Genomic DNA, 57,671 nt, shown 5'->3' on the forward strand with positions numbered 1-57,671 from the left:
AACCCGCGAATATCAGTGTGATCCACCGTCGAGTTTTACTGCTACGTCGCCCTCAGGAAATTCGTATGACATGTACTTGAGAAGCTGAAAACCGATCCCCATTGACACGCGAAGTCATATCAGTGTTCGTGGCGTGGGGTAGGCTCTGCTTAGGATGCGCGAGCCGACCTGATGACGCAAGCAAAGGAGGGTGATCATGGGTGCACTGACGGTCAGGCAAATCGAAGCTGCGAGGGCGACTGGAAAGCGGTATTTCCTGTCGGATGGGCGTGGACTGTTCCTGCGCGTCGGTCCGGCCGGCGGGAAGACCTGGTTTGTTCGCGTCAGCATCAATGGCAGGCAGTTCGACAAGCCGCTCGGCAAGGCGTGGGCACGCTCGACGACGGACGCGCAGTTGTCCCTCGAGGATGCACGCGTCGCAGCGGCGACGATTCGTTCACAAGCGCGTGACGGTGTGGACTATCTCGAAGTGAAGAAGCGTGAACGCCAGGCCAAGGTTGAAAAAGCGGCGATGGCGGACCTCACGTTCGGCGACTTATTCGATGCGTGGTTCGCGACCATCAACAAGAAGCGTGGCAAGAAAGGCCGAAAGGATGGCGGAAAGTCGCTTCGAGGGGCGATGGAAAAACATGTGCTGCCGTCTCTCCGTGCACACAGGATCGCAGGCGTGTTTGCGTCGAACGTTCTGCCGCTGCTTACCGCGATTTCCGATGTGGGACACAACCGCCAAGCGGTCGAGATGTTGATAACGATCAAGCAAATGATTCGATGGGGTGAACGTAACCAGCCGTGGAAGCGCTTGCTTATCGATTGTGATGTGCTCGCGCTTGCGAAAGAGGATGTCGTTTCAGGTGATTACGACCCGGTGCGCGGCAATGAGCGCAACCGGACGCTCACGGACGACGAAATCCGGTTACTCGGTGAACTGATTCCGGCCGCGCGGCTTCCACGTTCTATTGTGTCGGCGGTATGGGTGATGCTCGCGTGTGGAACACGCGTCGGCGAAACGCTCCTGACGCGTTGGACCGACCTTGACTTCAAAGCACGGACATGGACGATTCCAAAGGAACAGACGAAGTCGAGCGCGGCGATCACGATTCAACTGTCCGATTTCGTTCTCGCACAGTTTGCAGCGCAGCAGATCGTGCGCGCCGGCATACCCGAAGGCGATGCACGCTGCGAATACGTGTTTCCGTCGGAAAAGGGCAAGCTGCCCCACGTCAGTATTCATACGGCCTGCGGGGCGATCCGTGACCGGCAACGCCCAAAGGATGCACCGACAGAAGGCCGTACAAGGGCAACCGATGCGCTCACTGTCCCGGGAGGCCAATGGAAATGTCATGACCTGCGCCGGACGTGCGGGACCATGATGCAGTCGCTCGGTATCCCGGAAAGCATCGTGCATCGATGCCTGAACCACGCGCGCAACGATCCGCTTGATCGGATTTATCTGCAGTTCGACTATGATGTGCAGATGCGCGACGCATGGCGGCGATGGGGCGCCCGTCTGTCAGAATTGCTTGGCACGAGTACGGAAAACGTACGGTTTCTGTTCGCGCCGTAATTTGGGAGCGTTTCCCCGCAGAGAGAAGAGGGAATACGTAACCTTAACAATAAGAATTATCAGGGTTACATTGACCTGCTCCCCGCGTGTGGAAAACTCTGCAACTGCGGGGGTTACCTGGTGGGTCTCTGCGAGCGATGGTTGTAGTCTGCTACCTTGGTGCACATCATTACTTCGAAGAAAACGAATAGCGGAAATTTCGGACTTGTCCCCGCTCGTCCGAACTGATCCGCCTGCATCCATAAGTCATTGAATTTTAATGACTATTCCGCGTCGCGTGGTGCCTCGGTTAGCGCATCGGCGCTTGCCTACGCGTGCCTAAACTTGTCGCATCGGCGTAGGTTTATGTGATGTAGCGCAGAAAACCTACGCCGAGTATGCTTCTCTCGAGAAAACCTACGCCGAGGGAAGAATGCGGTTCGATGCACGTGTCGCGGCCAAGCTGCCGAGTGGCGAGCACCTGACCTTTGAGGGGTTTCCGGGGTTACGCCTCCAGGCGTCGACGAGCCGCAAGTCGTGGACGTATCGTTACAAGTCGCCGGTCGACGGCCACATGCGACAGGTAAAGCTCGGCGAATGGCCGGCGATGGCGTTTGCCGCCGCAATCGCAGCGTGGGAAAAGAGTCGTGTCGAACGCGATTCTGGCACTGAGCTTTCAGCGCTTCGCCGAAAGCGAGATAAAGCGATTGCTCGCCCGTCACCGGCCGACTACTCAGTCGGACAGGTGTGTCGCGACTATCTCGAAGGGTATGTAGAAGTAAATCGGAAGACCAAGGGAGCGGTTGAGGTCGCACGTATATTCAAGGCGATGTTGGGGCCTATTGCAGATGTGAGCGCAGCGGCTATCACACGCGCCCAGGCATTCGACTTACTCGACTCGTATCGGTCAACGCCTATGCTTGCGGCGCGCCTTCGTATGGAGCTTGGCTGTGCCTGGCACTACGCGCTTGATGCCGGGCGCCTTCCCGAAAATACGCCGAACTGGTGGCGGGAAGTGCTGCGGGGGCGATTGAAGAGCAAAGGGCGCAAGGTCGAGGGGAAATACACGGGGACACAGAAGCGGGTGCTCTCGCCGGACGAACTCGGCACATTGATCCGATGGATGCCGAACTTCAGTTTGACTGTCGCTGATGCGTTGACGCTCTATCTTTGGACCGGTACGCGGGGCGGCGAAATTGTCGCTATGGAGCGTACCGAGATAACAGAGGAAGACGACGGTTTCTGGTGGACCATTCCGAAGGAAAAGACCAAGGGATTGCATAACGAGAGAGCGACAGATCTACGCGTGCCGCTCATTGGGCGTGCTGAGGTCGTTGTGCGACGACGTCTCGATCAGGCCAAGGGAGCCTTTCTGTTTGAATCGTCGCGCGGATCATCGATGGACCAAACCGTGGTCCAGCACGGCGTCTACTATCATCAGCCATATTGCAAGATCGCGCCGAAGCATGAGCGGCTGCGTTTACCCGTCACGCATTGGTCAGCTCATGACCTTCGACGCACAACGCGGACGTTGCTTGCGACGCTGGGATGCCCAAATGATATCGCCGAGGTCGTCCTCGGGCATGTACAGCCTGGAATTATCGGCATCTATAACCGTCATACCTATGACAAGGAACGGCGCGAATGGCTCACGCAGCTATCACATCGTCTCGAAGCGATCGCGGCGACGTATCCTGCGAAGAAGCAAATCGCCGGTGCTGCTTGATCGAACTTCATTGAGCTTCAAATAAGAAAGATCGACCGCAGAGGACAGCTCGGTAAGGATTTTTGATTCAACTTCTTTTGGGAAAGGATTGCTTTGGAACTTCGAGGAAATCCGTCTTCCGATCGGTGCACCGCCAAACGGAATGTTGTTCCTAGTAGTGCGCTTGCCCCGTTCGGCAAATTCCTACTAAATTCGAATGTACGTGTTCGATCGCAAGTACGAAGTGCTCTCGAAATTTCATTGACTCCCCGGTTGTTCATGTTCGCAATGCCTCTCTGCGGAAAAGGAGTCGACGGGAACAGATGAAAGGTGAAGTCGAGATGAAGATCTGTTTCTCTTTGAAGGAAGTAGCCGCGGCGCTCTCGCTATCACCGGCGACTGTACAGAAACTCGTACGCGAGAATGCCTTCCCTAAGCCACGATTACTATCAGGCCGGAGGGTAGGATGGCTCACACATGAAGTTCAGAAGTGGGCTGACGCTCGTCCGGTTGCCGACCTGCTGCCGCCTGAGAATTCCGGTGTTAGGAAGCGGCCAGCTCCTTAAGCCGATCGCCTGGCTGCGTGAGCCATTCTGTGCCAGCCCTCACCTCCATCAGTGGTGCTGGCCTTCGCCTCAAGGCTTCTCATCGGTCGAGTCACTGATATTGCTTTGGCTGGGTACAAACATGAAAAAATGGAGGTCTCGTCTGCACGATAGCCGTTGATTTGCTAGGCTCCGGCGTTCCACATCGCGATGGTTCCTTGGTGGTCGAGCATGTATATAGCGTAATCGGTGATCGGTTTGACGGCCGCCTGAAATTCCATCTCGGCAAGGTTTGGGGGCCACGCGATGACAACTGAATACCTTGGCTCAATGCTTGTGCTTGATGCGGGCGGCAACATCATTCTGGATTCTGCCAACGACGTGCCGCGTCAAGACAATTTCTCGGATCGCAAGTACTTCACCGTGCATCGTGACAACCCAAGCGTAGGACTCTATATCAGCAACCCGTTTGCGTTGCACTGCGTGGCGGATCGCTCAGCATCGCGCTCACGCGAAGAGTTTCAAACCCAGACGGCTCGTTTGCCTGAATCGCGCTCATTGCGATCAACCTCGAGTATTTCCGTCAGCTGTTTGCCGGTCTGTCGCTCGGGCAGTATGGCTCGATGTCGCTGATCGGAAATGACGACATCATTGAGATGCGTCATCCATACTACGTGCGCATCATCGGCCGCAACATTAGTAAAGCTGCGACTTACCAGTTGAATGCGAACCCGGTCCCGACGTGTGGGCGGCGGCAGGTGCCGGGCATTGACACGCGTGGCATCGCTAGCGCAAACGGCAGTCGCTATCCACTGCCAAGCCACGCGCGCCGCCGAGTTGCTGGAAGAAGCGTTCGCCCGCTACGGACTGCCGGACATCGTGAACACCGATCAGGGTAGCCAGTTCACGGCGGGCGCGTTCACCGAGGCGATGCTGAGCCGGGGCGTGCGGCTGTCGATGGACGGCAAGGGAAGCTGGCGCGACAACGTGTTCGTCGAGCGAGTCTGGCGCAGCATCAAGTACGAGGAGGTCCATCTGAAGGCATACGAGTCGGTCACCCATGCCCGGCATTCCATCGGCGATTACATTGACCTGTACAACCGGAAACGGCCCCATTCAAGCCTGGCTGATCAAACGCCGGATGAAGCATACTTCGCGACGCTGCCTGCGATTAAATCGGCAGCATGACTGCCGCGGATGTTCCACTTAAAAATCTCAGAAACCTGTCCGAACGAGCGAGGCCACCATCTCGATGGGATGCGCAGCAACGTCCGGCGTACAGGATCCCGAATTTGATCCAGGAGACGGAAACACCACCTCCAGTGTTTCAAATTACAGAAGTCCGCCGCTCATTTGAACCATGAAACGATCATCATAGCTGCAGCTAGTGAATTCAATGCTGCTTGCAGCAGGTTTCCGGTATTCAATCTTCGGCGTTGCTCTCGTAAGTGAACTTCATCGTCACGTTCGGCTGCCCTTATGCTTTTGTAAATCGGGAGCTTGACGAGTTTTGATATGAGTCCACCTGCCAGCCATAGCGCGAGTCCTGCGCTGATCCAGCGATTTCCAAATCCATAAAAGTAGTAATAGGGAATAGCGCCGATCAGCGGGACGTTCAGGGCAATGATCATGAACGGCGATTTGGTTGAGTGTCGTACCAGGGATCCTACGAAGTCTTTGAAGGTCGCTGCGTCCATGTCGTTCATGACATGCCGAAGCACGCCAGCAATGAAAATCAAGAGCGTCGCGTTCACGACCATGGACGCTAGTAGCAGGACCTCAGCCAGCGCTTGGTTCATTTTTGATCCTCTAAGCGGATAGTTCGAACGGGGCGCTCGCCGAGCAGGCCACGTATCGGGTTGATCAGCGCGATTCGGTGGCGCGGTAGAAAAGCGTGCATGCAGTGTACCGCCTGGATGGCCTGTTGCTCGACCGATTTCCGGCATGAAGCGCATCGTGGGTCGGCTGGCAGCTTCGACTACCGCCTCTGCATCGTTGCGATCGTTCTTATTTGTCTTGACGAACGGTACAGCATATTGCGGACTGATTTGCCGAACTTCGGTCCGATCGACTGCAAACACCTCGCCCAGTGATGGGCAGTCGTGCATGCTTCCATGACAACCATTTTGGAGTTCAATGTGCGCGCGGTTTCGGAGAAGAAGCTCCGTGAGACCTTCGATCGATGCACGACACGGCCTCAACAATCCGCGCCGTGGAGCTGGAAGGTCTGCTTTGCAAGATCGATGCCGAGAACGTCGATTTCCATGATGAACTTCCGCACGTCTGGGTGAGTGCGTCAGTGTCCCCCGAAGGGAGGCGCCGGGTCCATACATGCACGAAAAGGACGATTACCCCTCGCGGCAAAGGCCACTCACCCTGGATTCGAAGGCACGGCAAATAGCCATCTGAAATGGCCGACTGTCGAGTTGCCCGTGCCCCTCGACCGCATTTTCGATGTTGACGCCGTGATCGTTACTCATACTCATCTCGATCGCTGGAATGATGCGGCCAAGTCCCTGATCCCAAAAAGGGTCTTCCGGTATTTGTGCAGCATGATCAAGATGCCGACATCGTGAAGGCTTCGGGATTCACGGATGTCCGCGTGCTCACGGACAACACGTCGTTCAGCGGACTCACGCCCATTAAGACACCCGGTCAGCACGGGTCGGACGAAGCGATTCACGCTATTGGCGATCTGCTGGGTCAGGCGAGTGCTGTTGTCTTCAAGCATCCCGCAGAAAAGACGCTGTATCTGGCGGGAGACACTGTCTGCAATCAATACGTTGAAAGCTGCCTGTGAACCTATCAGCCCGATGCCATCATCCAGATGGTGACCTCACTCGTTCGGATAGGTTTCTGAGATTTTTAAGTGGAACGTCCGAGGCAGTCATGCTGCCGACTTAATCGCAGGCAGCATCGCGAAGTATGCCTCATCCGGCGTCTGATCCGCCAGGCTCGAATGGGGCCGTTTCCGATGGTACAACTCGATGTAATCACCGATGGAGCGCCGGGCATGGCTGACCGACTCGTAGGCCTTCAGGTAGCCCGCGCTTGGCATTGCCGTGTGCTCGAACGCCATACATGTGCCCGTGCGTCCAGTTTCTATGCGCGCGATACGGATCCATCGGGGTCTATCGAGCGGGTTATTGCACTGGCATCAACTTGCATCACATCGGTGGATTCGCCCAACCGGCCGGCCGCGGTGTCGCAGAGCCGTCGGTCACGGTCGCCAGCAGGTCCACGTCCTGCGGCGAGAAGATGCAGTACGTGGCGACGCCCTCGGGCGCGTAGCCGAGCGCCTCGCCCGCGCTCACGCGCATCCCGTGCCACGCGTCGCAGTCAGGCCGTGGGCCGAACCGGTGCGAATACGCGAAGCGTGCGCCCGTTTCGCCGAGATCCTTCGTCTGATAGCAGATGCGGCGCGTGGCGCGCGCCAGAGCCGAAATGATCGCGCTCGTGTAGGCGCCGTGCAGGTCGATCACCGCATCGTAGCGGTGCCTCCGCCGTGCGCCTATCGACGCCGAGATCGCCTTCAGGTTGCCGCGATTGCGCAGCTTCTTGAAACGGCGCAGCGGCGCGCAGAGCACGTGGCTCACGCCCAGGTGCCAGCGCACGACCTCCGCGCACGACTCGCCCACTGCCCAATCGACCGTCACGCCCGGAAAAGCACGATGGAGGTCCGCGACGACTGGCGACGTCACTTTCACGATCAAAATGCGCTTCATTGCAATCATAATTTTTGCGGGCTGTGTCACATAATGGATACATTGAACTCGCCGTCCGCGAGGTCAGAACGCCGCCGATGATGTTGTCGCTCGCTGGGCCGGGCGAGCGCAGGGCGATTCCGACCCCGACGGGACCGTTTGACGTCGGGACAGGTTTCGCGCGTTAGTGTAGCTGGCACGATGTTGTTGGCCCCATCGGTCGGCTCTGGCCCGGTTTAACGAGTTCGTGTCTACGCGAAGCTGCGTTCTTCCAGCGCGAAGTTCAGTGTTTGCGGCGTCCACGCAGTCAAAATGATCGCTAGCACACTGATTTCACCGTCAGCGAGGTGTCCGTCCGCTGACGCGACGGCTAGGCACATCTCGATGATCCTCACCCGCAGATCGGGATCGTGGATTTCCGCGAGCAGCGTCTCGAGCGTAGCTTGATTGAGATGGCCGGACATCGTGCTCGACGAAACATGGCCGACCTCCCGGTTCTCACATACGGTCTGGATAATTTGTGCAAATTCGGTCGACTCGATCCCGAGTCTGCAATTGATCTCGAGCTCCTCTAGAAGCCGTTCATCGCTGGGATCGATGTGTCCGTCCGCAATTAGCACCAGCGCAACGATGCGTACGGCCGTCTGGGCGCTGTCGCGGGGGCGGGTTCTCATTCTGTCGTTCCTTTGCGGAATCATTCCGCGTAGTTGAAGAATTGACAGTTTCGAGGGTCTGGACGATCGGAAAAATTAGTTAATTTTGTACGAAAGCTTCGTGAAAACTGAAGTGATACGGTTGGCTTCGAGAAGGATTCGAGCCCAAGCCTTGATGGCGAACCCCACGCGGAAACAAGGCGGACCAGAAGTGACTGGTAGCGTTACAGGGCCAGCTGCAGCGACAACCTCCGCTCATCGATGTCCGTGGGGAATGGAGCGGGCGAAAGGCGGAACGAGCGCGGAAGTTGGACGTGCATCCCTCGTAAGATGCGTCGCTTGGAGTGACTTGGCGTTGTCCAAATTCTCCTGTCACGCCCGAATCCCTGAGGTTCTTGGTAATCAGGAACTAAGCGCCGCAGGCCTCTTGCTGCAGGTTTGAATCGTGGCTCGCGAACAGCGCTGTGTTGCGCCACATACGTTCGATGAGCGCATCGCCCACTGCAAGGATCGCTCAGACATATCCTAGCGGGCTCATCTTCCACGGCGCGGTCTACCAGTCTAGAAACAATTCGTCGAGACCGCTTGGGAGAAGTGCCAGTGGAGTGGGCCACGCCTCTGGTTAGCCAGGCGCGAGCAGCACTCGAGTCACCAAGCCTTCTCCGTGTTCGTCGTTGTCGAAATGGCTGGTTGCCCGATACGGCGCTATTGGGGCGTTGACATAGGCCTTCGCGATGTCGCGCCTGGTGACGACTCTAGTGCGCGGCAAGTGACCCCATGATTCTTCCAAAGTTTCCCCACTTGCGGACAATGCCGCCCCGTGACGTGGCAATTTACCTTCGCAAACGGTGAAAACTTTATTTTGATCTACGGGTGCCGGGGTTGCGGCAGCGAGCTGTTGCGCGATGAGCGTCGGAGCGGAATTGCTAAAAGATTCCGAATTGTGGGATATGTGCATCATGCTGAATGCAAGTTGGAAGTTGTTGTGGGCAGGAGATGATTGAAAATTCGGCATAAATAAAGGGTAAACGTTAGTCTATCTGGGATGGGGGTTGCGGTTTGATGGATTTGACAAATCCCGTATGACGGGATTAAAGTCAACTTCACTTCATTAAAACCGTCGAGCGGCCGCATGAACATCCCACAGTTGGACACCGATACCGGAACACGAAGCGGCGCGAGCGTCGTGCTCGAGACGGCGCGCGACGCCGGCGTCGACGTCTGTTTCGCCAATCCCGGCACCACCGAGATGCCGTTCGTCGGCGCGCTCGACACCGTGGCGGGCGTGCGCTCGATCCTCGGGCTGTTCGAGGGCGTCTGCACGGGCGCGGCGGACGGCTACGGCCGCATGGCCGGCAAACCGGCGATGACGCTGCTGCATCTCGGGCCCGGCCACGCGAACGGCGTCGCCAACCTGCACAACGCGCGTCGCGCCCGCACGCCGATCCTGAACATCGTCGGCGATCACACCCGCGACCACCTGAAGTACGACGCGCCGCTCACGTCCGATATCGAGTCACTCGCGCGCCCGGTGTCGGTGTGGTACCGCAGCGTGGCGCGCGACATGGATCTCGCAACCGATACGGCCGACGCGATCTCTGCCGCGATGGGCGCGCAGCGCGGCGTCGCGACGCTCGTGCTGCCGGTCGATCTGCAGTCGGCGAAGGTGCACGACGCGGCGTCGCCCGCCGTCGTTCGCCCGGCCGCGGTGTCGTTCGATCGCGCACGGGTCGAGCGGGTCGCCGATCTGCTGCTCAGTGTCCATCGCGCGGTGCTGTTGATGGGCGGCCGCGCGCTGTCGGCGCGCGGGCAGCGCGCGGCGGCGCGCATCGCGGCGGCGACCGGCGCGACCTGCTTCAGCGAAACCTTCCCGGCGCACGCGGAGCGCGGCGGCGGCCTGCCGGACATCGACCGCCTGCCTTATTTCCCCGAGCCGGCGCTGGCCGCGCTGGCCGACCGGCGCGTGGTGCTGGCGGGCGCGCTCGCACCCGTCACCTACTTCGGCTACGAAGGCATTCCGGGCGAACTCGCGCGTCCCGAGGACATCGTCACACTGGCCGAACCGGGCGACGCGGCGGACGAAGCACTGGAAGCGCTGGCCGATCGTATCGGCGCGCCGGGCAACGCAGGCGGCGTGCGGGTCGAGCGTTGGGATGTGGAGGAAGGGCCGTTGACACCGCAGGCCGTCGGCCGCGTGCTGGCGAATGCATTGCCCGACGACGCGATCGTGTCGATCGAGGGCGGCACGTGCGGTTATCCGTTCGTGACCGCGTCGGCGCGCGCGCGCCGTCACACGATCCTCACGAATACGGGCGGCGCGATCGGCCAGGGCTTGCCGGTGGCGCTCGGCGCCGCGGTCGCGTGCCCGGAACGCCGCGTATTCGCGCTGCAGTCCGACGGCAGCGCGCAGTACACGATCCAGGCGCTGTGGACGATGGCGCGCGAGCGTTTGCCGATCGTCATGCTGATCGCATCGAACCGGCGCTACGGCATCCTGCAGACCGAACTCGCGCGCAGCGGCCTGCCGGCCGACACGCCGCATGCCAGCCGCCTGACGCTGCTGGACGATCCGCCGATCGACTGGCTCGCGCTGTCGCGCGGCTACGGCGTGCCAGCCGAGCGCGCGAGCACCGTGCAAGCGTTGTCGCAAGCGCTCGATGCCGCGCTCGCCCACGCCGACGGGCCGAGGCTCATCGAAATGTGCCTGTCCTGATCGCGCAACCCGCTGTTCCCTTCAATCCCGACTCTCACCTTTCATCGCTATGGATCTGCAACTCCACGGAAAAGCCGCGTTCATCACCGGCGGCAGCATGGGCATCGGCAAGGCGGTCGCGCTCGAGCTGGCCCGCGAAGGCGTCAACGTCACGATTGCCGCGCGACGCATGGAACACCTCGAAGCGGCCGCCGCCGAGATTCGCGCGGCGCTCGCGCCGCTGGGCAACGCGGCCGGGGCCATTCTGCCCGTCACGGTGGACACGACCGACATGGCGCCCGTCGAAGCGGCGATGGCCGCGAGCGTCGAGCGCTTCGGCCGGCTCGACATCCTGCTGAACGGCGCCGCGCATCCGGGCGGCCTCGTGCGGGCGGAGCTAGAACACGCCGACCCGCAGGGGCTGCTGCAGGACATCGATATCAAGGTGGTCGGCTACCTGCGTTGCGCGAAGGCGGCCGCGCCCTACATGCGGCGCCACGGCTTCGGCCGGATCGTCAATATCGGCGGCCTGACGGGCCGCGGCAGCAAGCAGCTGTCCGGCATGCGCAACGTGGCGATCGTGCACCTGACCAAGACGCTGTCCGACCAGCTCGGCCCGTTCGGCATCACGGTCAACACGATTCACCCGGGCGTCGTCGAGACGCCGCACATCCACGAACTCTACGAGAAAGAGGCGCAGAAGCAGGGGCTCACGGCCGCGGAGGTCGAGGCCAACTACGTGAAGGTCACGCCGATCCGGCGCGTGCTGCAGCCCGAGGAAATGGGGTGGATCGTCGCGTTTCTCGCGTCGCCGAAGTCCGGCTCGATCACCGGCGAGTCGATCGGCTGCGACGGCGGGCTCACGCGCGGCATTTTTCTCTGACACAAGGAGCATTTCATGACCGCAACCGTACTGGTCGCCACGGCCGGGCAAGGCATCCTGCGCTCGAACGACGACGGCAAGACCTGGCATCGTCTCGGGCTCGCCGAACCGATCGAGTTCGACGGCATCGTGCGCGCGCTTGCGGTGGACCCCGCGACACCGTCGCGCGTCTATGCCGGCGCCGATTCGGGGCTGTCCATCAGCGAGGACGGCGGCGCGCACTGGTTTAGGCCCGAGAACCTGCTGAACGGGCAGACGGTCTGGTCCATCGCGATCGATCCGGCGAACCCGGCGGTGCTCTATGCGGGCACCGGTGCACCGTCGCGCGCCGCGCTGTACAAGTCGAGCGACGCGGGCGTGACCTGGGAGAGAACGGCGCCCGAATTCCCCGAGTTCTGCTCGGGCGTCAATCGGCCGCGGCTGCTGACGATCTGCGTGGATCCGGACGACAGCCGCAACGTCTGGTACGGCGTGGAGGAGGGCGGCGCGTGGCGCAGCCGCGATGCCGGTGCGAGCTGGACGCGCGTGGACGGCCCCGGCACGCCGATCCGCAACAGCGACATTCATGCGATCGCCGTGCTGTCCGCCACGCCGGACCAGCCGAAGACCACGGTGCTGCTGACGGTGAACGCGGTGCACGTGAGCGACGACGACGGCCGGACGTGGGACGGCAAGCTGTCGCGCGATCGCTTCGACGGGCTGTACTACACACGTACGGTCGTGCAGTTGCCGACGCCGGAGGGCGACCTGCTGATGGCGATCGGCGACGGCACGCCGGGCACCCGCAGCCGCATCTACCGCTCGACCGATCGCGGTTACGCGTGGCACGAGACGGACCTGCAGACGCCGCCGAATTCCACGTTCTGGGCATTTGGCGTCCATGCGGCCCGGCCGGAGCTCGTCTATGCGGGCACCAAGTACGGGCACCTGTTCTGTTCGCGCGACGGCGGCCGGAACTGGAGCAAGGAATGGCGCGATTTCAGCGAGATCACGGCCGTCGCGTGGACGCCGTTCGAAGCGCCGCTCGTCGCCCATGCGCAGTCGACCAACTGAGCGGAGCGAGCGATGACCCCGTCCGACATCCAGCAACACGCGGAGCGCGCGAACGCGAGCGGGCTGCCGCTGCCGACGCCGCGCGTCCAGCGCACCCACCTGTCGCTGTTCGTGCGCGACCCCGTGCGCTCGAGCACCTGGTACGCCGAGGTGCTCGGCATGACGGAAACCGCGCGCGGCGAGCAGTGGGTGTTCATGTCCTTCGGCCAGAAGCACCATGACATCGCGCTGATTCGCGCGGCGTCCGACGCGGAGCTCGGCACGATCGGCCTGCAGCACTACGGCCTCGAGATCGCCGGCGGCCTGACCGAATTGCGCCGCCTGTACGGCATGCTGATCCGCCGCGACGTGCCGATCGTCAAGATCACCGATCACAAGGTCGGGATCGGCGTGTATTTCCCGGACCCGGACGGTAACCGCCTCGAATTCTTCTGCGAAACCGTCACGGACGACGAAGAGGGCAAGCGCGTGCTGCACCGGTACAACGCGCCCAGCGATCCCGTGCAGCTCGAGCCGCTGTTCGACTGAGGCGCCGTGTTTCATTCCCGTACAACCGATACTTCATAGAGGATTCCTGATGAGCAAGATCGCCAATTTCGAAGGCTTTCATATCCGCAAGTGGTACACGCAGATCGAGGATTCGCTCGCGAACGAATCCGGCCAGCTCGCGGACGGCGAGCCGTTGCGCAAGATCGTGATCGCCGCGGCCGTTCATAACCCGTACGCGGGGCGGTTCAGCGAAAACCTCGACGAACTCGTGCGGCCGTCGCCGGCGCTCGGCAAGGAGTTCGCGCGGCGCATCGAGGAACTCGCTGCGGGCCGCGCGATCGAGAGCTACGGCAAGGCGTGCCTGGTCGGCTCGGCCGGCGAGTACGAACACGGCAACGCGTTCCTCACGTCGATCTTCGCGGAGCCGATCCGTGCGGCGCTGGGTGGCGGCAAGTCGTGGGTGCCGTCGAGCGGCAAGCGCGGCCCGGTCAACACGGTGATCGACGTGCCGCTCGCGCACAAGGACGCGCTCTACGTGCGCTCGCACTACGACACGGTGACGTGCCTGTTCCCCGATGCGCCCAACGACGACGAAGTGCTGGTGATCTTCGCGTTCGCGACGCGCGGCCGCCTGCATGCGCGGCTCGGCGGCCTGAAGGCGAGCGAGATCGTCGGCCGCGACGGTCTGGTCTGAGCGCGGATGCGGGCCGGGGAGCACATGATGAATACGGCGTCCGTCAAGGATGGATGGGTCGACAGCGACGGGCTGCGGCTGCACTACGTGAGCTGGGGGCGCGACGATGCACCGGTCGTGGTGATGCTGCACGGCTTGCGCAGTTATGCGCGGACGTGGGAGCCCGTGGCCGACGCGCTGGTCGACCGCTACCGGGTCGTCGCGCTCGACCAGCGCGGGCGCGGCTGGAGCGACTGGGATCCGCGGCGCGACTATTACGCGGCGGCCTACGTGCGCGATCTCGACGCGCTGGTGCGCACGCTCGGCCTGCAGCGATTCGTGCTGGTCGGGCACTCGATGGGCGGCGCCAATGCGTTCGTCTACGCGGCGGCGCAACCGGAACGGCTCGCTGGCCTCGTGATCGAGGACATGGGCCCCGGCGCGTCGGCCGGTTCGCGGGGTTCGGAGCGCATCAAGCGCGAGCTGAAGGAAACGCCGGACGCGTTCGCGTCGTGGGACGACGCGCGCGCGTTCTGGCGACACCAGCGGCCGAATATCGCGGAATCCGCGCTCGATTCACGCCTCGCGCACTCGCTGAAAGAGGCGGCGCAGGGGCGGATCGTGTGGCGGCACGACGCCGACGGGATCGCGGCGGCGCGGCTGGCCGCGACGCCGGAGCAACTCGTCCATCTGTGGCCGCTGGTCCTCAACCTGCAGGTGCCGACGCTGCTGTTGCGCGGCGGCGAATCGGATTTCCTGGCCGCGGAAGTGGCGGCCGAAATGGCGGCCAGCGCCGGCATCGACTGGCTCGATATTCCGGGCGCGACGCACTACGTGCATGACGATCAGCCCGCCGCGTTCAACCACGCATTGCGCACCTGGCTCGATCGTCTCGACGATCCGGCGTGGCGGAGGGGAGGCTGACGCATGAAAGCGAACAATCCGGAACGTACATCAGTCGCGATCGTCGGCGCGGGGCCGAACGGTGTGGCGATGGCGAACCTGCTCGGCCTCTATGGCGTCGCGACGACGATCATCGAGAAGGCGCCGCAGATCGTCGAGTTTCCGCGCGCGGTCGGCATCGACGACGAAGCATTGCGGATGTTCCAGACTGCCGGGCTGGCCGACGAACTGAGCCGCGACATCATCCAGAACGTGCCGCTGCGCATGTACAAGGCGAACGGCGAATGCTTCGCCGACATCCGCCCGTCGATGCGCGAATTCGGCTGGTGGCGGCGCAACATCTTCATGCAGCAACTGGCCGAGCGCACGCTGCGCGACGGGCTGGCCCGTTATCCGCACGTGTCGCTGCGGACCAGCGAAGAAGTGGTCGGCGTCGAACAGGACGACGAACGCGTCACGTTGCAGGTGCGCCGCGCCGACGGGCAGTGCTACTTGCTCGAGGCCGACTACGTGGTGGCGGCCGACGGCGGGCGCAGCCCGATGCGCGAGCTGCTGAGTGTCAAGCTGGCGGGCACGACGCATCCGATCAAATGGGTCGTGGTCGACGTGAAGAACGCCGGGCTCGAGCAGCCGTGCACGGCGCTGAACTGCGACCCGCGCCGCCCGAACGTCTGCATTTACTTGCCGTTCAATTTCCGGCGCTGGGAGTTTCTCGTGTTTCCGCACGAGGACGAAGAGGCGATCGCGCGACCGGAATCGATCCGTGCGCTGATCGCGCCGTACGTCGACGACGTCGAGCGCATCGAGATCGTGCGCGCCCGGACCTATACGCACCATTCGCGCGTCGCCGAACGTTTCGTCGTCGGCCGCGTGGCGCTCGTCGGCGACGCCGCGCATCTGAGCCCGCCGTGGATCGGCCAGGGCCTGAACGCAGGCTTGCGCGACGTGGGCAATCTCGCGTGGAAGCTGGCGGGCGTCGTCAAAGGCGTGCTGCACCCCGGCGTGATCTCGACGTACGAATCGGAGCGGCGCGATCACGCGAGGGCGATGATCGACCTCGCGGACACGTTCGGCGCGATGCTGATGCCGACCAACCGGCTCGTCGCGTTCCTGCGCGATTGTTTCCTCGGGCTCGCACGGTATGCGCCGGGCCTGAAGGACTACATCCTGCAGATGCGCTTCAAGCCGATGCCGAGCTACACGCGGGGCGTCGTGTTGCCGGGGGCGCCGGACGACGCAGCCGGCAGGATGATCGCGCAGCCCGACGTCGAAACGGCCGACGGCGTGCGCCGCAAGCTCGATGACGTGCTTGGCCCGTGGTTCTCGATCGTCGGCTGGCAATGCGATCCGCAGGCGTGCCTGAGCGACGACGATCGCGCGTACTGGGTGTCGCTGGGCGCGACGTTCGTTCAGGTCAGCCGCTCGCGCAGCGGGACGGGCCGCGAACGGCGAATGGCCAGCGCCCACGGCAGCACGTGCGTCGAGGACGTCGACAACGCGCTGGCGGACTGGTTCGACCGGCATGCCGGCCCGCTCGTGGTGGTGCGCCCCGATCGCTACGTGGCGGCGCAGACGGATGCGGTGGGCATGGCCCGCGTGACCGCGGCCTTTCAGGCGTTCGCGCCGCGGCAACCGGAGGAAGCGCATGTTTGTTGAGCAACGCACCTATACGCTGGTGCCCGGCGGCGTCGCCGAATATCTGCGACTGTATGCGGAATGCGGACGCGCCGCGCAGGAGCAGGCGCTCGGCACGATGGTCGGCTGTTTCGCGACGGAAGTCGGGCCGCTGAACCAACTCGTCTATCTGTGGGCGTTCGATTCGCTGGACGATCGCGCGCGGCGCCGTGCCGTATTGATGGCCGACCCCGGGTTCAAGGCGTTTCGCGGCCAGGTCCGGCATCTGCTCGTCCGGCAGGAAAACCAGATTCTCCGGCAGGAAATCGGCGGCCTGTTGCGTGCGCCGAGCCAGGCCGCGTGATGCGATCGTCGCACCGTCCGCGCCCATCGTGCAGTCTCTACCGAGGTATCCGTCTTGATTCCGTTCACGCCGCTGACTTCCCGCATGGCACCTGATGCGCAACGCGATTACGCGCCGCTCCACCTGTATATCGATGGCCGGTTCCTGCAGGCCGACGGCCGGCGCACGCAGCCCGTTCTCGATCCGGGAACCGGCGCCGTGCTCGGCGAATTGCCGCATGCGACACCGGACGATATCGACGCCGCGGTGAACGCTGCGCATCGCGCATTCGCGGCATGGCGGCGCGAGTCGCCGCTCGCGCGCTCGGACATCCTGCGTCGTGCCGCAGCGCTCGTGCGCGAGTGTGCCGAAGCCATCGGCCGCCACATCACGATGGACCAGGGCAAGCCGCTGCGCGAGGCGATCGCCGAGGTCGTGTCGTCCGCCGAACAGCTCGAATGGCATGCGGAGGAGGGGCGTCGCACTTACGGCCGCGTCATTCCGGCGCGCTCCCCGGACGTCGCGCAGACGGTGCTGCGGGAACCGATTGGCGTGTGCGCGGCGTTCTCGCCGTGGAATTTCCCGTTCAGCCAGGCGATGCACAAGATCGCGGCCGCGTTGGCGTCGGGGTGCACGCTGGTGCTGAAAGGGCCCGAGGAATCGCCGAGCGCGATAGTTGCGCTCGCGCACATCTTCCACGATGCCGGGTTGCCCGCGGGCTGCCTGAATATCGTCTGGGGCGTGCCGGGCGAAGTGTCGACGCGGCTGATCGAGTCGCCGCTGGTGCGCAAGATCTCGTTCACCGGTTCGGTGCCGGTCGGCAAGCAATTGGCGGCACTTGCCGCGTCGCACATGAAGCGCATGACCATGGAGCTGGGCGGGCATGCGCCGGTGCTCGTCTGCGCGGACGCGGACATCGAACGCGCCGCGACGATGCTGGCCGCGTACAAGTTTCGCAATGCCGGGCAGGTGTGTGTATCGCCGACGCGGTTCTTCGTGCAGCTCCCGGTGTTCGAACGGTTCGTCGCCGCGTATCTCGACGCGGTCGGTACGATCCGCGTCGGCTACGGTCTGGAAGACGGGACCACGATGGGGCCGCTCGCGCATGCGCGACGCGTGTCCGAGATCGACGCATTCGTCGCCGATGCAAAGGCAAAAGGCGCGGAGATCGCCGCGGGCGGAACGCGCTTGCCGGGGCCGGGGCACTTTTTCGCGCCGACGGTCGTGCTGGACCCGGCGCGCGAGTCGCGCCTGATGAACGACGAGCCGTTCGGCCCGATCGTCGGGATCGTGCCATTCGACGAACTCGACGATGCGATCGCCGAGGCCAACCGCTTGCCGTTCGGCCTCGCGTCTTACGCGTTCACCGCTTCGGCGCGCAACGCGCACCGGATCGGCCGCACGCTCGAAGCCGGCATGGTCAACATCAATCACTTCGGGATGGGTCCGGCGGAGATCCCGTTCGGCGGCGTGAAGGACAGCGGTTTCGGCAGCGAGGGAGGCACGGAGACGTTCGACGGTTACCTGGTCACCAAATTCATCACGCAGATGAATTGACGGTGTGCGCGGCGTCGTTTGCGACGCCGCGCGAATGCTCAGGTGGCTGCGCCGATCTGGGCGGTGGCGTCGATCAGGAGCTTGCCGAGCACGTGCTCGTCGAACAGCGCGAAGTGTTCGGCGCGAAAGACCAGCGACAGGCTGCTGTTGATTTCGCCGCTGCTGGCGGTGCGAATCGGTGCGGCGATGCCGACGAAGCCTTCGTCGAGCTCGCCGCGCGAGATCCAGTATCCCGCGTCGGCGATCTGCTGGCAGGCGCGCCAGAACTGCGTCCAGTCGGACGCGAACTCGCCGAGTTCTGTGTTGTGCCGGTCGTGCAGGCGTTTCAGGCGCGCGCGCGACATCGCGGCCACGATCACTTTCGACGACGCGCCCTGGAACAGCGGCATGATGCGGCCGCGGCCGAAGCCCAGTTGCAGGTTCTCGGCGCCGCTTTCGTGCATCACGTTGATGATCTGCTCGTCGAACAGCGTCGACACGAGCGCATCGCCGCCGGTGACCTGAACCAGTTTCTGGATCACGGGTTTCGCGGCGGTGAGCGTCGGGTCCGACTGCCGCATGTTGTAGTCGAGATGGATGATGCGCGGGCCCAGCGTATAGCGGCCGTTGCTGCTGACGAGCAGGCCGACGGAGGCCAGTTCCTTCACGTAGCGGTAGCACGTGGTCCGCGAAAAGCCCATGAGCTCGGCGATCTCCTCGGCCGTCATCGACGTCGCGGACGAAGAGAAGACGTCGAGGATGGACAGCATTTTGGTGAGGCTCGACATGGCGTGATCCGGGATTCAGGCGGCTTGCGGCAATGGAACGAGAAGATCGGCAGCGGTTCGGGCAGCCGGGCTGCGGCACGAATGCGGCAGCGGCGACGACAGGGCCGTAGTCTAACTTAAGTCGCGCACGCGGCTACCGGATTCGCGTCAACGAAAGTGCGGGACGCAGGTCGGCAGCGGAACGGCGAATCCTGCCGCCTTCAATCGATATGGAATCCTATGTTGATGCGGCGAATCATGCCGAATCGATGCCACCTGCATGCCGGTCGGTTCGCAAGCGCATCGGCCGGAAAAATTTGATGAGGAGAAGCAGATGAAAGTGTGGTTCCGAATGTTGGCATTGTGCGGTTGCGGTGCCGTTGCACCGACGTTCGCGCAATCGAGCGTGACGCTCTACGGTTCGCTGGACACCGGCGTGACCTATACGAGCGACGTGGCGTCCGCGCCGCGCGGCGGCCGTCAGCTCGCGCTGCAGGCGGGCGTGGCGCGCAACGACGTGTGGGGCTTGACGGGCAGGGAGGATCTCGGCGGCGCCAACTTCGCCGTGTTCCGGCTCGAAAGCCAGTTCCAGACGTCGGACGGCGCGCTGACCGTGCCGGGCTCCGCATTCAGTTCGCAAGCGTACGTCGGCCTCGGCGGCGACTGGGGCACCGTGACGCTCGGGCGCCAGTTCGATTTCGTCGGCGATCTGATGCCGGCCTTCGCGGTCGGCGCGAACACGCCGGCCGGCCTGCTCGCATGGGGGCTGCCGGCGAATGCGTCGGCAGGCGGCGCGCTCGACAACCGCGTGTGGGGCGTCCAGGTGAACAATGCGGTGAAGTACGTGAGTCCGATCTTCGGCGGCGTGTCGTTCGGCGGCGTGTGGGGGTTCGGCAACGTGCCCGGCACGGTCGCGCGCAGCAGCGTGCAGAGCGCGATGCTGTCCTACACGCAGGGCGCGTTCAGCGCCGCGCTCGCTTATTTCGGCCAGCACGACGTGACCGCCGGCGGCAATCTTCGCAACTTCTCGGGCGGGGCCGGCTACAACTTCGGCCGGTTCCGCGTCTTCGGCATGGTGTCGGACGTACGGATCGGCGCCGCCGCACCGCTGCGGGCAACCACCTACGACGGCGGGCTGACCTATGCGCTCACGCCGTCGTTGCAGCTGGGCGGCGGTTTCCAGTTCCAGCAGCGCGGCGGCGACGTCGGCTCGGCCAACCAGGTCACGCTGAGCGCCGACTATTCGCTGTCGAAGCGTACCGGCCTGTACGCGGTGTTCGCACGCGGGCACGACAGCGCTTACGACGCCCAGGTGGAAGCCGCGCTCGGCGGGGCGGCGGCCGGCTCGACGCAGACCGCGGTTCGCGTCGGGGTGCGGCATCAGTTCTGACGGTACGGGAAAACACGAGCTGCCGCGCATGCCGCGCGCCGGCCCGTGTGCCGCCGCCATCAGAACCGATGCATCATCCCGACGCGCAACGCCAGCTGATTGCGGCCCGACGATTGCCCGGCGGTGCCGAGCACGTGCGCGTAGTCGAAGTCGGTGCCGGTGTTGCCGGTCGCATGCTGGTACGCACCCTGGATGTAGGTCGAGGTCCGCTTGCTGAGGTCGTAGTCGAGCATCATCGACACCTGGTGCCAGCTCGGCGACGCATCGCCCGCCGCGGTCGCGACATGCGCGCGCGTGTACGTATAGGCGGCGCCGAACCAGCAGTCAGGCCGGAAGAAATACTGGCCGTTGACCTCGAAGTTGTCGAATTTCCACGCGTTCTGCGAGCCCGCCGACGGCTGGTTCGCGAAGTAGATATTCGATTCGGGGCTGTACACGTCGACGTGCGAATACGCGGCGGACAGCGTCAGCTTGTCGCTGAACTTGTAGGACGCGCCGGCATCGATGGTCTGCTGCGAGCGGCCGCTGAAGACCGTATCGTCGCTCGACAATGCGCCGCTCGCGGTCGCGCCGCCGTTGTTCGCCTTCAGGTACGCGACGGCGGCGGAGAACGCGCCCATCTGGTACTGCAGCGCGGCGCTGTACACCCGGTTCCGCGCAAAGCCGCCCGCCTGGTTCGACAGGCCGTAGAGCACTTCGCCCTTGAAGCCGGCGTACGTGGGCGACACGTACTTGACGCTGTTCTGGATGCGGTAGTCCCAGTCGGCATTGTCGTTGTCGTACGGGTGCGCGCCGAAGTCGCCAAGCCAGTTTCCGGTGGCCGTGAAGGTGCTCCACATGTCGAGCGTGGGATCGTACTGGCGGCCGAACGTGAGCGTGCCGAACCGGTCGGAATCGAGCCCGACATACGCCTGCCTGCCGAACATCCGCGACGTCACGCCGAGCGCGCCCGTGCTCGCGTTGAAGCCGTTTTCGAGCTGGAACAGCGCCCTCAGCCCGCCGCCGAGGTCTTCCGTGCCTTTCAGCCCCCAGTTGCTGCCGACGGTGTCGCCGCTGACCATCTGGTAGGCCTTGCTGCCGCCCGCGTTGCTCGTGAAATTGATGCCTTCGTCGATCAACCCGTAAAGCGTCACGGTACTCTGCGCGTGCGCCGTCAGGCTGAAGCCCATCGCGCCGGCGGCCGATACGGCCGCAATCATCTTCTTCATCGTCGATCTCCAGGTGAGGGCCGGTAGGGCCGTGCGGTGCCGCTTTCGATGGCGTGCGGGAACACCGGACGCTCGAAACGGCCCGTCTGTAGTTAGTAAAACGAAATATTGGAAATGAAAGAAACCGGGCCGCCGTGGTCGAGCGCCCCGAACGCGGAGCGTCGCCGGGACCGCGGCCCTGTATTGGCGCAGCGTTACAGCATGCGCCGCAACACGTCGTTTTCGCGGTTCGAGTCGAAGAACCGGTGTTTCAGCGCGGCGAGGATATGCAGGACGACGAGCGCAAGCAGCGTGTAGGCCAGCGTCTTGTGCAGCCACTGGAATGCCTCGAACCAGTGGTCGTTCTTCGGCAGCAGCTCGGGCACGCGGAAAAAGAAGAACGGCACGCCGTCGCTTTGCGTATACGTGCTGGACATCGAATAACCCATCAGCGGCACGATGATCGCCAGCGCATACAGCAGGTAGTGCGCGATCTTGGCGAGCTTCCGGTCCAGCCTCGGCAGGCTCGACGGCAGCGGCGGCAGCGGCTTCATCGAGCGAATCGCCAGCTGCGTCAGCACCACCAGCAGCGTGAGCACGCCGAACTCCTTGTGGGTCGGGTAGTACCAGTCGAACTTGGCCGGCAGGTTGTCGTCGAGCCGGACCATGGTCCATCCGGTCCACAGCTGCGCGCCGATCAGGATCGCCCTGACCCAGTGAAGCAGCCGAAGCGCGAGCGGGTATTTCTCGATCGTGAATGCAATGGCCTGGTTTTCCATTTGGCTTGTGTTCCTTGAAAGCGAAATTGCGACAGGCGGGATGCCGATCGTCGACTTCGACGTCCCGCGGCGATCTTCGTCGAACCGAGGCCGGATCGCGGCGCACGAACCTTCGACGAAAAGTCCGTGCGCCCGTCTGTCCGTGCGCTCAGGCGATCGATTGCGAATCCGCGCAGCACTCCTGCAGCGCCTCGCGCAGCGTTACCGCGATGAAGTCGGCCTCGTCCTGCTTGAGCGTCAGCGGCGGCGACATCACGACCTTGTTGGCGATCGCGCGGACCAGGACGCCGCGCTTGCGCGCGGCATCGGCCACGCGCGCGGCGAAGCCCTTGCCCGGATCGAGCGGCGTGCGGCTGGCCTTGTCGGTCACGAGATCGAGCGCCAGCATCAGCCCCTTGCCGCGGACGTCGCCGACGGTCTCGAAATCGGCCTTCAGCGGCAGCAGATGCTCGAGCAGGCGCTGGCCCACCCGTGCCGCATTGCCCGGCAGATCCTCGGCTTCGACGATGTCGAGCACCGCGAGCGACGCGGCGCACGCGAGCGGATGGCCGCTGTACGTATAGCCGTGCATGACCATGTGCGAGAAGCCCGCGCCATGTTCGATCGCCTGCGCGATGCGGCCGTTGTACAGCGTCGCGCCGAGCGGCACGTAGCCGGCGGAAATGCCCTTGGCGACGCACAGGATGTCGGCGGTGACGCCCCAGCCGCGGCTGCCGAGCAGGCTGCCGGTGCGGCCGAAACCGGTGACCACCTCGTCGGCGATCAGCAGGATGCCGTTGCGGTCGCACACGGCGCGCACGCGCGCCCAGTAGTCGGCGGGCGGGACGATCAGGCCGCCCGCGCCCTGCACCGGTTCGGCGACGAACGCGGCGATGGTCTGCGGGCCATGGAACGCGATCGTTTCCTCGAGCTGCCGGATGCAATGCTCGACGAGTTGCAGCGGATCGTCGCAGTTCCACGGGTTGCGATAGAGCCACGGGGTGTCGAGCAGCACGCAGCCGGGCAGCAGCGGGCCGTGATTGTAATGGTAGACACCGTTGCCGCCGATCGACGTGCCGCCGACGTGCACGCCGTGATAACCGTTGCGCAGCGACAGGAATTTCGTGCGCGACGGCTCGCCCGCGGCGACCCAGTACTGGCGCGCCATCTTGAGCGCGGTCTCGACCGCGTCGGAACCGCCGCTGCCGAACATCACCCGCTGCATGTCCTCCTGCGCGAACATCGCGCACAGGCGGTCGGCCAGGTCGTACACGCGCGGATGGGCGACGCCGTCGAAGGTCTGGTAGTAGGAAAGCTCGTCCATCTGGCGGGCGATCGCGGCCTTCACTTCCGGCCGGTTGTGGCCGACGTTGACGTTCCACAGCCCGCCGACGCCGTCGAGCATGCGGTGGCCCTCGACGTCGTACACGTAGTTGCCGTCGCCGCGCTCGATGATCACGGTGGGGGTTGTATGGCCGGCGGCCGCCGAGCTCATCGGGTGCCAGAATCGCTTTTGTCGCTTTTGGTAGTCCATGGTAGTTCTCTCACGAAGTGCTTGAACACAGTGCGGCGCGACGTGCGCCGCGGGATCACAGGGCTGCGGTGATGATCTTTTCCTCGAGGTACGAATCGAGCGCGGCCTTCGACAGGTCGCGGCCGATCCCGCTCTGCTTGGTGCCGCCCCACGGCAGGCGTGCGTCGATCGGGCTCCATGCATTGATCGCGACGGCGCCGACGTCGAGCCGCTCGGCGACGCGGTGCGCGGTGCCGACGTCCTGCGTCCAGACCGACGCGGACAGGCCGAACGGCGTGTCGTTGGCGATGCGGACCGCGTCGTCCTCGGTGTCGAACGGCATGACCATGCCGACCGGGCCGAACACTTCTTCACGGGCGATCCGCATGTCCGGATGCACGCCGCCGAGAATCGTCGGGCGCATGAAGCAGCCGCGCGGCGGCACCTGTTCGTCGCCGGCGAGCAGGATCGCGCCTTCGGCGAGCGCGCCTTCGACGTGCGCACGCACGCGCGCGAGGTGGCGCGGGTTGATGAGCGCGCCCATTTGCACGCCGGGCTCCGACGGCGGGCCGACGCGGATCGCGCGGGTGGCGTCGGCGAGGCGCTCTTCGAGTGCACCGGCGATCGAGCGGTGCGCGAGCACGCGCGAGCCGGCCGCGCATGTCTGCCCCTGGTTCGCGAACATGCCGGCCATCAGCGACGGGATCGCGCGGTCGAGATCGGCATCCGCGAACACGATCTGCGCGGCCTTGCCGCCGAGTTCGAGCGTGACGCGCTTGAAGGTCTTGGCTGCTGCGCCCGCGATCGCACGGCCGACTTCGGTGCTGCCGGTGAAGCTGATCTTGCTCACGAGCGGGTGCGTGACCAGCGCGGCGCCGACTTCCGAACCGATGCCGTGGACGATGTTCACGACCCCGGCGGGCAGGCCGGCTTCGCAGACGAGTTCGCCGAGCCGCGACAGCGCCAGCGGCGTGTCCTCCGACGGCTTGATGACCACCGGGCAGCCGGCCGCGAGCGCCGGTGCAAGTTTCCACACGGCGATCATCAGCGGCGCGTTCCACGGGATGATCTGAGCGGCGACACCCACCGGCGCCCGGCGCGTGTAGCTGAGCGTCGGGCGGCCCATGAAGCCGTCGGTCGGAATCGTGCGGCCCTCGAGCTTGTCGGCCCAGCCGGCGAAGTAGCGCAGCGTGTCGATGCTCATCGGGAGGTCCATCATGCGCATCTCGGCAAGCGGACGGCCTTGTTCGGCGGCCAGGAGTTCGGCCAGCGCATCGCTGTCGCGCTCGACCAGGTCCGCCAGCCGAAGCAGCCAGCGGGCCCGGGCCGATCCGCCCGCGCGCGCCCATGCGTCGTCGTGCAGTGCGCCGTGTGCGGCGCGCACCGCGCGATCGACGTCTTCGGCGCTCGACGCGGGCACGGCGGCGACATAGTCGCCGGTCGCCGGCGCCAGCTTTTCGAAGGTGCGGCCGGCAGACGCATCGCAATGCCGGCCGCCGATCAGGTTCTGAATTTTCATCATGGTGTCCGTAATTCCCAAGGGCGAATCGTCGGGCCGGGCCGGTCGAGGCGATGGTGGCTGTCACGGCCCGGCTTCAACGTCGGATCCACTGTATGTCGATGAAATGGCGGGCCTTGTCCGCTATCGGCAATCGTTGCCGCGCGATCGGGATAGGGAATACCCGTGCAAAGGCGCGCCGGCAGCGGCAAAGCGTCAGGGGCGGAGCAAGGCGATGGCGGTGCCGCGCGCGGCACCGGCCGGGTGGCGGCTACTGGACGGCGCGTCCGAGTTCGCGGTACAGGTCGGGATCGCTGCGCTTCAAACGCAGCGCGGCGCGGATGCCGAGCACGCCGATGGCAAGCAGGAAGTACGGAAACATCGCGACGAAGGTCGAATCCGATCCGCTCAGCACGGACAGGTTGCGCACGACCAGCACGAGGCATGCGCCGAGCGCGATCACGCTGACGAGCGGCGCGATCAGGCGGTGCACGAGGCTGGCGTCGCGGTGATCTCGCGCGAAGAACGCGATGACCGAGGCAGCGACGAGGATCTGCACCGCGATGATGCCGATCGTGGCCAGCGCGCTCATCCACGAGAACACGACCGCGAACGGATCGAGGCGGAAGGCGGCGGAGCCGGCGATCGCCGCGAGCGCGATCAGCGTCTGCACTTTCCCGGCGACGTCGGGGCAGCGATGCACGGGGCACGTATGGCCGAGCTTGCGCCACAGCACGCGTTCGCGGCCCATCGCGTAGAAATAGCGCGTGATCGTATTGTGGAACGACAGGATGGCCGCGAACAGGCTCGTGACGAGCAGCACGTTCATCGCGTCCGTCGCGATGCCGCCGAGCAGCCGGCCGCTGACGGCAAACCACAGATTGGCCGGATCGCGAGTCGCTTGTGCGGTGATCTGCCCTTCGCCCCACGCCTCGACGATCGCCCACGACGACAGCGCATAGAACACCATGATCAGGATCACGGCCAGGTATGTGGCGCGCGGGATCGTGCGTTTCGGGTCGCGGGCTTCCTCGGAGAAGATCGCCGTCGCCTCGAAGCCCATGTACGAGCCGAGGACGAACACGAGCGCGGTGCCGAGCCCGGGCGTGAACACCATCGCGGGGCTGAACGGCTTCGCGCTGAAGCCGCCGGCGCTCGCGCCGTGCACGACGATCGCGAGATCGAGCAGCATCACGATCGCGATCTCGCCGATCATCAGCATGCCGAGCAGCCGCCCGCTGAACTCGATGTGCCGCGCGCCGCAGAAGTGCACGGCGACGACGCAGGCCAGCGCGAACGCCCACCACGGAACGTCGATGCCGTAGTGCTGCTGGACGCCATTGTTCAGGAAGAAGCCGAACATGCAGTAGATCGCGATCTGCACGGCGTTGTACGCGACGATCGCGACGAACGCGCCGCCCACGCCGACCGGGCGCCCGAGCCCGTTCGCGATATACGCATAGAACGCGCCCGCGTTGGAGATGTGCCGGCTCATCGCTGCGTAGCCGATGCTGAAGATCAGGTACATCACGCCCGCCAGCACGAATACGCCGGGCACGCCGGGGCCGTTGCCGAGCGAGAATGCCGCGGGCGTCGCGCCGACCATCGCGGTGAGCGGCGCGGCCGCGGCGACGACGAAGAAGACGATATGTGAAAGTCCGACGGCGTTTTTGCTGAGCCCTGCTTCGGACCGGGATGACAGTTCGTTCATGGGTAGTCCTGCTGACCGGATCGTCCGTCAGGAGTCGATACCGGCATGCCTGATCAATGTCCCTGCGTCGCGGGCCGATCCTGACGATCCGGCAGCGAAGGCTGCCGTCCGCCGACGACACAGGTATGCGCTTCGACGGCCGCCCGGTGTCGCGCACGGAGCGCTCGAGCGGGTCGACGACAAAATTTACGGTGCCGAAAAAGCGGACGTTGTCCGTTATCGGCAATCCGCGCGCGCCGGGCGGCAGGGGATTACCCGGATGCGACGCAGCGGCACACCGCGCCGCGGATGCGCGGCCTCAGCTCAAGCGCGGCGTGTGCGACGGCAGCTCGTGGAAATGTTGCTGGTAGTACGCGGAGAAGCGCCCGAAGTGGCAAAAGCCGAATTGCGCCGCCGCGTCGCCGATCCGCATCGTCTCGGGTGTCGTCATCAGGAAGCGTCGCACCGCGTTCAGCCGGATCGAGCGGAGGTAGGCCGTCGGCGTGGTGCCGACGACGTTCTGGAAGCTGTATTGCAGCGTACGGCGGCTGATTCGAAGGTGATAACAGAGATCGATGACCGTCGGCACGTCGTCGCTTTCCAGCGCGATTTCCTGGCTGCGGCGAACGATGTAGCTTTGCGTTGATGCCGACGGCAGCGCACCGGCATCCGATTCATCGGACTGCACGAGGTCGAGCAGGATGCCGACGACGCTGTGCGCGAGCACGCGTTCGTCGAACGCATCGCGCGCCGTGAGCGAACCGCTGTCGAGCGCCTGGCAGAGCACGCGCTCGAGGCCATCCAACGCATGGCCGTAACGCGCGGGCGAGATGGGCAGCACCGGCTGCTTCAGCACGCGCGCGGGTAGGTTCGCGAGTTCGTCGAGTGCGCGATCGGCCGTGAGCGTGCGATCGATCGTGAACGCGAGCACTTCGGTATCGCAAGGAAGATGGGCGACGAACTCCTCGCCGCCGCGCAAGGTTAGCAGGCTCGGGCGCTCGACGGTGCGCCCCTGGACCACCGGCGCGACCGAGCTGGCGATCGGCAGCGCGAAGCAGAGGCGGTCGCGCGGCGCCATCCCGTGTTGCATGACGCGCTGGTTGATGCGTTCGCGAAAGACGTGAAAGCGCTGGCCGGCAACCTGGCGCAGCGACGTCGTGGCGGTGCCGGGACTGATCTGATCGTAGTGCTGCGACCAGTTCACGATCGCCTGGGAATGGAGGAACACATCCGAGAAGCACCGTGTTTCAGCGTGCAGGTTCATGATCTAACCAATATGTCCGTTCAAGAATCCGAACCCGGCTGCAGCCAAAGCAAACTTGCTGCTGGCAGGACTAGAGGCGGCGTTGGCTACCGTGCGCAACCAAGAACGTCTCGGACACTGTTGCATACTCCAATTGAATCTGGCGAAGATGATAACCAGAAAAAATTCAGCACGAGGCATTGACTAAGCCCCGGCGCTGTTCGTCGTGCCACCTGCACATGGGGGCGCAGTGGCATCAGCTGGAAGCAGGGAATTGGAAGAAAAGTCCAAAAAATGTGGGATTAATGAGTATAAAAATGATGTTTTATGTCAAAAATTGCAAGAAAACTCCAACATTAAGGATTTTGTAAATATCCTTATCAGTGTGTTCAAAGCGGGGCGCACAATGGCTCGCCCCAAGGCAAGGGGGACGCCAGTGTGCGTGATTGTCAACGGGGTGGCGGCTTTCAGGCTAGCGTTCTTCTCTAGCTCGTCGAGGTGCCCCTATGTCTCTCGTCAAGCGTTAGGTGCTGACTTGGGTTGGTAAATGGTGCCATCACGAAGCACGGCGAATAGGACGTCGCTGCATCGCCCTGCCAGTGCGATGAGGGTCTGCTGTGGCGCCGGCCTTACCGGATCTTGCGCGAGCAATAAGTGGGTGTGTGCTGGACCTTACTTTCCTTAGTACTTCGTACAGTAGATGACGGTGACCGACGCGGTGCAGGTCGCCGACCGCGGCGAGGATAGTCATGGCGATTACCGAGCCAATGCCAGGTAGTGTCTTCAGATGGGCGAAGTTGGCATTACCGTGAAGTTTCCCTCGCCTATTCAGGTCAGAACGTTAAGCATGAGGCGACTGCCAATCCCATCACGTTTGTGTTTAGCGCCCATACACGGTTTGTCGGCGAGTGGTCAACCCAGTTGATGCAGATCCTCGTCCTCACTAGCGTCTTTGCTGTATTGCCCTCGTTGCATAACGCGCTCTGCCGTTATCTGTTTGGAGCAGCCCCCTGAAACACCGGACGTAGCCTCTCGCTTAAACTAGCGGGTAGGCATAAGACTGTGTTTTTGACTAACACCAGGCAGGAAGTGATGGAAGTGTTGACGGGCCCAGAGCGTCGGCGGCGCTGGACGGCGGAGCAGAAGCTGGCGATGGTGCGCGAGAACTTCGAGCCGGGGAAGTCGGTTTCGATAGTCGCGCGCCAGCACGGCGTGAACCCGAACCAGCTGTTCCATCGGCGCAAGCTGTACCAGGACGGGAGCCTGTCAGCAGTCAAGGCTGGCGAGGAAGTGGTTCCGGCATCGGAGCGGGCCGATGTGCTCAAGCAGATTCGCGAGCTGCAACGGATGCTCGGCAAGAAGACTATGGAGAACGAGATTCTCCGAGAAGCAGTCGAGTACGGCCGGGCAAAAATGTATGGTCCGCCCCGGTTTTGCAAGCGGGTTCTGTGTGACGAAGCAGTTTGCGTAAATGTATCCGGCCTCTCGCCAGTCAGCCGCTTTTGGCGGCAAGGCCATGTTGGGATATGCGCGCTCGGTTCCCAATAAATGGACTGACCTCAAGGACCGCTTTTTTGTCCCGGGTTTACCGAACGCCGTAGCACAGTTTCGTCATCAGGTATCAGCCTGCAAACTTGGAAGGGTGTTCATTACCTCCTACTGCTGTTTCGGTTGCCTAAGATAGAACGCACCTTGGCGGGTCAGCACGGCCCACGAAATTCTTGCGAGCTTGTTGGCCAAAGCGACGATGATCTGGTTGCGATGTATGCCCCGTGCTTCCATTCGGGCTATCCAGGCGCCGAGATGATCTTTTGTTCGATCGAGATGCAGCACGCAGGAACGAGCGCCGTGCACAAGCAGCTTGCGCAAATAGGGATTGCCGCGCTTACTGATTCCGAGCAAGCACTGTTTGCCACCCGTCGAGAATTTCTTCGGCACAAGCCCAAGCCAGGCAGCCAGATGCCGACCGGATTTGAATTGAGTGCCTGTCCCGGCGAAAGCAGTAATGGCCGTCGCTGTGAGTTGGCCGATACCCGGCACTGATGTCAGTCGGGTAGCAGCATCGTCGGCGCTGGCAATAGATTCGATTTGCTGCCGAAGTTGCAGCAGACGTGCCTCGATGGAACGATATTCCTGCCATAGCTCCTCGAGCAGGCGGCGCATCGACGGAGTCAGTCCGTTTTGGTCATCTGAGAGAATCGATGGCATGTCACGGACGAAGTATGCGGCGCCGACACTGATGGTGAGACCATATTCGAGTAGAAAAGCACGGGCCTGATTGATGACGGGCGTCTTGTTGGAAACGAGCCGTTGCCGGACACGGTGTAGCGCTTGTAAATCGAGCTGGGCCTCTGTCTTCGGCTGTGCGAAGCGCATGGTAGGACGGGAGATTGCTTCGGCGATCGTCTCTGCGTCGATCATGTCCGTCTTGTTGGACTTGACGAACGGTTTGTCGAACTGCGCGGGGACTATCCGGACCTCGTGACCGGAGAGGGCGGCCTTACGAGCAAGCCAGTTACTGCCAGGGCAGGCCTCCATCCCGACAACTGTTGGTGACGCACGGGCGAGAAATTCGATGAGGCTTTCGCGAGTGAAGCGGTTTCTGAACACCGGCTTGCCAGCGAAATCGAGTCCGACGACGTGAAACGCTGATTTGCCGATGTCGATGCCCATGCGAACCACGACAGGTTTGACAGGCTGACTCATGACACACCTCGTCGGAAGTTGTACGTGTCACCGCCGATTATGCGACTGCGGGAGGGGCGGACCATCCTATTAATGGATAGCGCACTCGCCCTCGCTGCCGGAGGAATGAAATGAACGTCTCCCACCCTCGCGATCCACGAGCGTGGGAGGCTCAGGAAGGTGGATCCTCACGGGCCGACGGCATCAGAGTGTCCAAGAGGAAGATCATTGAGGTCTTCACAGGCAAACCGGAGGATCCTCATGAAGCTTACGCCAGTTGGGATTGACATCGCAAAGTCTCTGTTTCAGGTCCACCACGTGAATATGGAAACGGGTGAGGTTGTGAATAAGGCAATCAAGCGCGCCGGATTCCTCGAGTATTTTGCAAACCGGACGCCATGTCTGATCGGCATGGAGGCATGTGGCGGCTCACAGCACTGGGCACGCGAGTTGGAGAAGATGGGGCATCAGGTTAAGTTGATGCCGGCGCGCTTCGTCAAGGCGTTCAACATCGGCAACAAGAACGACGCAGCGGATGCGAGAGCAATATGGCTCGCAGTGCAGCAGCCATGCAAAGCAGTCGCGGTAAAGACCGAGGATCAACAAGCCGTACTGGCGATGCACCGAATGCGCCAGCAACTGGTGAAGGTCCGGACCATGCAGATCAACGCGCTGCGCGGTTTGTTGACCGAATACGGTGAAGTAATGGGCACGAGCCGTGCGGCGCTCGATAAAGGGATATCTGGAGTGCTGGAGCGGCTCGCTGAGCGCCTACCGGCGATGCTGATCGACACGCTACGTGAGCAGTGGAATGGTCTGGCGAAGCTGGACGAACAGATCGCGACAATCGAGAGGCGGCTGAGAACATGGATGAAGCAAGATCGGGCGTGCGCGACTATCGCTGCGATACCAGGAATCGGATTGCTCACGGCCACCGCGGCGGTGGCAACGATGGGAGACGCGAAGGTGTTTAGATCTGGGCGGGAATTCGCGGCATACATCGGATTGGTACCGAAGCAGTCAGGGTCGGGAGGCAAGGTCAATCTGCAGGGCATCAGCAAGCGCGGCGACACGTATCTGCGCACGTTGCTGATTCACGGTGCGCGCAGTGTGTTGGCAAACGCAAAAGATCCCGGACCATGGATTGAGCAAATCAGAAAGCGTCGGCCACCGAATGTGGTGATCGTTGCGTTGGCTAACAAGATGGCACGAACGATTTGGGCCGTTCTTGCACACGAAAAGCCGTACGAGAAGACCTACGTGAGTGCAAAGCCGGCATGATGGGCTTTGCCGCGTAGAAGATCAACGTTCTGCAGAGGGGAGAACTGTCGAAAGGTTGCGCAGGCGTTTTGCGTGTGATGACGAACCAGGTAAGACCGTGACTCGCCAAGCCTGAACTGGTCGTAGAGTCTCGAGCTCGCCGGAGGAATGAGGCACGAGTCAGCGGATTTCATCGGGGCCCGCAGCGGGAGTACCGGCTGCAAGAAGGCCGGATATAGAGCTGCAACCCATCCTGTCCGTCAACGCACAAGAAAACCTGCACAAACGGGAGACGTTCATATAGACGACCAGTGAAACTGGGTTGTGAAGTTCTCGGCGTGTCGCGCTCGAACGTATCGGCACGACTGTCGCGTCCGACGACGTGGCGCGATGGCCGTCAATCGAGGCAGACCGACGATGCGGTCGTGGTCGAGGAAATCCGCCGGGTCGTCGGCGATTTGCCCAGCTATGGCTATCGGCGGGTTTGGGGCACGTTGCGTAACGAGCGCGTTGCGCTTGGACTGGTCCCGTTCAACGCTAAGCGCATCCATCGCGTCATGCGCACGCACGGGCTGCTGATGCAGCGCCGACCGAATCCGCCTCGGCCGCAACGTCGACATGACGGCAAGGTGGCCGTGGCGCGCAGCAATCAGCGATGGTGCTCGGACGGCTTCGAGTTCCGCTGCGACAACGGAGAACCGCTGCGCGTGACGATTGCGCTGGATTGCTGCGACCGTGGAGCGATGAGTTGGGCGGTCACGAGGGCAGGCCATAGCGGCGACATCGTTCGCGACGTGATGCTGGCTGCAGTGGAAAACCGGTTTGGCAACGGACCGCATACACCGTCCGAAATCGAGTGGCTGAGCGACAACGGTTCGGGCTACACGGCCGACGATACGCGCCGGTTCGCAGCAGCCATCGGCCTGAAGCCATTGACCACGCCGGTGTGCAGCCCGCAAAGTAACGGGATGGCTGGGAGCTTCGTGAAAACGATGAAGCGCGACTACGTCGCCTTCATGCCGAAGTCGGATGCGGCGACTGCTGCACGCAACCTGGCCATCGCGTTCGAGCATTACAACGAGAAGCATCCCCATAGCGCGCTGAAATATCGCCCGCCTCGCGAGTTCCGGCGCTCGCTGGATTCAGCAACCTTAGTGTGACGCCGTGCCCGGAACTACAGGGTCAACTCCAGTTCGTGTTGCTGCGCGATATCAGGTCAGCGTTCCAATGCTCTGGGAAATGAGCGAGCAGGACGGTACGTTAGCAGAATAAGCGGACACGATTGGCGCCATTGGCAGAATTTACGAACTTCAACCGCGACGAAAGAGCAAACGATTACCTAGGTTTGCGCTTGACCGTCTTGGTTTGCCAGCTTTCTTCGTTCAGCAGGCGAGTGAATAGTCGATTTCGCATGGCCCCTGTTAGCGGTGTCACGCCAAGCAGCACATTGAACGCGATGCCACTCGCCGCGAAGTAACGCAGAAGCGAGAGTTCGAAATCGTCAGCCTCCTTGTCCATTGTTTTCAGCTTGTCGGCATCAACGTTGTTTCGGCCCTCTAGCAATTCCGGACTTTCGATGATTGCCGCCAGCACCGCGCGTGCGACCGAATTCGGTTGATTGATGGCTTCCCGAAAAATCGCGATCTGGGCCGCGAGCGTCGGCTCGACCTTCGACGCTCCTTCCTTGACGAGGTAATCGCGCCCGAACTGTTCGAATTGCTGCTGCTGGAATTCGAGTAACGCCTGGAGCACACCCTGCTTGGTACGAAACTGATGCAACAACCCCCCCTTGCTGATGCCGCTCTCGCGCGAGAGCGCGTCGAACGTCAAGCCTCCCACGCCGTCGCGAGTGAGGATGCTGAGTGCTGCATCGATTGCCTTCTTGCGGGATATTTCCGAGCGAGTCTGGTTGTCCATTTAATATTCGCGATGGTGTCGCGCTTGTGCGCGGTGATGTGGCGGTAGGTCCAGGCGAACTCGAGATGATGCTCTCGGCCGCAACCCCCCATTGTACCTTGGCGATTTCTTTTCAAAAAACAAACCGGGCAGACGGTTTACATATGGCAAGGACGATGCTACGCTTCCCTTGCGTCAACCCTTTCGCAATTTCACCTCTAGTGCCGGCCGAGCGCCTTCCATGGAATCCGACATGCTCACACCTAAATTTGGCTCTTTCATCTTTTCCGGCGTCACGATGGTGACGTTGGCCGCATGCGCCGGTGTGCAGCCCGTTGCCTATTCGGGCATTGCCTCCTCGCTACAGCTGACACAGAACCGCGGCGGTGACGCCGCAAAGGTGCCGTACCGATACGCGGCACGCGTGGACTGGTCGCAATACCGGCAGGTGATCGTGGATCCGGTCGTCGTATATGCCGGTCAGGACAATCAGTTCGGCGACTTGAACGGCGAGGACAAGACGGCGCTTGCCGATTACATGGGGAGGGTGTTCGCCGACAAACTCGCAAAGCGCTTCCAAGTCGCGTCGAAGCCATCCCCTGCGACACTGCGCGTAAGGCTCACTCTGACTGGCGCGGAGAAAACCACGGCGATTGTCGGACAAGCCATGCATTTCGATATCGCCGGCAATCTCTATAACGGCGCGCAGGCAATTCGGGGTGGCAAGGGAGCGTTCAGCGGTTCGGTTTCATACGCCGTCGAAGTCTACGACAGCTTGAGCGGTCGACTGCTAAGTGCATATGTGACAAAGCAATATCCGAACGCCATGAACCTGCCGGCTGCATTCGGTTCGCTCAGTGCCGCTCGGACTGGCATCGACAAGGGCGCAGACGCGCTCGTTGCCCAACTCCGGTGAAGACGGTGATGTCGCACTCGCTGCGACGCGGCGGGTCGATGTCGAGACATCCGAGATGAACTGACCGATATTGACGAGAAGCCAGGAATATGCGCGAAATTGCCTATCTCATTCTTGAGATGCCACCACCGCTTATGATCGCGATCGTGTTCCTGGTCGCTTATATGGCGATCGGGATTCCCGCTTACTTGATGCGTGGCGCCCTTGCCCGGGACATTTTCGGTACGATGGCCGGCGTCTTCGCATCGCTCGTCTATCTGACACTCGTGCTGGTCTTCCAGGCCGACATCCAAGACCTGTCTCGATGATCGTGCACGTACCTATGTCGACTGCAGGCGACGCAGTGAACCTGCCAGAGTTGCATGGTTTGTTCAATGGACGCGCAGCAGCGAACATTAGAAAAATCAAACGTCGTTGCGGAAAGGGCGGTTGGTGTGGCGACTTGCCGGCCGCCAGCGAAGCATCTTCATGGGCGGGCATGGATTCCCGCCGGTAACACGAGCGTCGTTCAGTGACGCTTCCTCAGTATCGACTTTCCGCAATTTCATTGATCCGAGGCTGAACGATGGAGATTGCTCTGTCCATCTCTGGCATGATGGTGGTTCGACCTTTGCGAAGCCATGCTTGCCCGGCTGCGCTCATATAAAAATCGTTAACGCCATGGAGTTCGCTGATCGTGAAATTGCTTGCGCAGCTATCTGTCAACTGCTTGAGCACAGGATCCCTGAGATCGTTGACGGAGTCTTCGAGCATCTCACGATAGGTGCTGGCATCCGGCGATCCGGCCGGCCCGCGCTTGCGGCCGACGCTGTCGTACGATTTCCTGACAAGATCGCGGATACGTTGATCCATATCATCCTCCATGCCTGATGACCGGAGCGCTTGACGGCACATGGTGCGCTTCTCGCCAAATCGATTCAAATCGTCGAGGCCGCGAAACTGAGCATGTGTTGTCGAAGTGAAACTGATCGCAGCCATGCACGATACGATCGGTATGAAGTATGAGATTTTCATCTGGAGCCGTTTCAGAAGCCGTTCGTCAGGTAAGGAACGTCGGTCGAAAATACCGTCACGATGACGAGGACGCTCACGAGCGATGCAGCAAGTGGTGCTGCAAGCAAAAGCAACGTTCTGATTGAAAATCTTGGGACTCGGTTGGGGGCGGTTAGGTGGCGCATGATTGCCGTTTGATGAGTGAAAGAAGGGAGTACGGTCTGCTGCGCTCGCATCGATGGATGTCGTCATTTGCTCGTTGATTGTGCCGAGACAACGACACACCGGGCTCCGGAGTGTTCGTTACGCGTTGAGCGATCAATCGAGCTGCGCAAGTTGTCACGTCGGCGAATTCGATTTACAAGTCATGGTAGCATACAAACCGTCTAGACGGTTTGTATGCTACCATGACTTGTCTGAACGCAGGCTGATCAAGTCACGGCGGGTTCGGATTGTGTGCTGATCGCTATCAGGAGGCGTATATGAAGTGGTTCATTCGTGCTGCGTGTGTTGCTGGCTGTATCGTCCTTGGCGGATGCGGTCTGGCTGCAGCGCCGTGTCGTATCGCGTCGGCAGGAATAAAGATCGTGCCGGTCGTGGGGCACGTGGCTGCGGCGCCGACGGACGCGTGTGCAACAGTAATCGATCCGTGAATTTCGACTCGACTTGCGAAGCCCAGCAATAATCGGTTGGAAGCTGGACTGTCGACCGGGTACTTTTGGTCGCACGCGATTGCCACGTCGATTTTGGATCGACGCTGGCTTGCGAAAAGCTCCGGGCAGGTCGCGTCATTCGGCTGGCCAAGAACATAGTCGGGACGCTGACGTCGAAGGCCGAATTGTGGATTCCGCGTCTGCAACGGTGCCGTAGGGTTTCAGCCTCGAGCGTGCGTGGCAAACCTGTCCAGGCGTCCCTGCGCGAATCTGAGTGGTTACCGATGCCATTCGTGACGGCGTGCGGGTGATAGCTTTAGTGTGCGGCGAACAACCTCGTGAGTTCACGAGAATTCCGCAGCTCTTTGTTGGTCATAACCGACGCGTGACGTCTCCACTTCCCAAACGGTGACGATTATTGGGATCCTACGTCGATGATGGGTGAATTTCTTGAATGTCCGCGCGGATGGCTTTGATGAGCTAAAGTGACGATTTTGCGTAGTTGTCTAATGGATGCGTTGAGCCAATTGCTGTCGTTGGGCTGCAGCCGAGTTGAATTGGAGATGCGTTGCCTGCTCGACGGTACGTTTACGATTGCGTATGACGCGCCGCCGCCCAGTGAGGTGGCGTTTCATCTCATGCTTTCGGGACAGTGCCGACTACGCGTTGCAGGCGGCCGCACTCAGCAGCTCGGGGAGGGTGATCTCTTGCTGTTGCCTGGTGGCGGCGCGTACGAAATCCTGGATGCGATTGGCGCGCGCGGCGCTGTAACCGTGCCAGTACGTGAACTGGCTGCGACGAACGTCACGGTGCTGCCGGTTCAATCGAACATCGGTGACGTAGACAGCGCGAACGTGGACATGCTGTGCGGCCGGCTTGTCTTTGGTCGCGGCGCCGGTGACTTGATGTTGCGTGCCCTGCCGAGGGTGATGCACATAGGGTTGTGTGAGTCGTCGGGGCTCGAGCCGCTGCAAATGCTCATGGGCTTGCTGCGCTCCGAGATGTCGAGAGAGCAGCCGGGCGCCCGTGCGATTGTCGATGCGCTTGGGCAGGCTCTGCTCACGTATGCGCTGCGCGCATATGGCCAGGATACGCAGATGCTATCAGGGTGGCTCGCAGTCGCGGTCGACGCGCGGCTCGGGCCGTCGATTCGAGCTATGTTGCAGGCACCGGCGCATCCGTGGACCGTTGCGTCGCTTGGCAATGTCGCAGCGATGTCGCGCGCAACGTATGCGCGGCATTTTCGCGAGAAGGCTGGGATGAGCGTCGGTGCGTTCGTCGCGCAGATCCGAATGATGCACGCATGCGCACTGTTGAGGGACTCGGGGAGCGGGCAGGCCGCGATCGGAGAGGCCGTTGGCTATCGGTCGGAAGCGGCATTCGGCAAAGCGTTTCGTGACGTGCTCGGCATGACGCCAGGGCGATGGCGTCGTACTCATCGCTGCGTGTGATACACGTGTCTGTCGGCGCAATTTCTCGGCTCGACGCTGGCGGAAACATCATCCTGGATTCCGCCAACGACGTGCCGCGCCAGGGGAATTTTTCGGATCGCTCAACATGGTGCTGTCACGGCGAGTCTCGAACCCCGATGGCTCGTTTGGCGGCATCGCACTGATCGCGATCGACTTTGAGTACTTCCGCCAGGTGTTTGCCGGGCTGTCGCTCGGGCAGCACGGCTCGATGTCCCTGATCGGCAACGACGGCATAATGGTGATGCGTCACCCGTACGACGTACACATCATCGGCCGCAACATCAGCAAGGCCGCGACATTCCGGCGCTTCCAGACGGCAGGAGGGTTCTTTTTCGGGAACGGCGTCGATCGATGGGGGCGTCGTCTCTACTACTTCAAGCACTTGCCGAAGCTGCCGCTGATCATCATGGTCGCGGAGGCGGAACAGGACATCCTAGCACCGTGCCGTAATGATCGGCGCGCTGGTGGCCACGTTCGGCGTCGCCATTATCGTCGTGTCGATCATGCTCGGTACGCAACTGGGGCCTCGTATGCGGGCAGAGTCCGAACGGGTTCTCCTGGCACACACGGACGGGTTCACTGGTTTGAACAATCGGCGCAGCTTCGGGGGAAGTGCTGGACCGCGAATGGCGCCGCGTCCGACGGGCCAATTCCGTTTTCTCCCTACTGTTTGTCGACGTCGACCGCTTCAAGGCGTACAAACGACACGTACGGCCATCAAGGCGGGCGACGACGAGCTGGCGGCTGTTGCTCGCTGCATCGGCGGGAATATCCGACGCCCGGCAGATACCGCGGCTCGCTACGGTGGGGAAGAATTCGTTGTGCTGTTGCCCGATACGCCGGAAACGGGTGCTGCGCAGATCGCCGAGCGCATTCGTGCGGCATCGATGAACTGGCGCTCAAGCATGCTGGCAGCGAATACAGGCGCGTCACAGCCAGTATTGGCCTGGCAAGCTGGACGCCGGAGCAGGAAGAGGATGCTGGCGCCGTGATCAAGGCAGCGGACGAGGCGCCGTACTACGCGAAGGCAACCGGCCGGAACAAGGTCGCCGCGTTTCAGTCCCGGTCTGATCGAGGTCATCTTGACCTGCCCCTATTTTTTTGCTCGAGTCGGCACTAGAGTCCGAGGTTAAAACCTGCTGCTTTGTATTGTGCGCCCGGGCGAACTGCATGGGCCCTAGGTTGCCGATCGAATCGGACTCGGACACGTGTGTCGTGTAACTGCGGTGGAGAATCCCACCGAATGTAGGATCTGCCTTAGTAGGCGGATTAGTTCGCAAGCTAGCGCGCAATGAAGTGTGGTTGCGTATGTGGGCGCCGAGGTCTGACAGTTTCTACGTAGAAACTTTAAGAGACGAGTTTGGGCCGGTGTGTCGTTGTTCCGTAAAAAGGCCCCGCGATGCGCTCCACCGATGTGCTCAATTCGTGCCGCAGGCGCATTACAAAATAGGGTCATATTAAAAAGGTCGCTCGATCGCCCCAATCTGAGGGGGAGTCGTCGAGGGGGGGCGCGAGAATGTTGCTGTGGCGACAACGTGGCGCTGAATCAAGCGTTCCAGCGCGTCGGTTTAGGCAACGAGATCCTGTTGTCCAGGTCCATGATTTAGGCGTCGGCCCGCAAGGCATGCAAACGTAAGGTAGGCGAGCGGCCTCCGTTTCGAATCGCGGGTGGGCGCTATGGGCCGTTGCGACGAATACGGATTTGCCATCCCGCTCGGCGATCGTAGTTGCATAACAATGTTTCGATCGCCTCATGTGAAAACAGCGCGAACGGGGTTGACGGTCAAGGTGGGCGCTGTCCTGCTTCTGAACACTTTCGCCGCCTTCGTCGTTCATCCATGGGGCTCCGAGCCGCGCGGAAAAGTCCCAATGGCATACCCTTGGGCTGCATTTATATCTTCGGCGTATGTCGCTATTGGCGAACTTGTCCCGAACGAATCAGGAGTCTGTATGAGCACCACATCTTCCTCACTGTTGCAAGAGCGCGAAATTTGGCAGGCTCGCCTGTTCACCGGGCAGTGGCAAGCCGGTGTTCGGGAGATGGATGTAGTGGAGCCGGCGACCGGCGACGCACTTGGACGCGTAGGACTTGCCGACGAGAGCCTTGTTGCTGCTTCCGCGGCAGCGGCGAGCATTGCGCAGGTTTCATGGGCGGCGTTGCCGTACGACGAGCGAGCGGTTGTGATGCGACAAGCCGCACGCACTGCGGAAACGCACTTCGACGAGATTGTTGACTGGGTTGTTCGAGAAAGTGGGTCGACACGAGCCAAGGCCTCTTTTGAAGTCTCGATTTCGATCAAGGCTTTGCATGAGGCGGCTGCCTTGCCCTCTCGGGCGGCAGGCGAAGTTCTCCCGTCGGTGCCGGGTCGCCTGTCCATCGCTCGGCGGCGCCCGTTGGGTGTGGTCGGCGTGATTTCGCCGTTCAATTTTCCCTTGTACCTTGCCATGCGTGCGGTAGCCCCTGCTCTCGCGCTCGGCAACGCCGTCGTGCTCAAACCTGATCCGCGCACTTCGGTCTGTGGTGGCTTCACGATCGCGCGCCTGTTCGAGCTGGCTGGCCTGCCCGCAGGCGTCCTCCACGTGCTGCCCGGCGACGGTGCGGCCGGTGCGGCGCTAACGAGCGACCCGAACATCGCGATGATTCAGTTCACGGGTTCGACGGCGGCTGGGCGCAAGGTCGGTGAGGCCGCTGGCCGGTTCCTGAAGAAGGTGTCTTTGGAACTCGGCGGAAAGAATTCACTTATTGTCCTCGACGATGCAGATTTGGATCTTGCCGTTGCCAACGCAGCATGGGGTACCTATCTCCATCAAGGCCAGATTTGCATGGCCTCGGGCCGCTTGCTTGTGCAGCGCGGCATCTATGAACGCTTTGTTGAAAAATTGGCGGCGAAGGCGGCCAGTCTTTCCGTGGGGGATCCGGCTCAGTCCAATGTCGCTCTAGGGCCGTTGATTAACGCCACCCAGCGTGATCATGTTGCCAGCATCGTAGAGGATGCAAAGCACGCAGGAGCAAAGATCGAAACCGGTGGCGGCTATAAAGACCTGTTCTTCGAAGCAACTGTACTGAGCGGCGTTACTCCGACTAACCCCGCCTTTAACGAAGAAATCTTTGGACCAGTTGCGGTCGTTGTGCCTTTTGATACCGACGGCGAGGCCGTGGCGCTCGCCAATCGCACCGAGTACGGCTTGTCAACTGGAATCGTCACCGCAAATGTCGGACGTGCACTACACATGGGCGAACGGCTTCGTACGGGCCTGCTTCACATCAACGATCAGACCGTCAACGACGAGGTCATCAATCCATTCGGTGGTGTGGGCGCATCGGGGAACGGTACGAGCATCGGCGGGCCGGCCAATTGGGAAGAGTTCACTCAATGGCAATGGCTCACTATCAAAGGAGAGGCGCCGCTCTATCCGATTTGACGCTCTTCAGCCTGGGTGGCGGCTTGCGGAATCTTCGCTTGTGGCGGAGATATCGAGTACACGCCATTTGTCGTAATAATGGACTCCCTTCGAGTAGTTGATGGAAGGAAGCATAGTGGTGCGCTTTGCCGCAAGAACTGGCGCGGTGCACCACTTTGCATAAAACCTGTGCACCGCAGAAATCTGAGGCGCGGCGCCTCATTCCCTCCGGCTAGAGTCTGACGGGGCAAACGAACATGCACCTGAGTCGCATAGGCATCGCTTGAAAGTTGCTTGATCGAAATCAGGCGTTGGCGAGCAATTGCTTACGGTGTTGCTTCCGGCATTCGTTGCTCTCACTCGAGCAGTCTCACATAACGCAGATGCAGTGCCGTTGCAAGCTCACACAATGTGAACTTCTGACTCACGCACTAAGCGCGCGAATTCTTTGGTTGATCTGCAGCCACATAGATGTTTCGTCGATGACGACGAGCGCTTACCAGAGGCGCTTGGCGATGACCATTGGGTATCCTCCGCGTCAATGTGCAGGGTGCCGTCGTGCAGGCACTCTGGAGCTTATTGCGCGAAGATGAGATTCTACTGCCGATTGCCGCTGGTCGGAGGGTATCTGAATCACACATTTAAACGACCGCATCGATTTGTATGTTGCACGGCGATAGGGAATTGGTTTTATCTGGATTGGATGCAATATTTAAACGAATTTAAACTACGTCCTGCAAGGTCGGACCACTCTGTTGCTTGTATAGGGGCGGCTAATTTGATAAGTGTTGCCGGTAGTGGTCGAAGTAATCCATTCTATTATCGATTGGTGATGCTGTTCGCGGAATTTTGCGTGGCGCAATGATGTTTTTTAGCGTCTCGTAGATGCTGTCGAGTGGGCGCGTAAGTATTGTGGTCACGAATCGATAATGCAAATAAGCGGACATTTATGTGGGGTCTGTGGGCGCTATTTAGACGTGCGATTGCTCTATCGGGAAGTCTTTATATTTCACATATTTTTTAATCAATCGCGAATCATGATTGATTAATCACGAGGTCTGGGTTGACGTGTGGTTGATTGTGAAAATAATATGAACCACCCTTCCTCGTGGAGCGTTTTTGTCAATCGTCGGTGCGTAACGAGAAGGGCCTTGGTGAGAATCAAAACTAACCTTTCTTCGAATTGAGGTCGCGCATACTATCGCGGGAAGGTGCATGGCGAGACATCGCTGGACATATAATCCGATGAAAGCCCGCTGCTTCCTTGGCTGATTTCTCATATCCTATTAACACTTCCGGATCACTGGAATCATGAATCTTAGCTACCAGCAGTCACTCGACAATTTTTCCAACGCCTTTTATCTATCAAAAATAAAGACGCAGCAGGGTAAAGATCATATTCCCGGAGGATTCAGTCGGCGCACGTTTGGATATGGACCGCACGCGATCTTTGTCGAAAAGGGCGAGGCGCAATATATTCATACGATCGAGGGAAGGAAGCTTCTCGATCTAAATAATAATTTTTCCACCAATGTATTGGGGCACAATCATCCTGGAGTTTTGGTGGCCATTCAGGAGACGCTGCAAAATGGGTTCTCGTTTGGCAACCCTGCCGACTCCGAATTGGAACTCGCCAAGCTTATTTGCGAGCGCATCGACTCGGTCGACCAGGTTAAATTCTTTTGTTCAGCAAGCGAGGCTTGCTTGGGGGCAATCCGTATTGCCAGGGGATATACGGGTAGAAGAAAAATAGCAAAATTCGAGGGCGGATACCACGGCTTTACTGACGATCTCGCGGTCTCGGCTCACCCCAGCCCTGAAAACTTTCCCGGCCCGAGTTCCAACCCCAAGTCCTTGCCCGACTCTGATGGAATTCCATCTTACAAGAGCGACCATGTTGTCGTACTCACTCAAAATGATTTCGAGTCCTGCGAGAAGATACTTAGGGCTAATGCGAAGGATATCGCATGTCTCATCATGGAGTTGCAATCGTGCGCAGGAGGCATAGTTGAGCTTGAGAAAGACTTTGTGTCAAAACTCCGGGTTCTGACAGAAGAGCTGGATATTCTGCTCATTTTTGACGAAACAATTACGTTGCGCGCGGCCTACGGCGGACTGCAGAGCGTGTACCAAGTGAAGCCTGACATGACCGTGCTTGGGAAAATGATTGGAGGCGGTCTGCCGATCGGTGCTATCGGAGGAAGTCGAAAAATTTTCCGCGTGGTAGAGGAGAATCAGGTCATGATCTCAGGTACGCACCACGGGCACCCGCTCGCATGTGCGGCGGGAAGTGCGTGCCTGGAGGTGATGGATGCTGAAGCCTATCAAAGGCTAAATGCGATGGCGGAAAAGGTTAAGCGCGAACTCAACTCTTGGGCAGAGGCGTGTGGATTTCCGTTTACCGTGTTTGGTTCGTTCTCTGTCTTAGGTTATGCTTTTACAAAAACCGTCGGGCAGCAGGTTACTACGCACCGAGATTATTGGCACAAGATCGATGAAAACAGCATGAATATTTATGCTCTCGAAATGGCAACTAGAGGTTATTTTCCGGTGCATCGCGGTCAATTGGGGTTGACGCTTCCGATGACGGACGAAGATATCAATGGCTACATCGAGACCACCAAGGATATTATTATTCTGATTTATTCAAATGGCAATTAATTAATCTAAGTTGACATCCAAAATAGTAATTCGATAATCCATAAAATGGAATTTTTAAAGTGCTGGGCGCCAACTAACTCCTGCTTGAGTATAAACGCGAGCTGCTATCGGGCACCACCTGTCCGCGTTCGCACTTGCAGGCGCGGATGAGTGTTCGGAATTTGTCGCACACGTGCGGCGTTCTCGCGCATCGCCACGGCACCAGCTATGCGGCCGTTTGACTACAGCCACATTGCGACGTGTGGTGTAAGGGACTTCGTCAACGGGGCAACGTTCACGAAACTAGTTGCGGCGTCTCGGCGCTTCGGCTGCGCTTTGCGCGAAGCATCGGCCGACATCGCAACACTCTCAGTGGATTGAGGCTGTACGTAATGACCTAGTAATCAAGCACGGGTTAAGCAACATCGGGCGGGACTAACGCGTCTTGTGGTAATCGCGTCGCGCTTACGGAACTCGCGCGACCGAGCATCTTTTCGCAGAGAGGGCTCAGCTCGGGACCGGTAGCAAACTTGCCGCCAGCGTGCCTGCCTTGGTTGTCGTCTCGAAAAGAGCCGCTTGTGGCATCAGTTATTCGATGTCCCTGCGCGCTTCGGGTAACTGAGCAAGCGATGTGTCCAGCGTTCGCGAAATGCACTCACGTAGTGAGCGAACTGCGGGATTTCGATTTCCCTTCACGCTGACAAGTGCGAGTGCGCTGCGCGGCGCATCTTTCAGTGGTACGTATCGAACACCAGGATGCGAGAATAGCCTCGTTGCACTCAAGGGAAACGTGTCACATGCACCGCTATATGCAACGGCGGCGAGACTCTCTGGTATGGACTGAACAAACGCGCCAACGCGAGTTTGTTCATGCCATTCCGGTTCCAGGCACCAGTACGAGGCCCATTCGGACGGTGCCCCGGCCGCTGCTACGGCAAATGGTTGCCCGAAGAGATCGGAAACCTCCAAAAGAGACGCGCGCGCCATCGGGTGATCTGCTGGTACGACCGCGACCCGGGGCTCGTTGTACATCACGTTGAATTCCAGCCGGTCGTCATTGATCGGCAATCGCAAGAGTGCTGCATCAACGCGTCCGCTGATTAGTGCCTGAACTTGATTCGTCATTGTAAGTTCGGTGCAGACCAGCCGAACTGTAGGATTGGTATGTCTAAACATGTCCAAGATCAGGTGCGTAAGCTCGCCGGCCGCCTCGCCGAAGAAACCAAGCTTTAAGACACTCCGGCTTCGTTCCGCGATCGCCCGGCACTCGATAATCGTGTTCGACATGTCGCCAAGAATCTCGCGGGCGCGCTCGATGAAGCTTTTCCCTGCGTCAGTAAGCTCAACTCTGCGGTTTGTTCGCTCGAAGATCGCGAATCCGAGTTCCGACTCGAGCTTCGCGATTTGTGCGCTCAGTCCCGACTGAGCCACGTTTTCAATCTCCGCCGCCTTGCCAAAGTGCAAGGTCTCGGCGAGGCGTATTGCCAACAAAAGCTGTCGCGTATCCATGGAGCACGCCCTGCCATTCACCGCAGGCTCTCTAAAGTTAGGGTGCGAACACTGTCAGTGCACCATACAACAATGGTACCAAAGGTCTGCGCAGTCCCACACGCTGATCGCAACGATCTTGGAAGTGGCTTCCGAAGGCGGCTGCGGAGCGCGGTGCCCCTGATGCTCGCGGATTCGATCACCAAACGCGATTGAATGATCAGTAAGGACTCGTTGCTGGACACAATGTGCAGGCCAATAATCACCGAACGCTATTTGCACAAGAACTAATCTGACTGGAGTGGGATCATGGATCGAGAGAAGTCGACAGGGCAGTTAAAGGCGTCTTCGTTGGGTATCGCGGACATCGTGTTCTTCGTTGTGGCCGCTGCCGCTCCCCTCGGGGCGACATTGGGAGCCGGTCCAGCTGTATTTTCTATGGGCGGAAATGCTGCCCCGGGGCTGTACTTCATCGCATCTTGCATTCTTCTGCTTTTTGCTGTTGGGTTTGCCGCAATGAGTAGATACGTGGTTAGTGCCGGGGGGTTTGCTGAACTCGTCAGTCGCGGGCTAGGCAAGCACGCGGGCAACGCGGCCGCCGGCGTAGCGCTACTGGCGTACGTGTGTATGTTGATCGGTATTTACGCCCAGTTTGCCGCGTTTGGTGCCGACACGATCAAGTCGTTTACTGGCCTCGAACTCGACTGGCGAATGCTTGCGTTCGTAGCTGTCGCTATGACCGGCGTGCTTGGCTACATGGACATCAACCTCTCTGCACGGGTCCTCGGAGTGTTGATGATCCTCGAGGTCCTGATCCTCGTCATTTTCGATGGCGCTGTCCTCGTAAAGACGGGGGGACACGCGAATGATCTACAAATTTTCTCGGCAACGACACTCAAGTCTTCCGGCATAGGTACCGCTCTCATGTTCGCGTTTTCCTGCTTCGTAGGCTTTGAGTCAACCACGATTTATGGTGAGGAAGCGCGGAATCCTCAGCGAACGATTCCGGGTGCGACTTATATTGCGATCGGCTTGATTGGCGTCTTTTACACACTGACGATGTGGTGTCTCGCACTTGCATACTCTGGACAAAATATCCAGCACGAGGCTACCGCTAATCCCATCACTTTCGTCTTTACGGCAAATACGCGATTTGTTGGTGAATGGTCGACTCAGGCAATGCAAGTACTCGTCCTTACGAGCGTGTTCGCGGTGCTGCTGTCGTTCCACAACGCGCTTTGCCGGTACTTCTTTGCGCTCGCGCGTGTAAATTTCCTACCTGCGCCTCTAACCAAGATCCATCGGCGTCACGGCAGCCCGCATGCTGCAAGCGTCGTGTTGACGATATCCTGTACAGCGGTCCTTGCCGCTTTCATGTTTGGCAAAGCTGACCCCGTGCAAGTCATTTACATGTGGATGGTTGCACTTGGCACGCTGGGTGTTTTGGTCTTGCAAACGCTCGGTGCTGCCGGCGTCATTGGATACTTCGCCCGCACTGGGAAACGCATGCTCTGGCAAGGCTTCATCGCCCCAGCATTCGGCGGTCTTGGGCTGCTTGTTGTCGTAATTATCGCAGTCACTAATTTTGGATCTCTAAGTGGAACGACGGAAGGTCTTTCAACTCAGCTGCCGTGGTTAGTGCTTGTCGCCGCTGTCGTTGGCATTGCAAATGGTTTTTTCAAGAGATATGGGAATGAACAAAACGATGAAATATTGAGCCAGTCTCAATCTCACTGAAGCAGTAGAGGGCGATGAAAATCAAAGGCCCACTGAGCGAGTTCGATCGCCGTCACATCGTACTAAAGACGGCCTCGTCGAGCGGATCTGGAGCGGCCCTACGTATCTGACGACACGAAGACTCTCTCAAAATAAGGGATAGTCTTGTGCCTATCAGTAAGCCTGGTCATTACGTGGAAAGCATCGAAATTCTGACCGAGCCGGAGCGCCGCCGTCGGCGCACGGCGCAGGAAAAAATCGACATCGTGCAAGAGACACTGGAGCCGGGAGTATCGGTGTCGGCCGTAGCGTGTCGGCACGGCGTCAACGCCAACCAGGTGTTCGGCTGGCGCAAGCAATACCGGGAAGGCAGTCTGGCGGTGGTGAAGGCAGGTGAATCTGTTGTACCCGCATCTGAACTGGCCGCCGCCATCAAGGAAATCAAGGAACTCTAACGGCTACGCGGGAAGAAGACGCTGGAGGTGGAAATCCTAAAAGAAGCCGTGGATTGGGGGCGATCAAAAGACCCGATTGCGTGCTCGCCCTTGCTGCCAGGGGCGACCGATGAAGACGGTCTGCGAAGTTCTCGGCGTGGCGCGCTCTGCTGTGGTGGTGAAGCGGGTTCGCTCATCTGACTGGCGCGATGGTCGCCGTACCCGCGAGACTGATGACACTGGGCTGGTCGACGAAATTCTGGGGCATGTGGCGCATCTGCCGACCTACGGCTATCGGCGTGTCTGGGCGCTGCTGCGCAGTAGTCGAGAACAGACCGGCGCACCGCGCATCAACGCGAAGCGGGTGTGTCGGGTGATGCACGAGCACAAGTTGCTGCTGTGCCGCTCCGGCGTGCGGCGAGACAAGCGGCGCCATGACGGTAGCGTTGCGGTAGAGCGCAGTAACACCCGCTGGTGCTCCGATGGCTTCGAGTTCCGGTGCGACGACGGCACGCCGCTGGGCGTCACGTTCGCGCTGGACTGCTGCGACCGGGAGGCAATTAGCTGGGCGGCGACCACCGGCGGACATAACGGTGACGTTGTGCGCAACGTAATGCTGGCCGCCGTCGAACAGCGCTTCGGCACCACGCAGGCCGCGCAACCCATTGAATGGCTGTCGGACAACGGCTCGGCCTACATCGACCATCACACGCGCAGCTTCGCTCGCGAACTGGGCCTTGAGCCGCTGACCACACCGATACGTTCATCGCAGAGCGATGGCATGGCCGAATCGTTCGTGAAGACCATGAAGCACAATTACGTCGCCTATATGGATAAGCCTGACGCACCGACGGCGCTCTCGCGTCTGGCTATCGCGTTTGAACATTACAATGAGCGCCATCCACATAAAGCCCTGAAATACCGCCGGCCTCGCGAGTTTAGGCGTGCTGCGGTATCATCAACGTAACGATGTCTGCGTGTCCTGAGTTACAGGGGCAACTCCAGGCCCGCCGATGTGGGCTGATATATCGCAGAGCAACTGACATCTGTGGTCGCGCATCCTCGCGTCGGTGAAAATTGCAAAGTGGGGCTCGGCATCGCTCTTGAACTCGTGACCGACAAGGAAGCACGCTATCTGTTGCCGGCTATGGCATCGGCCGAACCCGACACTGTTGGCGACGAGACCGCTCACGCGAAGCGAGTTGCGCGCCTTTGTAGTCGAGAAAGGTATGGGTGGCAGTTTTGCGGTGCTGGAGCATGGCGACATCTGCGGGCTTTAAGCGTATTGCCGCTTTATGAACTCTGTCACGATTGGTTAAATGACATGTTATGCTCGTCTGAGAGGCGCAAATCGACAACGCTACTGAAGATTGCGCGCATCATGTCACGCTCAAGCAGATCCTGCGTTTCTTACGGTATGTGCAATGGCGCATACAGGGTGCATCCCACCACCGCCCGAGCGCTGCCGAGCCGAGGTATCCTAGCTTGTGTCCGGCAAGCTCAGCATCCAGCGCACGTCGATCGACTCGAAATGATGGAGTCGGACCCACAAAAGACGTGGTGTCGCTTGTCTTCTTGCGTTGACTTAGCCTTGCTGCCAATCTTCCGCTTTTAGCGCAATGCATCAACGGGAGCCTGAATGAATCGAACGTCCGCACCCGAGTCGATGAGCGGTAACGTACTCACACAACTGCAACTGGCCCGTGAGCATTTTGGTGACGGTGGGCAACTGCCCGATGAGTTGACACCGAATTTGCTACCTGAGTCCGTGGCGCGCTCGTGGGTGCGTTCCCGGGACGCGGGTTTGGTGCCAGGTCAGGCGCCTGAATACGAATTGCTCAGCGGCACACGCAGTACACTTGAAACGCCTGATGATCGACGTCTGTATAGCTGTATCGTTGATGAAATCGAGCAGCTTTGGGACGCGTTTGGCGGCGATAGCTGGACGATCTTCTGCGCGAATGCACACGGTACGGTGATCCATGCGCGCCGTAGCCCGGGATGTGATGACGCTTTGATCCGGCCGATTGTCGCTGGCCGACGTATTCTCGAATCCCATCTCGGCACGACGGCACCGAGCTGCGTGCTCCACGAGGGGGCTGAAGCGACGATAACCTGCGGTCAGCACTACCTCAACGATTTCGAGCATGTGTCGTGTCTTGCCGTGCCCCTTTTTGGGCTGCATGGCGAGGTGGTAGGCGCGCTGGATATCACAGGCACTGGCCAGCGCGATTTGGCGCAAATACGTGAACAATTCCGGCTCGCGGCATTAGCCGCTGAGCAGCGCCTATTCGCAACATTGCGCGGTTGCCATCTTCTGCGTGTGCATCATGATTCTCGTTGGCTCGCAACTCCCCTCTCGGGGGTGCTCGCGGTCGAGGAGGATGGTTGTCTGCGCGCTGCGAGCCGTATGGCGCGTCGCATGCTCTCGTTGCCGCAAAACGTATCTGTTGGTCGGCTCACGCTGCGCGACCTGTTCAGCGATGCGCCGACCACTCTCCTAAGCCGAGTGCTGAGGCCGCAACGCGGTCCTCAACGCATTTGTTGCGCAGACGGTACTCACTTGTGGGTCCTTTATGCGCGTGGGCCGCTTAATCGCAGCACAGCGCGTCGCATGAATTCGGATTTCACGGTGGAAGATCTGGAGGCCGAATCCGTGCTTTCCGGCAACGCCGAGCCCAGCTTGCAGAGAGGCGGAGAAAGCCTCGAGGAAAAAATGCTCGGAGCTGTTCAGCAAGCTATGCGTGACCATAACGGCAACGTTGCCGCGGTGGCGCGGCAATTGCGAATCTCTCGTACAACTGTCTATGCGCGGTTGCACCGCTTACGCGAGCTTGGCATGCTGGCGGTGGAAGGCGGAGTGGTGGCAGAACTTCAATCTGGCGACAAAAGCTCATCGAAACTACGCTTGTAGAGAAATGTACCTACTAGATCCGGTATTGTTGGTTATTGAGCAATGCCGTCTGTCCAGTCATTGCGGAGTGGGGGCAAGGAACGTCAACGTTTGGGTTCGATAGGACAGTTGTACAAGTGCTCCGAGGCGCCCCACTCGCTGGCTCAGTCGGTGCGAGGCAGAGTTGAATGACTGGCTCCGAACCTCCGCGTGCAACCGATGGTTTCCCGGCCCCCGGTGTTGACTACGACGGCAGGGTTGCTTCGGGCCGAGCATTGAAGGTGGATCACCTATCAGATCGCCCTTGGCGCGAGCACCACCCAGGCCTTGCGCGAGGGCGGCTCTGTGCCGATTTTAGCGGGTATGCTCGAAGTGGCGTTCGAAACTCAATATCCTAATTCATCGGATATACGGCGATGACGGTGGCGCAGATTCCCAACCTACTTGGGTTCTCCGAAGTAGCATACTTCTCGCGCTTTTTCCGCCGCCAGGAAGGCGTGAGTCCCAGGGAATTCCGACAGCGGCGGGGAAACTATCAATGAGGCACTGTCCGAATCGCCCAGCATTATTCGTAGCGTGCCGTCGCTAGCGATTGACGCACACATGCATGGATGCCCAGTTTGGCTTTAAAAGCGGTAGCCAATCCCGACGAAAACTGCGATTGGGTCACCGGTGATCTTGCTCGAGTTTGTCAGTGTCGTCTGACCCGTTTGTGATACTGCATTGAAGTGCGCATGCGTTACAAGCGGGAGATAGGTCGCGGATGCAGTCATATACCAGCGATCCGAAATCCGATATGACGCACCAACGGAAAATACGGGATTCCAAGAGTTGCTAAGCGACGCCTCGGCATGGCCGCCTGGGCCACCAAACTGCGTCAGCACGCCAGCAATGTTCGGGTTTAACTGGACCGCGGAGAACCATGTGTAGTTTAAGCCTGCTGCGACGAACGGGCGAAACCGGTTGTTTGCTGGGCCGAAAAAGTATTTCGCAAGAAGCATCGGTGCCCATGCGCGAGTCGTCGCGAACGGATGTAGATCACCCATTGGAAGCACCGGACCGCCAGAACCCAGTGGGGTTACGTTGCCTTGCGCATAGAGATTCAGTTTTGGAGGCACGCCCAGAACCGCTTCTAGCGCGACGTTGTCGGTGACGAAGTAGGAGAGGGTGAGTTCGGGAGTAACGACGTTATGTACTTGAGCATCTGTCCCTGCTGACGTGAAGGTTCCGTAAGGCGACTGACTTTGAAGTTCCGTGGAATGCGATCGTCCAAAATCGATCCAAGTTGGACCCAATGATGCGATAAAACTGCCCGAGCTTTGGGCGAACGCCATCGATGAAACCGACATTGCGAGCGCCATTGCCGGAATAGTTGCTCTGAAACGCTTTGCCATACTTGCCTCCAATACTTCTTGATTGACGTGGATTTTTGCTCTTTTTGGCCTTGTACTTGTTTTGCTTATATTTTCGTGCGTGCTGCGCCGACGAGTTAATCCACATCGACCTCTGACTCGGTAATGCGATTTCACCGAAGGCTGCCTAACTCCGTCTCAGTACTGTCTGTGCCGCCGTACCTCGGTTGGGAATTTGCTATCGCTATCGGAGGCGTGGCGCGGTTAGATCAGTTGCTGGGCTGGCGGCTGCCGCTCGCGAGCATCTGAAGTTGACCGCGATGTGCGTCACCGTGATTGCAGTGTCGACAGCCAATTTCAAACCGTCTTGTCTGTCGGGGAACAGATCGTTGACGGTTCGTGCCATTGAGTTAGCGAGCCTGATTTGTGCGCGACATCAGAGCGATGTGTTCAGAGGCGCTCAAGCAAAGCGATCAGCAATCTGGCTGCCGTGAGCAACGTACTCTACGGATCAATTTCCGCAAGACAGTTGCGTATTTGGCTGGTAAGCGAAATGTGGGAGTCTCGTGCTGCGGGGTCAATGCAAGAGTGCCGGGGGCTACGTGTTTCGTCAGGCGTTAGGGGTTGACTTGGGTTGGTAAATGGTGCCGTCGCGCCGCACGGCAAACAGGACGTCGCAGCGTCGCCGTGCCAGTGCGATGAGCGCTTGGTTGTGGCGCTTGCCTTGCTGGATCTTGCGCGAGTTATAGACCCGTGAGACTGCGTCCCGTAAGACCGCGAAGGAGGAAAGGAACAAGGCGCGCTCGATCACCTTGTTGCCCCGTCTGGAGGGGTGTTCGCCATGGATCGACGAGTCTGAGCGCCGGGAGACCGGCGCGAGGTCAGCGTAGGCGGCCAGATGAGCAGCCGAAGCGAACGCTTTGTGTACGACTTCGGTCAGGAGTCTGGCGGCGGTCCTGACGCCGACTCCCGGCATGCTGGTCACGACCGGCCAAAGAGGGTGAGCAAGCACCAGCCGCTCGACTTCGGCGGCGATTTCGTCACGCTGCTTGCGCAAGGCCTCGAGTTGCTGGGTCAAGCGGGGCATGACGATGGTGGCAGCCTGCGTGCCGGGCATGATCACGGCTTGCTCGTTCAGCGCTTGAACGATTTCGGTCGCCAAGTTCTTACCCATGCGCGGTGCGAGCTTGGTCAGGCGGTTGGCGAGCGTCTTCTCGCTGGCAGCGGCGAGCGCGCTTGGGGATGGGTAGCGCTCAAGCAGATCGAGTACTGCCGGATGGTCGAGGCGCGGTCCGAGAACGCGTTCGAGCGCTGGATGGATCTGGGTGAGCAGGCCGCGAATGCGGTTACTGGTTTGAGTGGCTTGGGCTGCAAAATCATTGTCGAAGCCGCACAGCATGGTGAACTCGGCTAGCTGCTCGCCGGCCAGCCGAAGCGAGCGCAGCGTATGTGGCATCGAGCGGGCGGCTTCGACAATGATCGCGGCATCGCGGGCGTCGGTCTTGGCTTCACCTGCCTGCAGATCGGCGATGCGACGCATGGCCAGTCCAGGCAGATTGGCGACGAGTACGCCTTCGCCGTGGGCAACGGCTAATGGAAGGGCGCCAATGGTGGAGGGCTGATAGACGACGAATAGGAGTCGACCGTGAGTTTTGAGTTCGGCGATGAGGGCACGCAGCTTGGCCTCGTCGCTGGCTAGTGCCTTGTTGTACAGACGCTTGCCGTTTCGATCAAGCGCGACGGCGGCCGTTCTTGAATTGCCGCGCGTCGACCACCGTTGCTACTGCAGCCGATGCTGTGAGCCGGCCGACGCCGCATACGCCATGCATCGTTGGGCTTGTGGGTCGTGAGCGGCTTTGCGTGCCGGCTGTTACTCAGTCTCACACTATTGGATCTCGAGATCGGCATTTCTCGATTCCGTTTGCAAGGATGCGACACCGCCGATTGAGTCGGAATATTGTGTACGGTACTCGCGTGCGGATACGCCGAAGTGATGTCGAAAGACTCGACTAAAGTGTGCGGTATTGTTAAATCCCCAACTCAAGGCGATTTCAGTAATTGAGCGATGTTGCCAAGCCGGTTGAGCAAGCCACTTTGCACATCTTTTGAGCCTTTCATGAAGGATCATATCGCTGATGGATTCGCTGCTGGTAGAGAAGATTCGGTACAGATAGCGTCGAGAGATGCCGAGAGCTGATGCGACTTGGGAAGGGCACAAACTAGGGTCGCGAAGATTCTCGCAGATAAAGGTACGAGCGTGGCGGAGATGCATTTCCCTGACATCCGACATGAGTACCGGAGAGGTGTTGAAATGTTCGGAAAGTGCTGTCGCGACGAGGTCAGCAGTAACACCGGAAAGATGCTCGATGATCGATGAGGAATGGTGAATGCCGATTGCCTCTCGATGCATCGCGCTGATGTGTTCAACTGCGACGCGCCCGAGGCCGCTCTGTGCGGGCACGCTGATGGCAGTATGTTGCCGGTCGCAAGGGCCGCGTGACGACAAGAGTGTCCTGCGAAAACGCACCGTGAATTGCTGACCAGAGTATTGCCATACGAACGGCCGAGAGGCGTCAAATAGCACCATGTCATTCGGTCGGAGCTGCGCAGTCCGACCATCTTGTGACACCACACTGATCCCGCTCAATTGCACTGACAAGAGAACATGATCGCCATCTTTAACTTCTGAAAGACCGTATCGGTGATTCGCGATGTGGTCGGACGCCTGGAGATGTGCCATGCATATCTGACCGTTATCGATCATGTCAACCTGTGCTTCGAAGGGGGATCGTGGTGCGCTCGCTATCGACATCGACATGGGTACGCAGTGTTCCGCGATCCACTTCTCCCAAGCGGCGAGCCGATCGCACGGCTCGAACTCTGATGTGGTAAAGGAACGCCTCATGATTGCTGTACCTCATTCGTCAGAATTCGTAATTCTCTGCAGACTTGAAAGTGATCCAGAAAGGCTATCAAGTCACTCTGGCTTTCCGAGCCTGAACGCTCCTCGAGCGAGGCTCGCACGGAAAGCGTTGATGCAATGAGTCCGTCGGCAGTAACATATTTGAACAATCATATGATCGACGACGGTACGATAAATCTCTACTTTGGTGAGTCAACAAACTTGAGTGCCCGTTCGAAATCTTCGATCAAGTCTTCCGCATCTTCGATTCCGACTGAAACTCGAATCATCCCGTCGGGAATTCCCATCGACAAACGAATCGCCGCTCCAGCTTCCCAGAATATGGTCGACGCAACCGGAATGACGAGTGTCCTGGTGTCGCCAAGACCTGTTGCCTTGATTGGAATGCGAAGGTAGTTGAGAAAATCGACGGTCGCGTCAGCACGGGTGAGCTCAAAAGACAGCAACCAGGAGTTCGCCCTGAATAACGTCTTGGCGATGTGGTGTTGCGGGTGATCGGCGAGACCTGGATAGCTCACTTGCCTGACAGCGGCATGGCCTTGAAGATACTCGGCCAGAAGCAGTGCAGTCTCGCTGCATTTTTGCACGCGGAGCTCCAACGTCTCCATGCCGAGCGAGATCTGGTGCGCTTGCTCCGAGGAGAGTGACGCCCCCATGTCCCGAAGGCCCTTCTTGCGAATTTGGAGCAGGCCCTGTTGCGCCGCAGGCGCTCGACGGTATTCTTCGGCTATGTTGGGGTAGAGCTGCCAATCAAATATACCGGTATCAGTGACTGCACCTCCCAGCGCCGCGCCATGACCAGCAATCGTTTTGCTTAGCGAATTGATGACCAAACTCGCTCCGACTGCCTTGGGGGTGAAGAGTGCCGGCGAAGTGATCGTGTTGTCGACGACATATGGAATGCCACGTTCGCGACAAAGTTCGCCAATTTGCCTAAGATCTGGAATCTGCGTGCCAGGATTGGCGATCGTTTCGAGGAACACCATCCGGGTTCTTTCGGTCATTGCATCTGCGACCGATTGCGCCGATGAGGTGTCCACCATCGTCACCTCAACCCCCAATCCGCGCAGGGTTCCAAGCAGACTGTTGGTGTTCCCGAAGATGAAGCGGCTAGAGATTAGATGATCGCCCGCACGCAGAAGCGTATAGAACACTGCGGAGAGTGCCCCCATTCCGGTACCGAAACACACCGTCCCAATGCCCTGTTCCAGTTCCGTGATCTTTGTTTCCAGGGCAGCAGTGGTGGGCGTGCCTTGGCGCGCGTAGTTGAAACTACCCTTCTTCGTCCCCTGAAAGACACCGATGAGGTCCTCGACCCGATCAAACCCGTATTGAACCGAGGTGTGAATAGGCGCTCTCAGCCCACCGTATTCGATACCAGTCAGTCGGTCTTTGTGCACTAAGCTTGTCGTCAGTCCAAGCTTCTTGTTCGTATTCCCACTCATATATCTTCCGTCGGCTGAAATTGAACGACTTCGACTGCGATGTCTCCATGCAGCCGCTTGTCGAGCGCGGCTGCATGCTAGCTCCAAACGATCATGGCTCCCACAATTCACGACGGGAACTCAGGGCTCTCTCGGGTAAGCCCTCGGCGTCAATTTACGAGAACTATGCCAGAGCACCCAATTGTCGACGAATGTCCAGTCGATCGAAGTGTGCTCGCTTCTCGATGATCTTTCCGTCTGCAATCCTAAGAAGCATCATCAACGAGAAGCGTAGCGTCTTGCCGGTCGGCTCCACTCCTTCGATCGGACCTGATTGTTTTCCTTCGAAGGTCAAATAGGCTGCAACTTGGTCACCCTCGGCGAGCAGCGCTTCGAGCGGGAATCGGAAACCTTTGAAAGCGTCGAAGTTCTTCTTTTCTGAGTCGACGAACCCTTCCGCGCCTTGAATCGGGGTATCGACCTGCAAGTAAAAAACGAAGTCCGGATGACACAAGGCTGCGGCCGCTGAATAGTCCTCTCGCTGCAGGGCGGCGTAGAACTGCCGGACAATGTCCTTGTTCGCTTCAACTTGAAGAGCCGCTTGGAGTGCGCGGCCCATTTCTTGGTTTGTGTCGGCTGACATGATTTTGTACCTTTCGTGCGAAATGAATCGAGTTGCGTCGACAAGCCTTTAGAGAGTGCAGGTCTCGCCGTCTTCCGGGATGAGCAGAAACCCGGTCATGCCTTTTTCGGCGGAGAATTCACGCAGTTCCTTTCGGGTCAAGGTCGCATGATTGACCGCTTCCATGTGCGTTGCGAACAGCATAGCTTGGGGCGCGGCCTGATGGACTTTATAGACGTCCTCCTTGCCCATGATGATCGAACCCAAGCCGGGAACTTGCGCATCGCCGCTGTTCAGGATGATGGCCTCCGGCTTGTAGGCTTTCAGGTTGTCTTCCACATACTTGTTCCAAATCGTGTCGCCAGCCAGGTACAGAGTTTTTTCTTCCGGATGCTTGAAAACGACACCGCTCACTTGTCCGAGCAAATGGCCGATGGCGTGAATCGCTTCGTCCGATCCATGTTGGCCAGGCGTCTTGATGAGCGTCAATCCGTTGAATTCGGTGCTCTCAGTCATCAGA

Annotated in this window: 42 protein-coding genes and 10 pseudogenes (1 of these 52 running past the window's edge); 30 read left to right on the forward strand and 22 right to left on the reverse strand. The window is 60.3% G+C overall.

Going from position 1 to position 57,671, the window contains the following annotated elements; all coding sequences use genetic code 11:
• Nucleotides 1-196: 196 nt before the first annotated feature.
• The 5 genes and pseudogenes from HWX87_RS35225 to HWX87_RS35245 all read left to right on the forward strand — a co-directional run.
• The gene (locus HWX87_RS35225) at nucleotides 197-1,564 is read left to right on the forward strand and encodes a site-specific integrase (RefSeq protein WP_175916924.1); all 1,368 of its coding nucleotides are present in this window, start codon (nucleotides 197-199) and stop codon (nucleotides 1,562-1,564) included.
• 412 nt (nucleotides 1,565-1,976) lie between these two features.
• Entirely contained in the window at nucleotides 1,977-3,269 is a 1,293-nt protein-coding gene (locus HWX87_RS35230) for a tyrosine-type recombinase/integrase (RefSeq protein WP_175912082.1), read from the forward strand.
• 320 nt (nucleotides 3,270-3,589) lie between these two features.
• A complete protein-coding gene (locus HWX87_RS35235) occupies nucleotides 3,590-3,814 on the forward strand; it encodes an AlpA family phage regulatory protein (protein ID WP_176051494.1) in 225 nt (74 codons plus the stop codon).
• A 279-nt stretch (nucleotides 3,815-4,093) separates the two neighbouring features.
• Nucleotides 4,094-4,512: pseudogene (locus HWX87_RS35240) on the forward strand (diguanylate cyclase); the annotation flags it as partial.
• Nucleotides 4,513-4,627: 115 nt separating this feature from the next.
• Nucleotides 4,628-4,981: pseudogene (locus HWX87_RS35245) on the forward strand (integrase core domain-containing protein); the annotation flags it as partial.
• A 161-nt stretch (nucleotides 4,982-5,142) separates the two neighbouring features.
• Here HWX87_RS35245 and HWX87_RS35250 read toward each other — a convergent pair.
• Complete coding sequence (locus HWX87_RS35250) at nucleotides 5,143-5,592, reverse strand: hypothetical protein (protein ID WP_176051473.1); 450 nt, start codon at nucleotides 5,590-5,592, stop codon at nucleotides 5,143-5,145.
• Between the two features lie 26 nt (nucleotides 5,593-5,618).
• Nucleotides 5,619-6,059, reverse strand: a pseudogene (locus HWX87_RS38165) (transposase); the annotation flags it as partial.
• 336 nt (nucleotides 6,060-6,395) lie between these two features.
• Here HWX87_RS38165 and HWX87_RS35255 point away from each other — a divergent pair.
• Entirely contained in the window at nucleotides 6,396-6,593 is a 198-nt protein-coding gene (locus tag HWX87_RS35255; RefSeq protein WP_176051474.1) for a hypothetical protein, read from the forward strand.
• An 87-nt stretch (nucleotides 6,594-6,680) separates the two neighbouring features.
• Here HWX87_RS35255 and HWX87_RS35260 read toward each other — a convergent pair.
• From HWX87_RS35260 to HWX87_RS35270, 3 genes and pseudogenes are all read right to left on the reverse strand, one after another.
• Nucleotides 6,681-6,836, reverse strand: a pseudogene (locus tag HWX87_RS35260) (integrase core domain-containing protein); the annotation flags it as partial.
• A gap of 172 nt (nucleotides 6,837-7,008) precedes the next feature.
• A pseudogene (locus tag HWX87_RS35265) lies at nucleotides 7,009-7,518 on the reverse strand (lipopolysaccharide heptosyltransferase I); the annotation flags it as partial.
• A gap of 230 nt (nucleotides 7,519-7,748) precedes the next feature.
• Nucleotides 7,749-8,171, reverse strand: a complete 423-nt coding sequence (locus HWX87_RS35270; protein WP_175912094.1) for a TerB family tellurite resistance protein — start codon at nucleotides 8,169-8,171, stop codon at nucleotides 7,749-7,751.
• A 1,111-nt stretch (nucleotides 8,172-9,282) separates the two neighbouring features.
• Between HWX87_RS35270 and HWX87_RS35275 the strand changes: the two genes are divergently transcribed.
• The 9 genes from HWX87_RS35275 (at nucleotide 9,283) to HWX87_RS35315 (ending at nucleotide 18,357) form a co-directional block, all read left to right on the forward strand.
• Nucleotides 9,283-10,863 (forward strand): acetolactate synthase large subunit, encoded by a 1,581-nt coding sequence (locus HWX87_RS35275; protein WP_175912096.1) that lies wholly within the window; start codon nucleotides 9,283-9,285, stop codon nucleotides 10,861-10,863.
• 49 nt (nucleotides 10,864-10,912) lie between these two features.
• Nucleotides 10,913-11,725: an SDR family oxidoreductase gene (locus HWX87_RS35280; RefSeq protein WP_176051475.1), complete on the forward strand. Its 813-nt coding sequence runs from the start codon at nucleotides 10,913-10,915 to the stop codon at nucleotides 11,723-11,725.
• A gap of 15 nt (nucleotides 11,726-11,740) precedes the next feature.
• Nucleotides 11,741-12,778, forward strand: a complete 1,038-nt coding sequence (locus tag HWX87_RS35285) for a sialidase family protein (RefSeq protein ID WP_176051476.1) — start codon at nucleotides 11,741-11,743, stop codon at nucleotides 12,776-12,778.
• A 12-nt stretch (nucleotides 12,779-12,790) separates the two neighbouring features.
• Entirely contained in the window at nucleotides 12,791-13,306 is a 516-nt protein-coding gene (locus HWX87_RS35290) for a VOC family protein (RefSeq protein WP_176051477.1), read from the forward strand.
• A 49-nt stretch (nucleotides 13,307-13,355) separates the two neighbouring features.
• Nucleotides 13,356-13,961: an amino acid synthesis family protein gene (locus HWX87_RS35295; RefSeq protein WP_176051478.1), complete on the forward strand. Its 606-nt coding sequence runs from the start codon at nucleotides 13,356-13,358 to the stop codon at nucleotides 13,959-13,961.
• Between the two features lie 27 nt (nucleotides 13,962-13,988).
• A complete protein-coding gene (locus HWX87_RS35300; RefSeq protein ID WP_175912105.1) occupies nucleotides 13,989-14,864 on the forward strand; it encodes an alpha/beta hydrolase in 876 nt (291 codons plus the stop codon).
• A 3-nt stretch (nucleotides 14,865-14,867) separates the two neighbouring features.
• Nucleotides 14,868-16,499 (forward strand): bifunctional 3-(3-hydroxy-phenyl)propionate/3-hydroxycinnamic acid hydroxylase, encoded by a 1,632-nt coding sequence (locus HWX87_RS35305; RefSeq protein ID WP_176051479.1) that lies wholly within the window; start codon nucleotides 14,868-14,870, stop codon nucleotides 16,497-16,499.
• A complete protein-coding gene (locus HWX87_RS35310) occupies nucleotides 16,489-16,821 on the forward strand; it encodes an NIPSNAP family protein (protein WP_175912107.1) in 333 nt (110 codons plus the stop codon). Before HWX87_RS35305 ends, HWX87_RS35310 begins: the two co-directional genes overlap by 11 nt.
• Before the next feature lie 84 nt (nucleotides 16,822-16,905).
• A complete protein-coding gene (locus HWX87_RS35315; protein ID WP_175912108.1) occupies nucleotides 16,906-18,357 on the forward strand; it encodes an NAD-dependent succinate-semialdehyde dehydrogenase in 1,452 nt (483 codons plus the stop codon).
• Nucleotides 18,358-18,395: 38 nt separating this feature from the next.
• Here the strand turns inward: HWX87_RS35315 and HWX87_RS35320 are convergent, their stop codons facing one another.
• A complete protein-coding gene (locus HWX87_RS35320) occupies nucleotides 18,396-19,124 on the reverse strand; it encodes an IclR family transcriptional regulator (protein WP_175912109.1) in 729 nt (242 codons plus the stop codon).
• A 313-nt stretch (nucleotides 19,125-19,437) separates the two neighbouring features.
• On the opposite strand from HWX87_RS35320, the gene HWX87_RS35325 reads away from it, so the two are divergent.
• Entirely contained in the window at nucleotides 19,438-20,493 is a 1,056-nt protein-coding gene (locus tag HWX87_RS35325; protein WP_176051480.1) for a porin, read from the forward strand.
• A gap of 59 nt (nucleotides 20,494-20,552) precedes the next feature.
• On the opposite strand, the gene HWX87_RS35330 is transcribed toward HWX87_RS35325, so the two are convergent.
• From HWX87_RS35330 to HWX87_RS35355, 6 genes are all read right to left on the reverse strand, one after another.
• The gene (locus tag HWX87_RS35330; RefSeq protein ID WP_176051481.1) at nucleotides 20,553-21,701 is read right to left on the reverse strand and encodes a porin; all 1,149 of its coding nucleotides are present in this window, start codon (nucleotides 21,699-21,701) and stop codon (nucleotides 20,553-20,555) included.
• 194 nt (nucleotides 21,702-21,895) lie between these two features.
• Nucleotides 21,896-22,459, reverse strand: a complete 564-nt coding sequence (locus HWX87_RS35335) for a cytochrome b/b6 domain-containing protein (RefSeq protein ID WP_176051482.1) — start codon at nucleotides 22,457-22,459, stop codon at nucleotides 21,896-21,898.
• A gap of 148 nt (nucleotides 22,460-22,607) precedes the next feature.
• Complete coding sequence (locus HWX87_RS35340; RefSeq protein ID WP_176051483.1) at nucleotides 22,608-23,972, reverse strand: aspartate aminotransferase family protein; 1,365 nt, start codon at nucleotides 23,970-23,972, stop codon at nucleotides 22,608-22,610.
• 55 nt (nucleotides 23,973-24,027) lie between these two features.
• Entirely contained in the window at nucleotides 24,028-25,473 is a 1,446-nt protein-coding gene (locus HWX87_RS35345; RefSeq protein WP_176051484.1) for an aldehyde dehydrogenase family protein, read from the reverse strand.
• 247 nt (nucleotides 25,474-25,720) lie between these two features.
• On the reverse strand, nucleotides 25,721-27,160 hold the full coding sequence (locus HWX87_RS35350; protein WP_152856120.1) for an APC family permease: 1,440 nt from the start codon (nucleotides 27,158-27,160) through the stop codon (nucleotides 25,721-25,723).
• 298 nt (nucleotides 27,161-27,458) lie between these two features.
• Nucleotides 27,459-28,403 (reverse strand): helix-turn-helix domain-containing protein, encoded by a 945-nt coding sequence (locus tag HWX87_RS35355; protein ID WP_175912598.1) that lies wholly within the window; start codon nucleotides 28,401-28,403, stop codon nucleotides 27,459-27,461.
• 1,071 nt (nucleotides 28,404-29,474) lie between these two features.
• Here HWX87_RS35355 and HWX87_RS35365 point away from each other — a divergent pair.
• A pseudogene (locus tag HWX87_RS35365) lies at nucleotides 29,475-29,870 on the forward strand (transposase); the annotation flags it as partial.
• A 168-nt stretch (nucleotides 29,871-30,038) separates the two neighbouring features.
• On the opposite strand, the gene HWX87_RS35370 reads toward HWX87_RS35365, so the two are convergent.
• A complete protein-coding gene (locus tag HWX87_RS35370) occupies nucleotides 30,039-31,088 on the reverse strand; it encodes an IS110 family transposase (protein WP_244137821.1) in 1,050 nt (349 codons plus the stop codon).
• A 240-nt stretch (nucleotides 31,089-31,328) separates the two neighbouring features.
• On the opposite strand from HWX87_RS35370, the gene HWX87_RS35375 reads away from it, so the two are divergent.
• Both HWX87_RS35375 and HWX87_RS35380 read left to right on the forward strand, forming a co-directional pair.
• Nucleotides 31,329-32,348, forward strand: coding sequence for an IS110 family transposase (locus HWX87_RS35375; RefSeq protein ID WP_175912695.1), 1,020 nt, complete (start codon nucleotides 31,329-31,331; stop codon nucleotides 32,346-32,348).
• Between the two features lie 284 nt (nucleotides 32,349-32,632).
• A pseudogene (locus HWX87_RS35380) lies at nucleotides 32,633-33,487 on the forward strand (IS3 family transposase); the annotation flags it as partial.
• Between the two features lie 175 nt (nucleotides 33,488-33,662).
• On the opposite strand, the gene HWX87_RS35385 reads toward HWX87_RS35380, so the two are convergent.
• Nucleotides 33,663-34,244: a TetR/AcrR family transcriptional regulator gene (locus HWX87_RS35385; RefSeq protein ID WP_175912611.1), complete on the reverse strand. Its 582-nt coding sequence runs from the start codon at nucleotides 34,242-34,244 to the stop codon at nucleotides 33,663-33,665.
• Nucleotides 34,245-34,476: 232 nt separating this feature from the next.
• Here HWX87_RS35385 and HWX87_RS35390 point away from each other — a divergent pair, with 232 nt between their 5' ends.
• Both HWX87_RS35390 and HWX87_RS35395 read left to right on the forward strand, forming a co-directional pair.
• Nucleotides 34,477-35,139 (forward strand): DUF3313 domain-containing protein, encoded by a 663-nt coding sequence (locus HWX87_RS35390; RefSeq protein WP_175912619.1) that lies wholly within the window; start codon nucleotides 34,477-34,479, stop codon nucleotides 35,137-35,139.
• 89 nt (nucleotides 35,140-35,228) lie between these two features.
• Nucleotides 35,229-35,447 carry a hypothetical protein gene (locus HWX87_RS35395; protein WP_175912613.1) on the forward strand — a complete coding sequence of 73 codons (219 nt, stop codon included), beginning with the start codon at nucleotides 35,229-35,231 and terminating at the stop codon, nucleotides 35,445-35,447.
• 214 nt (nucleotides 35,448-35,661) lie between these two features.
• Here the strand turns inward: HWX87_RS35395 and HWX87_RS35400 are convergent, their stop codons facing one another.
• Nucleotides 35,662-36,384: a DUF2059 domain-containing protein gene (locus HWX87_RS35400; protein WP_175912615.1), complete on the reverse strand. Its 723-nt coding sequence runs from the start codon at nucleotides 36,382-36,384 to the stop codon at nucleotides 35,662-35,664.
• A gap of 230 nt (nucleotides 36,385-36,614) precedes the next feature.
• Here HWX87_RS35400 and HWX87_RS38365 point away from each other — a divergent pair, with 230 nt between their 5' ends.
• The 5 genes and pseudogenes from HWX87_RS38365 (at nucleotide 36,615) to HWX87_RS35420 (ending at nucleotide 44,320) form a co-directional block, all read left to right on the forward strand.
• Nucleotides 36,615-36,785: a DUF6726 family protein gene (locus HWX87_RS38365; protein ID WP_321852686.1), complete on the forward strand. Its 171-nt coding sequence runs from the start codon at nucleotides 36,615-36,617 to the stop codon at nucleotides 36,783-36,785.
• A gap of 509 nt (nucleotides 36,786-37,294) precedes the next feature.
• Nucleotides 37,295-38,236 (forward strand): AraC family transcriptional regulator, encoded by a 942-nt coding sequence (locus tag HWX87_RS35405; RefSeq protein ID WP_176051486.1) that lies wholly within the window; start codon nucleotides 37,295-37,297, stop codon nucleotides 38,234-38,236.
• Nucleotides 38,237-38,247: 11 nt separating this feature from the next.
• A pseudogene (locus HWX87_RS35410) lies at nucleotides 38,248-39,377 on the forward strand (diguanylate cyclase); the annotation flags it as partial.
• An 830-nt stretch (nucleotides 39,378-40,207) separates the two neighbouring features.
• Complete coding sequence (locus HWX87_RS35415) at nucleotides 40,208-41,680, forward strand: benzaldehyde dehydrogenase (RefSeq protein WP_175912596.1); 1,473 nt, start codon at nucleotides 40,208-40,210, stop codon at nucleotides 41,678-41,680.
• Nucleotides 41,681-42,970: 1,290 nt separating this feature from the next.
• Entirely contained in the window at nucleotides 42,971-44,320 is a 1,350-nt protein-coding gene (locus HWX87_RS35420) for an aminotransferase class III-fold pyridoxal phosphate-dependent enzyme (RefSeq protein WP_176051487.1), read from the forward strand.
• A gap of 567 nt (nucleotides 44,321-44,887) precedes the next feature.
• Here the strand turns inward: HWX87_RS35420 and HWX87_RS35425 are convergent.
• Entirely contained in the window at nucleotides 44,888-45,808 is a 921-nt protein-coding gene (locus HWX87_RS35425) for a LysR family transcriptional regulator (protein WP_175912592.1), read from the reverse strand.
• Between the two features lie 288 nt (nucleotides 45,809-46,096).
• Here HWX87_RS35425 and HWX87_RS35430 point away from each other — a divergent pair, with 288 nt between their 5' ends.
• The 4 genes and pseudogenes from HWX87_RS35430 to HWX87_RS35445 all read left to right on the forward strand — a co-directional run bounded on the left by HWX87_RS35430 (nucleotide 46,097) and on the right by HWX87_RS35445 (nucleotide 51,372).
• The gene (locus tag HWX87_RS35430) at nucleotides 46,097-47,524 is read left to right on the forward strand and encodes an APC family permease (RefSeq protein ID WP_175912591.1); all 1,428 of its coding nucleotides are present in this window, start codon (nucleotides 46,097-46,099) and stop codon (nucleotides 47,522-47,524) included.
• A 182-nt stretch (nucleotides 47,525-47,706) separates the two neighbouring features.
• Nucleotides 47,707-48,904, forward strand: a pseudogene (locus HWX87_RS35435) (IS3 family transposase).
• A 672-nt stretch (nucleotides 48,905-49,576) separates the two neighbouring features.
• On the forward strand, nucleotides 49,577-50,851 hold the full coding sequence (locus HWX87_RS35440) for a helix-turn-helix domain-containing protein (protein ID WP_175825375.1): 1,275 nt from the start codon (nucleotides 49,577-49,579) through the stop codon (nucleotides 50,849-50,851).
• A gap of 395 nt (nucleotides 50,852-51,246) precedes the next feature.
• A complete protein-coding gene (locus tag HWX87_RS35445) occupies nucleotides 51,247-51,372 on the forward strand; it encodes a helix-turn-helix domain-containing protein (protein WP_080741460.1) in 126 nt (41 codons plus the stop codon).
• A gap of 84 nt (nucleotides 51,373-51,456) precedes the next feature.
• Here the strand turns inward: HWX87_RS35445 and HWX87_RS35450 are convergent, their stop codons facing one another.
• From HWX87_RS35450 to HWX87_RS35475, 6 genes and pseudogenes are all read right to left on the reverse strand, one after another.
• Complete coding sequence (locus tag HWX87_RS35450; RefSeq protein WP_080741459.1) at nucleotides 51,457-52,224, reverse strand: OmpW family outer membrane protein; 768 nt, start codon at nucleotides 52,222-52,224, stop codon at nucleotides 51,457-51,459.
• A gap of 568 nt (nucleotides 52,225-52,792) precedes the next feature.
• Nucleotides 52,793-53,926: pseudogene (locus HWX87_RS35455) on the reverse strand (IS110 family transposase); the annotation flags it as partial.
• Between the two features lie 141 nt (nucleotides 53,927-54,067).
• Nucleotides 54,068-55,087: a helix-turn-helix domain-containing protein gene (locus HWX87_RS35460; protein ID WP_279612991.1), complete on the reverse strand. Its 1,020-nt coding sequence runs from the start codon at nucleotides 55,085-55,087 to the stop codon at nucleotides 54,068-54,070.
• A gap of 197 nt (nucleotides 55,088-55,284) precedes the next feature.
• Nucleotides 55,285-56,550: a cystathionine gamma-synthase family protein gene (locus tag HWX87_RS35465; protein ID WP_175912579.1), complete on the reverse strand. Its 1,266-nt coding sequence runs from the start codon at nucleotides 56,548-56,550 to the stop codon at nucleotides 55,285-55,287.
• 163 nt (nucleotides 56,551-56,713) lie between these two features.
• Nucleotides 56,714-57,172 carry an ester cyclase gene (locus HWX87_RS35470; RefSeq protein ID WP_230624142.1) on the reverse strand — a complete coding sequence of 153 codons (459 nt, stop codon included), beginning with the start codon at nucleotides 57,170-57,172 and terminating at the stop codon, nucleotides 56,714-56,716.
• Between the two features lie 48 nt (nucleotides 57,173-57,220).
• Nucleotides 57,221-57,671, reverse strand: the 3' portion of a protein-coding gene (locus tag HWX87_RS35475) for an MBL fold metallo-hydrolase (RefSeq protein ID WP_175912581.1). It continues 320 nt past the right edge of the window; only the last 451 of its 771 coding nucleotides appear in the window; the start codon falls outside the window, past its right edge — the gene reads right to left on this strand; it ends in the stop codon at nucleotides 57,221-57,223.

This window comes from Burkholderia sp. BCC1644, assembly GCF_902833225.1.
Lineage (GTDB): Bacteria > Pseudomonadota > Gammaproteobacteria > Burkholderiales > Burkholderiaceae > Burkholderia.

Coding starts and splice junctions, on each gene's coding strand:
- HWX87_RS35235 (WP_176051494.1), top strand. CDS start 3,590: ATGAAGATCTGTTTCTCTTTGAAGGAAGTAGCCGCGGCGCTCTCGCTA.
- HWX87_RS35405 (WP_176051486.1), top strand. CDS start 37,295: ATGGATGCGTTGAGCCAATTGCTGTCGTTGGGCTGCAGCCGAGTTGAA.
- HWX87_RS35350 (WP_152856120.1), bottom strand. CDS start 27,160: ATGAACGAACTGTCATCCCGGTCCGAAGCAGGGCTCAGCAAAAACGCC.
- HWX87_RS35310 (WP_175912107.1), top strand. CDS start 16,489: ATGTTTGTTGAGCAACGCACCTATACGCTGGTGCCCGGCGGCGTCGCC.
- HWX87_RS35250 (WP_176051473.1), bottom strand. CDS start 5,592: ATGAACCAAGCGCTGGCTGAGGTCCTGCTACTAGCGTCCATGGTCGTG.
- HWX87_RS35470 (WP_230624142.1), bottom strand. CDS start 57,172: ATGTCAGCCGACACAAACCAAGAAATGGGCCGCGCACTCCAAGCGGCT.
- HWX87_RS35420 (WP_176051487.1), top strand. CDS start 42,971: ATGAATCTTAGCTACCAGCAGTCACTCGACAATTTTTCCAACGCCTTT.
- HWX87_RS35345 (WP_176051484.1), bottom strand. CDS start 25,473: ATGATGAAAATTCAGAACCTGATCGGCGGCCGGCATTGCGATGCGTCT.
- HWX87_RS38365 (WP_321852686.1), top strand. CDS start 36,615: ATGAAGTGGTTCATTCGTGCTGCGTGTGTTGCTGGCTGTATCGTCCTT.
- HWX87_RS35270 (WP_175912094.1), bottom strand. CDS start 8,171: ATGAGAACCCGCCCCCGCGACAGCGCCCAGACGGCCGTACGCATCGTT.
- HWX87_RS35295 (WP_176051478.1), top strand. CDS start 13,356: ATGAGCAAGATCGCCAATTTCGAAGGCTTTCATATCCGCAAGTGGTAC.
- HWX87_RS35340 (WP_176051483.1), bottom strand. CDS start 23,972: ATGGACTACCAAAAGCGACAAAAGCGATTCTGGCACCCGATGAGCTCG.
- HWX87_RS35370 (WP_244137821.1), bottom strand. CDS start 31,088: ATGAGTCAGCCTGTCAAACCTGTCGTGGTTCGCATGGGCATCGACATC.
- HWX87_RS35280 (WP_176051475.1), top strand. CDS start 10,913: ATGGATCTGCAACTCCACGGAAAAGCCGCGTTCATCACCGGCGGCAGC.
- HWX87_RS35325 (WP_176051480.1), top strand. CDS start 19,438: ATGAAAGTGTGGTTCCGAATGTTGGCATTGTGCGGTTGCGGTGCCGTT.
- HWX87_RS35335 (WP_176051482.1), bottom strand. CDS start 22,459: ATGGAAAACCAGGCCATTGCATTCACGATCGAGAAATACCCGCTCGCG.
- HWX87_RS35275 (WP_175912096.1), top strand. CDS start 9,283: ATGAACATCCCACAGTTGGACACCGATACCGGAACACGAAGCGGCGCG.
- HWX87_RS35320 (WP_175912109.1), bottom strand. CDS start 19,124: ATGTCGAGCCTCACCAAAATGCTGTCCATCCTCGACGTCTTCTCTTCG.
- HWX87_RS35305 (WP_176051479.1), top strand. CDS start 14,868: ATGAAAGCGAACAATCCGGAACGTACATCAGTCGCGATCGTCGGCGCG.
- HWX87_RS35390 (WP_175912619.1), top strand. CDS start 34,477: ATGCTCACACCTAAATTTGGCTCTTTCATCTTTTCCGGCGTCACGATG.
- HWX87_RS35385 (WP_175912611.1), bottom strand. CDS start 34,244: ATGGACAACCAGACTCGCTCGGAAATATCCCGCAAGAAGGCAATCGAT.
- HWX87_RS35330 (WP_176051481.1), bottom strand. CDS start 21,701: ATGAAGAAGATGATTGCGGCCGTATCGGCCGCCGGCGCGATGGGCTTC.
- HWX87_RS35425 (WP_175912592.1), bottom strand. CDS start 45,808: ATGGATACGCGACAGCTTTTGTTGGCAATACGCCTCGCCGAGACCTTG.
- HWX87_RS35285 (WP_176051476.1), top strand. CDS start 11,741: ATGACCGCAACCGTACTGGTCGCCACGGCCGGGCAAGGCATCCTGCGC.
- HWX87_RS35415 (WP_175912596.1), top strand. CDS start 40,208: ATGAGCACCACATCTTCCTCACTGTTGCAAGAGCGCGAAATTTGGCAG.
- HWX87_RS35450 (WP_080741459.1), bottom strand. CDS start 52,224: ATGGCAAAGCGTTTCAGAGCAACTATTCCGGCAATGGCGCTCGCAATG.
- HWX87_RS35375 (WP_175912695.1), top strand. CDS start 31,329: ATGAAGCTTACGCCAGTTGGGATTGACATCGCAAAGTCTCTGTTTCAG.
- HWX87_RS35440 (WP_175825375.1), top strand. CDS start 49,577: ATGAATCGAACGTCCGCACCCGAGTCGATGAGCGGTAACGTACTCACA.
- HWX87_RS35290 (WP_176051477.1), top strand. CDS start 12,791: ATGACCCCGTCCGACATCCAGCAACACGCGGAGCGCGCGAACGCGAGC.
- HWX87_RS35430 (WP_175912591.1), top strand. CDS start 46,097: ATGGATCGAGAGAAGTCGACAGGGCAGTTAAAGGCGTCTTCGTTGGGT.
- HWX87_RS35230 (WP_175912082.1), top strand. CDS start 1,977: ATGCGGTTCGATGCACGTGTCGCGGCCAAGCTGCCGAGTGGCGAGCAC.
- HWX87_RS35225 (WP_175916924.1), top strand. CDS start 197: ATGGGTGCACTGACGGTCAGGCAAATCGAAGCTGCGAGGGCGACTGGA.
- HWX87_RS35395 (WP_175912613.1), top strand. CDS start 35,229: ATGCGCGAAATTGCCTATCTCATTCTTGAGATGCCACCACCGCTTATG.
- HWX87_RS35300 (WP_175912105.1), top strand. CDS start 13,989: ATGAATACGGCGTCCGTCAAGGATGGATGGGTCGACAGCGACGGGCTG.
- HWX87_RS35315 (WP_175912108.1), top strand. CDS start 16,906: ATGGCACCTGATGCGCAACGCGATTACGCGCCGCTCCACCTGTATATC.
- HWX87_RS35460 (WP_279612991.1), bottom strand. CDS start 55,087: ATGAGGCGTTCCTTTACCACATCAGAGTTCGAGCCGTGCGATCGGCTC.
- HWX87_RS35465 (WP_175912579.1), bottom strand. CDS start 56,550: ATGAGTGGGAATACGAACAAGAAGCTTGGACTGACGACAAGCTTAGTG.
- HWX87_RS35400 (WP_175912615.1), bottom strand. CDS start 36,384: ATGACGACATCCATCGATGCGAGCGCAGCAGACCGTACTCCCTTCTTT.
- HWX87_RS35355 (WP_175912598.1), bottom strand. CDS start 28,403: ATGAACCTGCACGCTGAAACACGGTGCTTCTCGGATGTGTTCCTCCAT.
- HWX87_RS35445 (WP_080741460.1), top strand. CDS start 51,247: ATGACGGTGGCGCAGATTCCCAACCTACTTGGGTTCTCCGAAGTAGCA.